The sequence below is a fragment of the Streptomyces sp. NPDC037401 genome, assembly GCF_055602345.1.
The window spans coordinates 1-55,918 of record NZ_JBVJWO010000020.1; the positions used below are offsets into that span (position 1 = coordinate 1).

At 72.8% G+C, this 55,918-nt stretch carries 50 protein-coding genes, 3 tRNA genes and 2 pseudogenes (1 of these 55 cut by a window edge); 39 read left to right on the top strand and 16 right to left on the bottom strand.

Annotated elements, in window-relative coordinates; all coding sequences use genetic code 11:
• Positions 1-179 precede the first annotated feature (179 nt).
• A complete protein-coding gene (locus ACZ7H1_RS22015) occupies positions 180-1,769 on the top strand; it encodes a DoxX family protein (protein WP_470788893.1) in 1,590 nt (529 codons plus the stop codon).
• 80 nt (positions 1,770-1,849) lie between these two features.
• Here ACZ7H1_RS22015 and ACZ7H1_RS22020 read toward each other — a convergent pair whose 3' ends face one another.
• The 4 genes from ACZ7H1_RS22020 to ACZ7H1_RS22035 form a co-directional block, all read right to left on the bottom strand.
• Positions 1,850-2,617, bottom strand: a complete 768-nt coding sequence (locus tag ACZ7H1_RS22020) for a nucleotidyltransferase family protein (RefSeq protein ID WP_470788895.1) — start codon at positions 2,615-2,617, stop codon at positions 1,850-1,852.
• A gap of 68 nt (positions 2,618-2,685) precedes the next feature.
• Positions 2,686-3,099 carry a hypothetical protein gene (locus tag ACZ7H1_RS22025; RefSeq protein WP_470788896.1) on the bottom strand — a complete coding sequence of 138 codons (414 nt, stop codon included), beginning with the start codon at positions 3,097-3,099 and terminating at the stop codon, positions 2,686-2,688.
• A 38-nt stretch (positions 3,100-3,137) separates the two neighbouring features.
• Positions 3,138-4,688 (bottom strand): hypothetical protein, encoded by a 1,551-nt coding sequence (locus tag ACZ7H1_RS22030; protein ID WP_470788898.1) that lies wholly within the window; start codon positions 4,686-4,688, stop codon positions 3,138-3,140.
• 84 nt (positions 4,689-4,772) lie between these two features.
• Complete coding sequence (locus tag ACZ7H1_RS22035; RefSeq protein ID WP_470788899.1) at positions 4,773-5,861, bottom strand: ABC transporter ATP-binding protein; 1,089 nt, start codon at positions 5,859-5,861, stop codon at positions 4,773-4,775.
• A gap of 190 nt (positions 5,862-6,051) precedes the next feature.
• Between ACZ7H1_RS22035 and ACZ7H1_RS22040 the strand changes: the two genes are divergently transcribed.
• The 4 genes and pseudogenes from ACZ7H1_RS22040 (at position 6,052) to ACZ7H1_RS22055 (ending at position 10,023) form a co-directional block, all read left to right on the top strand.
• A tRNA-Thr gene (locus tag ACZ7H1_RS22040) sits at positions 6,052-6,125 on the top strand.
• 31 nt (positions 6,126-6,156) lie between these two features.
• Positions 6,157-6,369, top strand: a pseudogene (locus ACZ7H1_RS22045) (UTRA domain-containing protein); the annotation flags it as partial.
• Positions 6,370-6,409: 40 nt separating this feature from the next.
• The gene (locus ACZ7H1_RS22050) at positions 6,410-8,128 is read left to right on the top strand and encodes an FG-GAP repeat domain-containing protein (protein WP_470788900.1); all 1,719 of its coding nucleotides are present in this window, start codon (positions 6,410-6,412) and stop codon (positions 8,126-8,128) included.
• A 179-nt stretch (positions 8,129-8,307) separates the two neighbouring features.
• Positions 8,308-10,023, top strand: coding sequence for an FG-GAP repeat domain-containing protein (locus ACZ7H1_RS22055; RefSeq protein WP_470788902.1), 1,716 nt, complete (start codon positions 8,308-8,310; stop codon positions 10,021-10,023).
• Between the two features lie 107 nt (positions 10,024-10,130).
• Here ACZ7H1_RS22055 and ACZ7H1_RS22060 read toward each other — a convergent pair whose 3' ends face one another.
• Positions 10,131-11,561, bottom strand: a complete 1,431-nt coding sequence (locus ACZ7H1_RS22060; protein WP_470788904.1) for an NAD(P)/FAD-dependent oxidoreductase — start codon at positions 11,559-11,561, stop codon at positions 10,131-10,133.
• Positions 11,562-11,733: 172 nt separating this feature from the next.
• On the opposite strand from ACZ7H1_RS22060, the gene ACZ7H1_RS22065 reads away from it, so the two are divergent.
• Both ACZ7H1_RS22065 and ACZ7H1_RS22070 read left to right on the top strand, forming a co-directional pair.
• A complete protein-coding gene (locus tag ACZ7H1_RS22065; protein WP_470788905.1) occupies positions 11,734-12,426 on the top strand; it encodes a DsbA family protein in 693 nt (230 codons plus the stop codon).
• A 185-nt stretch (positions 12,427-12,611) separates the two neighbouring features.
• The gene (locus ACZ7H1_RS22070) at positions 12,612-13,091 is read left to right on the top strand and encodes a GNAT family N-acetyltransferase (RefSeq protein WP_470788907.1); all 480 of its coding nucleotides are present in this window, start codon (positions 12,612-12,614) and stop codon (positions 13,089-13,091) included.
• A 947-nt stretch (positions 13,092-14,038) separates the two neighbouring features.
• On the opposite strand, the gene ACZ7H1_RS22075 is transcribed toward ACZ7H1_RS22070, so the two are convergent.
• Positions 14,039-15,397: an SGNH/GDSL hydrolase family protein gene (locus tag ACZ7H1_RS22075; protein ID WP_470788909.1), complete on the bottom strand. Its 1,359-nt coding sequence runs from the start codon at positions 15,395-15,397 to the stop codon at positions 14,039-14,041.
• A gap of 131 nt (positions 15,398-15,528) precedes the next feature.
• On the opposite strand from ACZ7H1_RS22075, the gene ACZ7H1_RS22080 reads away from it, so the two are divergent.
• On the top strand, positions 15,529-16,830 hold the full coding sequence (locus tag ACZ7H1_RS22080) for a DUF445 domain-containing protein (RefSeq protein ID WP_470788911.1): 1,302 nt from the start codon (positions 15,529-15,531) through the stop codon (positions 16,828-16,830).
• A gap of 74 nt (positions 16,831-16,904) precedes the next feature.
• On the opposite strand, the gene ACZ7H1_RS22085 is transcribed toward ACZ7H1_RS22080, so the two are convergent.
• Both ACZ7H1_RS22085 and ACZ7H1_RS22090 read right to left on the bottom strand, forming a co-directional pair.
• Positions 16,905-17,237 (bottom strand): hypothetical protein, encoded by a 333-nt coding sequence (locus tag ACZ7H1_RS22085; protein WP_470788912.1) that lies wholly within the window; start codon positions 17,235-17,237, stop codon positions 16,905-16,907.
• 82 nt (positions 17,238-17,319) lie between these two features.
• A complete protein-coding gene (locus ACZ7H1_RS22090; protein ID WP_470788913.1) occupies positions 17,320-17,496 on the bottom strand; it encodes a hypothetical protein in 177 nt (58 codons plus the stop codon).
• Between the two features lie 222 nt (positions 17,497-17,718).
• On the opposite strand from ACZ7H1_RS22090, the gene ACZ7H1_RS22095 reads away from it, so the two are divergent.
• Together ACZ7H1_RS22095 and ACZ7H1_RS22100 are read left to right on the top strand one after the other, a co-directional pair.
• Positions 17,719-18,255 carry a GNAT family N-acetyltransferase gene (locus ACZ7H1_RS22095; protein WP_470788915.1) on the top strand — a complete coding sequence of 179 codons (537 nt, stop codon included), beginning with the start codon at positions 17,719-17,721 and terminating at the stop codon, positions 18,253-18,255.
• A 32-nt stretch (positions 18,256-18,287) separates the two neighbouring features.
• Positions 18,288-19,286 carry a hypothetical protein gene (locus ACZ7H1_RS22100; protein ID WP_470788917.1) on the top strand — a complete coding sequence of 333 codons (999 nt, stop codon included), beginning with the start codon at positions 18,288-18,290 and terminating at the stop codon, positions 19,284-19,286.
• An 18-nt stretch (positions 19,287-19,304) separates the two neighbouring features.
• Here the strand turns inward: ACZ7H1_RS22100 and ACZ7H1_RS22105 are convergent, their stop codons facing one another.
• Positions 19,305-20,066, bottom strand: coding sequence for an HNH endonuclease (locus tag ACZ7H1_RS22105; protein ID WP_470788919.1), 762 nt, complete (start codon positions 20,064-20,066; stop codon positions 19,305-19,307).
• 156 nt (positions 20,067-20,222) lie between these two features.
• Between ACZ7H1_RS22105 and ACZ7H1_RS22110 the strand changes: the two genes are divergently transcribed.
• Positions 20,223-21,374, top strand: a complete 1,152-nt coding sequence (locus ACZ7H1_RS22110) for a DNA cytosine methyltransferase (protein ID WP_470788921.1) — start codon at positions 20,223-20,225, stop codon at positions 21,372-21,374.
• Here the strand turns inward: ACZ7H1_RS22110 and ACZ7H1_RS22115 are convergent.
• The 3 genes from ACZ7H1_RS22115 to ACZ7H1_RS22125 all read right to left on the bottom strand — a co-directional run bounded on the left by ACZ7H1_RS22115 (position 21,315) and on the right by ACZ7H1_RS22125 (position 23,799).
• Positions 21,315-21,758: a very short patch repair endonuclease gene (locus ACZ7H1_RS22115; protein ID WP_470788922.1), complete on the bottom strand. Its 444-nt coding sequence runs from the start codon at positions 21,756-21,758 to the stop codon at positions 21,315-21,317. The two genes, ACZ7H1_RS22110 and ACZ7H1_RS22115, sit on opposite strands and share 60 nt — an antisense overlap.
• Positions 21,759-21,776: 18 nt before the next feature.
• Positions 21,777-22,727, bottom strand: a complete 951-nt coding sequence (locus ACZ7H1_RS22120) for a NaeI family type II restriction endonuclease (RefSeq protein ID WP_470788923.1) — start codon at positions 22,725-22,727, stop codon at positions 21,777-21,779.
• Between the two features lie 64 nt (positions 22,728-22,791).
• Positions 22,792-23,799, bottom strand: coding sequence for a tetratricopeptide repeat protein (locus tag ACZ7H1_RS22125; protein ID WP_470788924.1), 1,008 nt, complete (start codon positions 23,797-23,799; stop codon positions 22,792-22,794).
• Between the two features lie 47 nt (positions 23,800-23,846).
• Here ACZ7H1_RS22125 and ACZ7H1_RS22130 point away from each other — a divergent pair, with 47 nt between their 5' ends.
• The 4 genes from ACZ7H1_RS22130 to ACZ7H1_RS22145 all read left to right on the top strand — a co-directional run bounded on the left by ACZ7H1_RS22130 (position 23,847) and on the right by ACZ7H1_RS22145 (position 27,117).
• Complete coding sequence (locus ACZ7H1_RS22130; RefSeq protein WP_470788926.1) at positions 23,847-24,707, top strand: class E sortase; 861 nt, start codon at positions 23,847-23,849, stop codon at positions 24,705-24,707.
• Positions 24,708-24,988: 281 nt separating this feature from the next.
• Entirely contained in the window at positions 24,989-25,243 is a 255-nt protein-coding gene (locus ACZ7H1_RS22135; protein WP_470789063.1) for a DUF6412 domain-containing protein, read from the top strand.
• Positions 25,244-25,336: 93 nt separating this feature from the next.
• Complete coding sequence (locus ACZ7H1_RS22140; protein WP_470788927.1) at positions 25,337-26,122, top strand: YidC/Oxa1 family membrane protein insertase; 786 nt, start codon at positions 25,337-25,339, stop codon at positions 26,120-26,122.
• Positions 26,123-26,259: 137 nt separating this feature from the next.
• Complete coding sequence (locus tag ACZ7H1_RS22145; protein WP_470788928.1) at positions 26,260-27,117, top strand: fumarylacetoacetate hydrolase family protein; 858 nt, start codon at positions 26,260-26,262, stop codon at positions 27,115-27,117.
• 66 nt (positions 27,118-27,183) lie between these two features.
• On the opposite strand, the gene ACZ7H1_RS22150 is transcribed toward ACZ7H1_RS22145, so the two are convergent.
• Positions 27,184-28,266, bottom strand: coding sequence for a Gfo/Idh/MocA family protein (locus tag ACZ7H1_RS22150; RefSeq protein WP_470788929.1), 1,083 nt, complete (start codon positions 28,264-28,266; stop codon positions 27,184-27,186).
• A gap of 56 nt (positions 28,267-28,322) precedes the next feature.
• Here ACZ7H1_RS22150 and ACZ7H1_RS22155 point away from each other — a divergent pair, with 56 nt between their 5' ends.
• The 13 genes and pseudogenes from ACZ7H1_RS22155 to ACZ7H1_RS22215 all read left to right on the top strand — a co-directional run bounded on the left by ACZ7H1_RS22155 (position 28,323) and on the right by ACZ7H1_RS22215 (position 41,314).
• A complete protein-coding gene (locus ACZ7H1_RS22155; protein ID WP_470788931.1) occupies positions 28,323-29,444 on the top strand; it encodes an ROK family transcriptional regulator in 1,122 nt (373 codons plus the stop codon).
• 166 nt (positions 29,445-29,610) lie between these two features.
• The gene (locus ACZ7H1_RS22160; protein ID WP_470788932.1) at positions 29,611-30,501 is read left to right on the top strand and encodes a hypothetical protein; all 891 of its coding nucleotides are present in this window, start codon (positions 29,611-29,613) and stop codon (positions 30,499-30,501) included.
• A gap of 19 nt (positions 30,502-30,520) precedes the next feature.
• Positions 30,521-31,285 (top strand): GntR family transcriptional regulator, encoded by a 765-nt coding sequence (locus tag ACZ7H1_RS22165; protein WP_470788934.1) that lies wholly within the window; start codon positions 30,521-30,523, stop codon positions 31,283-31,285.
• A gap of 138 nt (positions 31,286-31,423) precedes the next feature.
• On the top strand, positions 31,424-32,578 hold the full coding sequence (locus tag ACZ7H1_RS22170; protein WP_470788936.1) for a TIGR03364 family FAD-dependent oxidoreductase: 1,155 nt from the start codon (positions 31,424-31,426) through the stop codon (positions 32,576-32,578).
• Positions 32,579-32,583: 5 nt separating this feature from the next.
• Positions 32,584-33,288: a phosphonatase-like hydrolase gene (locus ACZ7H1_RS22175; RefSeq protein WP_470789064.1), complete on the top strand. Its 705-nt coding sequence runs from the start codon at positions 32,584-32,586 to the stop codon at positions 33,286-33,288.
• On the top strand, positions 33,285-34,334 hold the full coding sequence (locus ACZ7H1_RS22180) for an ABC transporter ATP-binding protein (protein ID WP_470788937.1): 1,050 nt from the start codon (positions 33,285-33,287) through the stop codon (positions 34,332-34,334). Before ACZ7H1_RS22175 ends, ACZ7H1_RS22180 begins: the two co-directional genes overlap by 4 nt.
• The gene (locus ACZ7H1_RS22185; RefSeq protein ID WP_470788939.1) at positions 34,327-35,268 is read left to right on the top strand and encodes a 2-aminoethylphosphonate ABC transporter permease subunit; all 942 of its coding nucleotides are present in this window, start codon (positions 34,327-34,329) and stop codon (positions 35,266-35,268) included. Before ACZ7H1_RS22180 ends, ACZ7H1_RS22185 begins: the two co-directional genes overlap by 8 nt.
• Entirely contained in the window at positions 35,255-36,052 is a 798-nt protein-coding gene (locus tag ACZ7H1_RS22190; protein WP_470788941.1) for an ABC transporter permease, read from the top strand. The genes ACZ7H1_RS22185 and ACZ7H1_RS22190 overlap by 14 nt, the downstream gene beginning before the upstream one ends.
• A 90-nt stretch (positions 36,053-36,142) precedes the next feature.
• Positions 36,143-37,206 (top strand): annotated as a pseudogene (locus ACZ7H1_RS22195) (2-aminoethylphosphonate ABC transporter substrate-binding protein).
• A gap of 191 nt (positions 37,207-37,397) precedes the next feature.
• Positions 37,398-38,924, top strand: a complete 1,527-nt coding sequence (locus tag ACZ7H1_RS22200) for an alkaline phosphatase family protein (protein WP_470788943.1) — start codon at positions 37,398-37,400, stop codon at positions 38,922-38,924.
• A 118-nt stretch (positions 38,925-39,042) separates the two neighbouring features.
• Entirely contained in the window at positions 39,043-39,822 is a 780-nt protein-coding gene (locus tag ACZ7H1_RS22205; protein ID WP_470788944.1) for an HAD-IIA family hydrolase, read from the top strand.
• Between the two features lie 220 nt (positions 39,823-40,042).
• Entirely contained in the window at positions 40,043-40,651 is a 609-nt protein-coding gene (locus tag ACZ7H1_RS22210) for a hypothetical protein (RefSeq protein WP_470788945.1), read from the top strand.
• A gap of 12 nt (positions 40,652-40,663) precedes the next feature.
• A complete protein-coding gene (locus tag ACZ7H1_RS22215; protein WP_470788947.1) occupies positions 40,664-41,314 on the top strand; it encodes a class F sortase in 651 nt (216 codons plus the stop codon).
• 78 nt (positions 41,315-41,392) lie between these two features.
• On the opposite strand, the gene ACZ7H1_RS22220 is transcribed toward ACZ7H1_RS22215, so the two are convergent.
• Positions 41,393-41,466 (bottom strand) — tRNA-Lys (locus ACZ7H1_RS22220).
• 160 nt (positions 41,467-41,626) lie between these two features.
• Between ACZ7H1_RS22220 and ACZ7H1_RS22225 the strand changes: the two genes are divergently transcribed.
• The 6 genes from ACZ7H1_RS22225 to ACZ7H1_RS22250 all read left to right on the top strand — a co-directional run bounded on the left by ACZ7H1_RS22225 (position 41,627) and on the right by ACZ7H1_RS22250 (position 49,688).
• Entirely contained in the window at positions 41,627-42,985 is a 1,359-nt protein-coding gene (locus ACZ7H1_RS22225) for a peptidoglycan-binding protein (RefSeq protein WP_470788949.1), read from the top strand.
• A gap of 491 nt (positions 42,986-43,476) precedes the next feature.
• Positions 43,477-45,027: an SPFH domain-containing protein gene (locus ACZ7H1_RS22230; protein WP_470788950.1), complete on the top strand. Its 1,551-nt coding sequence runs from the start codon at positions 43,477-43,479 to the stop codon at positions 45,025-45,027.
• Between the two features lie 169 nt (positions 45,028-45,196).
• Positions 45,197-45,823 carry a lytic polysaccharide monooxygenase auxiliary activity family 9 protein gene (locus tag ACZ7H1_RS22235; RefSeq protein ID WP_470788951.1) on the top strand — a complete coding sequence of 209 codons (627 nt, stop codon included), beginning with the start codon at positions 45,197-45,199 and terminating at the stop codon, positions 45,821-45,823.
• 82 nt (positions 45,824-45,905) lie between these two features.
• Positions 45,906-47,672, top strand: a complete 1,767-nt coding sequence (locus tag ACZ7H1_RS22240; protein WP_470788952.1) for an AMP-binding protein — start codon at positions 45,906-45,908, stop codon at positions 47,670-47,672.
• Between the two features lie 85 nt (positions 47,673-47,757).
• On the top strand, positions 47,758-49,041 hold the full coding sequence (locus ACZ7H1_RS22245) for a sensor histidine kinase (protein ID WP_470788954.1): 1,284 nt from the start codon (positions 47,758-47,760) through the stop codon (positions 49,039-49,041).
• Entirely contained in the window at positions 49,020-49,688 is a 669-nt protein-coding gene (locus ACZ7H1_RS22250; protein WP_470788955.1) for a LuxR C-terminal-related transcriptional regulator, read from the top strand. Before ACZ7H1_RS22245 ends, ACZ7H1_RS22250 begins: the two co-directional genes overlap by 22 nt.
• A gap of 62 nt (positions 49,689-49,750) precedes the next feature.
• On the opposite strand, the gene ACZ7H1_RS22255 is transcribed toward ACZ7H1_RS22250, so the two are convergent.
• Positions 49,751-49,824: transfer RNA gene (locus ACZ7H1_RS22255), tRNA-Lys, on the bottom strand.
• Positions 49,825-49,888: 64 nt separating this feature from the next.
• A complete protein-coding gene (locus ACZ7H1_RS22260; RefSeq protein WP_470788956.1) occupies positions 49,889-50,647 on the bottom strand; it encodes an IclR family transcriptional regulator in 759 nt (252 codons plus the stop codon).
• A gap of 273 nt (positions 50,648-50,920) precedes the next feature.
• On the opposite strand from ACZ7H1_RS22260, the gene ACZ7H1_RS22265 reads away from it, so the two are divergent.
• The 5 genes from ACZ7H1_RS22265 to ACZ7H1_RS22285 form a co-directional block, all read left to right on the top strand.
• On the top strand, positions 50,921-52,000 hold the full coding sequence (locus ACZ7H1_RS22265) for an LLM class flavin-dependent oxidoreductase (protein WP_470788957.1): 1,080 nt from the start codon (positions 50,921-50,923) through the stop codon (positions 51,998-52,000).
• Positions 52,001-52,261: 261 nt separating this feature from the next.
• Positions 52,262-53,959 carry a glycosyl hydrolase family 18 protein gene (locus ACZ7H1_RS22270; protein ID WP_470788958.1) on the top strand — a complete coding sequence of 566 codons (1,698 nt, stop codon included), beginning with the start codon at positions 52,262-52,264 and terminating at the stop codon, positions 53,957-53,959.
• 157 nt (positions 53,960-54,116) lie between these two features.
• Positions 54,117-54,965 (top strand): helix-turn-helix domain-containing protein, encoded by an 849-nt coding sequence (locus tag ACZ7H1_RS22275; RefSeq protein ID WP_470788960.1) that lies wholly within the window; start codon positions 54,117-54,119, stop codon positions 54,963-54,965.
• Complete coding sequence (locus ACZ7H1_RS22280) at positions 54,925-55,185, top strand: DUF397 domain-containing protein (RefSeq protein ID WP_470788962.1); 261 nt, start codon at positions 54,925-54,927, stop codon at positions 55,183-55,185. The genes ACZ7H1_RS22275 and ACZ7H1_RS22280 overlap by 41 nt, the downstream gene beginning before the upstream one ends.
• 111 nt (positions 55,186-55,296) lie before the next feature.
• Positions 55,297-55,918 carry the 5' portion of a hemopexin repeat-containing protein gene (locus ACZ7H1_RS22285; RefSeq protein ID WP_470788963.1) on the top strand. 1,634 nt of this gene lie beyond the right edge of the window, so the window shows 622 of its 2,256 coding nt (coding positions 1-622); it begins with the start codon at positions 55,297-55,299; its stop codon lies off the right edge, out of view.

The following is a 55,918-nucleotide window of genomic DNA, read 5'->3' on the forward strand; positions in this document are numbered from 1 at the left end:
TTTTGCGCAATCCCCCTCCCCCCCCTCTCCCCCCCCCCCCCCCCCCTCCGCCCCCCCCCCCCCCCCCCCCCCCCCCCCCCCGGCCGCGCGTGTAGGCCAGGCAGGTGGCCGGATCTTGACGGGTCTCGGACACATCCCTGCTGTCAAGGCAGTGTCCTAAACACTCATCACTCGGTTAGATGAGTGTGGACACCAGAACGCCCAGGTTCGACGACCAGCCCGCGCTGAGCATGCTGAAGGTGCCGTGCGACCCGGCGCAGGTCATCGTGAACCACGCCAGCTTCCGCGTGCAGCTCGCCGCCACCTCCCGCCGGCCCGCGGGCCCGCTCCGGGTCCCCGCGCTGAGCGGCGCCGCGGCCGTGGCCGGGGCCTCCGTCCGGACCCGCCGCCGGACCCCCGTGGTGTGGAGCGGCAAGTCACCCGACGGCGCAGCCACCGGCGGCCTCCTGCAAGCCGTACGCGAAGCGGGCCAGGGCCTGCAGTCGTACGACGGCGGCACCACCCAGGTCATCCCCCGGATCGACCTGGCCGAGGACACCATGCCGACGCCCACCGTCATCGGCCAGCGCAGCCACCGGGAGGACGACACCCAACTCCTCACCCCCGTACGCGACTACGGCGGATACGGCGGGGGGTACGGCGGCTACGCAGGACCCGGCGGCTACGACGGGTATGCGGACGGACCGGCCCCCGACGAACTCGGCGCCGCCGCTGCCGCCGACGAGGCCGCCCGCAGGCGCGCCGCCGGACACCCGGCCGACGCCGCCGACCGCCAGGGCTACTACCCCGGCCGCCGGATGAACCTCGGCGTCGTACTGCTGCCGCTGCGCGTGTTCCTCGGCTTCATCTCGATCTACGCCGGCATGGGCAAGCTCTGCGACCCCGTGTACTTCGACGGCGGCGAGCGCGGCTCCATGGTCACCTGGCTGCGGACCCTGCATCCCTGGGCCCTCGCCGAGCCGCTGCGCGACTTCGCCCTCTCCCACCCGGTGGGCGCCGGCCTGACCGTCGCCTTCCTCCAGGTCATCGTCGGCGTCCTGACGGTCTTCGGCCTCTGGCAGCGGTTCGCCGCCTGCTTCGGGGCCCTGCTGTCCGCCGCGCTGCTGATGACCGTGAGCTGGAAGACCGTACCGGCGTACGACGCCCCCGACATCATCTACCTCGCCGCCTGGAGCCCGCTCATCATCGCGGGTGCCCCGGTCTACTCCATCGACGGACGCCTCGCCGGCGAGGCGTGGCGCACCCTCGGCCCCCGCTCCGAACTGTGGGAGCTGCGCCGGCGCGTGCTGCGGCGCGGCGCCATGATGGCCACCGTGCTGATCGGCCTGACCCTGCTCGTCGGCTCGGTGCTCGGCGGTGCCGTCCGGTCGACCACCGTGGTCACCGTGCCGGGCCCGGACGAGACCCCCAGCAACTACCTCCCCGGCCAGCCGCTCCCGCAGGAGCCCACGAAGACCCGCAAGCCCGTCAAGCAGCCGGTCCGGCGTACGGAGCCCTCCGTGGCGGCCTCGACGCCGGCGGCCGCCACCCGGGACAGCAGCACCACCCCCGGCACCACCCGCCGCACCACTCCGGACGCCGAGTCCCCGACCGCGACCCGCGGTACCGGCGGCAGCCCGACCGCCCCCCGCCAGAACACCCCCCGGCCCCCGTCCTCCGGCTCCGGCGGCCCGAGCTCCTCGGGCGGCACCACGGGCGGCGGCGGCAGCACCGGCGGGGCACAGGAGCCCGAGCAGAAGCCCGGACTCGTCGGCGGCCTCCTCGGCTGACGGCACCGCTTCCGTACGCGGAAGGGCCCGGCACGCACACCGCGTGCCGGGCCCTTCCGCGTACGGGCTCGCCGGAAGCCTCAGAGCGCCTTCTGAGCGGCCAGCTCCTTCGCGGCCTCGGTCAGGTCCTTCGCGGTGTCGATCGCCCGCCAGTAGGCCCCCTGGGGCAACGGGAAGCCCGCCAGGCGGCGTTCGCGCGCCAGCCGCGGGAACGTGGTCCGCTCGTGGTCGCCGAGGTCCGGCAGGAGGGAGGCGAACTCCTCGGAGAACACGTACACACCGGCGTTGATCAGATAGGGCGACGGCGGCGACTCGATGAAGTCCAGTACGTGGCCGAACTCGTTGGTCTCCACGGCCCCCCACGGGATCCGCGGCCGGGCCAGGGCGAGCGTCGCGGTCGCGCCCCGCTCCTCGTGGAAGGCGGCCATCTCGCGCAGCGAGAACCGCGTCCAGATGTCGCCGTTGGTCGCGTACCAGGGGCGGTCGGGGTGCGGGAGGTGGGCCGCGGCGTACTTGAGGCCGCCGCCGCGTCCGAGCGGCTCCGTCTCGACGACGGTCGTCACGCGCAGCGGAAGGTCGGCCTTGGCCAGCCAGTCCTGGAGCACCTCGGCGAGGTGCCCGCAGGACACGACGGCGTCGGTGACGCCCTCGGCCGCCAGCCAGGCGAGCTGGTGCCCGATGATCGGGACCCCGGTGCCGGGGATCTCCACCATCGGCTTGGGCCGGTCGTCGGTGTACGGGCGCAGCCGCGAACCCTGGCCGCCCGCCAGGACCACGGCCTGGGTGGGGGCGGCGGGGAACGCGGCCGCAGGGTCTGCAGGTGCAGCGGTGGAGGGGTCTGGCGTCATGCACCGCAGCCTATGCCGGGCGCATCACGGACGGGTGAACCGCCTGGGCGGCGGAGGTGCGGGCCGGCTCAGCCGAAGGAGGCGACGCCGGACGCGAAGGACGTGTCGCAGGCGGGACGGGCGTACGTCTGCGCCTTCGTCGGCCCGTACAGGTCGGCGGCGGCGCGCCCCAGGGCCTTGGCGATCTGACCGCAGTACCCGGCGAGCGAAGGCCGGCTGTTCACCTCCTGCTGGAGGTGGGTGAGGACCGTCCCCGGGTCCTTCCGGTCCTGGAGCTCGCCCAGCAGCTTGTCGCGCAGCACCTCGTGCGGGGCGCGGGCCTTGGCGGGCTGGGAGACGTCCTCGGCGGCGGCGGTGAGGACCTGGGAGGAGGAATTGTCCGCCCAGGGGACCATGGTGACCGCGAGGGTCCCGGAGAGGACCAGGACGACGGGCAGGACCAGGGCGAGCGATCGGCCGATACGGCGGGCAGTGTGGGTCACGAGGGCGAGAGTAGCGCTCGGTGAAGATTTGGCGACATTTAGTCACCCTGTCGAGGGATGGTTCGACGTGGCTTTTCGAATGGGGTGTTGACGTACGGGGATCGAAATGACCGTTCTGCCGGGGTATTTGTCACACTGGGCGCCAAGTACGCCTCGTAGCGCGGACTGCCCAGCAGCGCGGGCAGCGGCAGCCGCCGCCACCCCCGCGCGTACTCCGGCAGCGGCCTCCCCGGTGTCCACAGCAACGCCACCGGCCTTTCCCGCGCGGCCCGTTGGAGCCCGCCGACCGTGATGCTCCCGTCGTGGCCGCCGACTTGGCGCGAAGAGCAGCCGAGCCTGAACGCCACCCGCACCGCCTCGTGGCCGGTGAGCACGCACGGCGGCCGCACCCCCTGCGCGCGCAGTTCGGCAGCCACCCGGCCGAAGGCCACCCGTGTCGCACGGGCCCGCTCGGCCGCCCCGTGCAGGACGGCGAACTGCACGGCCCCGTGCCCGGCCACCGCCACGCACAGCAGCACGAGCGGTACGGTCACCCGCCGCCCGGACCGGCCCGCCCCGCTCACGAGCCGCACGATCCCCGCCGCGACGGGCAGCGCAAGCAGCGCATAGGCGGGCAGCAGGAAGCGCGGCGCGGCGTACCCGATGAGCAGCAGGTACGGAAACGCCAGCGCCGCCCCGACGGCCGTCGCGGGCACCAGCACCGGCCGCAGGCCCCGGCCCGCGGCCGCGAGGCCCGCCGCGACGGCGACCGGGAGCACCATCACCCACAGGGCCGTGACGGGCCGGTCCCAGGGCACGTCGCAGGGCCGGCACAGGGTCCGGCCGTCCAGGGACCGCAGCTGGTCGTCGACGGCGATCTGCCAGCCCAGCTCGCCCTGGATCTCGCTCGCCCGGTGCAGCCGGGCCGACAGGCCGCCGTAGCGGACGTACGCCTCGACGACCCACTCGGCGGCGCCCAGGGCCGCGCCGCCGCACAGGGCGAGGACGAGGACCGGTGCCCGGCGCAGCAGGGCGGCGGCCAGCAGGGGCAGGACCAGCCAGACGGCGTCGCCGGGGCGCATCAGGGCCACCAGGGCGGTCGCGCCGGCCAGGCCGAGCGGAGCGCGGCGCAGGAAGCAGCCGACGGCGGCGACGGCGCCGAAGGCCACCCACAGGTTGGGCATGACCTGGGGACCGTAGAACAGCGTGATCCACAGGCCGGCGAACAGGGCCGCGGCGGTGGCGGGCAGGGCCGGGGGCAGCAGCGGCCGCCAGACCCGGAAGGCGAGGAAGAGGCCCGCGCCGGACAGCAGGCTCAGCCAGACCCGCAGCACGGTGGGGTCGGAGGTGAGGAGCGTGACGGGCGCGGCGAGGAGGGTGATGCCGCGGGCCCGGGGCGCGCTGAAGAACGCGGCGGGCGCGTGCGGGGCGACCTGGCTGACGTACACCGTCTCGTCCCAGCCGAGAGCCGTGCCGGGGACCACCACGAGCAGCTGGACGGCCGTGTAGGCGAGGGCCACGACGGCGAGCGCGCTCACGCGCCGCCGGCCGCCGGGGCCGGTGCGCCCGGTCAGGCGCGGGGTGAGGCGCAGACGCAGGTCGGATGCCATGCGCCCACGCTGCGGCGGAACGGCCGTCCGGGCCACTGGTGCGGTCCGGACGGCCGTACGTACGACGTACCCGTGGGCCGGTCGTCAGTCGGCGAGGCGCTCGCCGGTGGAGGTGGAGAAGACGTGGATCTCGCCGCCGCGCGGGACGACGTGGAGGGTGGAGCCCTTCTCCGGGACCTGGCGGCCGTTCACGCGGACGACGAGGTCCTGCGCGGAGCCGCCGACCTCGGCGGTGCCGTAGACGTAGCCGTCGGCGCCGAGCTCCTCGACGACGTTGACGGTGACGGCGAGGCCGCCCTCCTCGACGAGGTCGAAGTGCTCGGGGCGGACGCCGACGGTGACCGTGCGGTCGCCCTTGTCGGCGGCGGCGGACAGCGCCTCGCGCGAGACCGGCACGACGCTGTCGCCGAACTTCACGCCGCCGTCGGCGATCGGGACCTCGACCAGGTTCATGGCGGGGGAGCCGATGAAGCCGGCGACGAAGAGGTTCGCGGGGCGGTCGTACATGTTGCGCGGGGTGTCGACCTGCTGGAGCAGACCGTCCTTGAGCACGGCGACGCGGTCACCCATGGTCATGGCCTCGACCTGGTCGTGGGTGACGTAGACCGTGGTGATGCCCAGGCGGCGCTGGAGCGAGGCGATCTGGGTACGGGTGGAGACGCGGAGCTTGGCGTCCAGGTTGGACAGCGGCTCGTCCATGAGGAAGACCTGCGGCTGGCGCACGATGGCGCGGCCCATCGCGACGCGCTGGCGCTGGCCGCCGGAGAGGGCCTTCGGCTTGCGGTCCAGGTACTGGGTCAGGTCGAGGATCTTGGCGGCTTCCTCGACCTTCTGCCGGATGGTGGCCTTGTCGACGCCGGCGATCTTGAGGGCGAAGCCCATGTTGTCGGCGACGGACATGTGCGGGTACAGCGCGTAGTTCTGGAACACCATCGCGATGTCCCGGTCCTTGGGCGGCAGGTGCGTGACGTCGCGGTCGCCGATGCGGATGGCGCCGCCGTTGACGTCCTCGAGACCCGCGAGCATGCGCAGGGAGGTCGACTTGCCGCAGCCGGACGGGCCGACGAGTACGAGGAACTCGCCGTGCTCGATGCTCAGCTCGAGCGCGTCGACGGCGGGCTTGTCAGAGCCCGGGTAGAGCCGGGTCGCCTTGTCGAAAGTGACAGAAGCCATGGTGATGCGTCCCCTCACCGGCAGGAACGTGCCGGACGATCCGAGTAAGGAAGGATGGGTCTAGTCCACAGGGTGAACTTCCCGGGCACGCTACCTGGCGGTGTCCGATCTGTCAGTACCCCGGAGCGCTCCGGCCCCGTGAGATATGCGACGGACGCTCTTCTGCGGGCTGGGTACACTGCACGGGCATGCCTCCTTAGCTCAGCTGGCCAGAGCAACGCACTTGTAATGCGTAGGTCGTCGGTTCGAATCCGACAGGGGGCTCGGCAACCGAGGGCCCCGGGTGACCACCCGGGGCCCTGTTGCGTGCGTGCGGAGCCGGCGGTTCGTGCTGGACGGGAAGCCGGTGATGGTTGCGGTGTCGTACCTGCCTGGGGAGCTGGTGGCGGGGGCCGCGATCACCGCGGCCGACACCGGGCCGGGCGGGACGTACGCCCGGCTCGCCGAGCTGGGGCAGGGGCCGGTGCACTTCCGGGAGGAGATCCGGTGCCGGATGCCGTCGGCGGGGCGTGTTAGCGTCCGCCGACTGAGATACGTAGGGGGATGCTTTGCGCAGAGTTCTGGGTGCCGGGGCGGCGGCTGTGATGCTGGCGACCGGCGGGGTGCTGGGGGCCGGCGCGGCCCACGCGGCCGGGGATCCGACGTTCTATTTCGACCCGGTCGAGGACAAGGTCCTGATGCCCGGCGAGGGCTGGGTGTGGCTGTCGCCCCAGGGCACCGGCGGACAGGTCGACGGGCGCGGCGACGGTACGTACGTCTACGCCCTCAGCAAGAAGGCGTTGACCGACGCGTCCTGGGCGAGTGGCGGCGTGCCGAGCGGGCTCAAGGTCGACCCGACCGACGGCTGCAAGGCGAAGGCCGGGCTCGCCGGGGTGTACCTGTGCGACGTGAAGGACTCCAACCCGGGGCCGGACGTCTCGGCCGCGAGCGGCGCGGCGCACGGCGCGACGGTCCACTACGGACTCGTGTACGTGCCGCGCGGCGGCGACGTGAACAAGGGGATCAAGGAGGCGCAGACCGCGGGCTCCAAGCCGGTGGGGCCCCGGCGCGCGTACGCGACGGTCACGGTGAAGTCGAAGGCCCACGTCGCACTGAACACGATGACGCCGACCACGCCGGTGCTGCCCGCGGGCGGCACGGTGCAGCACACGGTCAAGCTCCACGCCGTGGACAAGGGCAAGCTGAGCATCAGCCTGCCGCCCGCGCCGGGCTACCGGAACTGGGACGAGAACGAGCTGAAGGTCGGCGTCGACTCGGTCACCTCGACGGGCGGGGCGGCCGCGGAGTGCGACCACGTGCTCGGCGAGATCGGCTACGGCAGCGAGGCCCGCTGCGACATCAAGAAGCCCGGCGACTACACCGTCACGTACACGCTGCGGGCCGCGGCGACGACGCCCGCCTGGAAGCTGCGCGCTTCGATGCTCTACGAGGTGTACACCTTCGGCACGGGCAACCCGGAGAAGTACAGCGACTTCGCGATCAGCAGTTCCGTGCCGATGGTCCAGCGCTACCGGCTGGTGGGCCGGGACTCGGCCGGCGAACTGCAGGACTTCCGCGGGACGGGCAAGGCCTCGCGGATCTTCCACGACGCCGAGCTGGTCGGTTACAGCCTCAACTGGAACCAGTACTCCGCGATCACCCGGCTGGGCCCGGTCACGGTGCAGAGCAGCGGTCCCGGTGCGGTCGCGCGGGACAAGGCCGGTGTGCTGTGGTTCTACCGGATGAGCGGCGACGGCGGGATCTACAAGGGCCGGTTGAAGGTCGGCGCCGGCTGGAACGCCTTCAACTCGCTCGCCGGTGCGGGTGACCTGACCGGCGACAAGAAGGCGGACCTGCTGGCGCGGGACACCGCCGGTGTGCTGTGGCTGTACCCGGGTACGGGCAACACGGCGGCGCCGTTCGGTCCGCGGACGAGGGTCGGCGCGGGCTGGGGTGCGTACAACTCCCTGGTGGGCGGCACCGATGTGACCGGTGACGGCAAGGCCGACCTGGTGGTGCGGGACACCGCGGGCAGGCAGTGGCTGTACGCGGGCACGGGTGCGGCGGCCAAGCCGTTCGGCGGCCGGGCGCAGATCGGCACCGGCTGGCAGGCCTACAACTCCGTTGTCGCGCCCGGTGACCTGAACTCTGACGGCAAGGCGGACCTGGTGGCGCGGGACGCGTCCGGCGTGCTCTGGTACTACCAGGGCACGGGCGTCGCCGCGAAGCCGTACGCGGCGCGGGTGAAGGTCGGCGGCGGCTGGCAGAAGTTCAACCTGCTGTTCTAGCCGCTCTGACCCGTGGTGTCTGAGCAGCGGTGATGGGTTGATGTGACGCCCCCCGTCCCTTGTGGGCGGGGGGCGTTACTTTGTAACGAAAGCATGTGTTATACGGTCCGCGCACGTCATGAGGGGAACATGACGTTGCAGCGGCAGCACGATGCCGCCTTCACACTGTGGAGCGCGATATGCGCGGATTGTTGGGACGGGGCGCGACGCGTCTCGGGGTGTTCGGGGGATCGGCGGTGCTGATGGCCGCCGGGTCGGTGCCTGCGTTCGCCGCGGGGAGCGATGACTACGCGTTCACCTTCAAGGACCACGTGGTGGCGCCCGGCGAGGGGTCGATGGCCCTGCTGCGGCCGGACCTGGTCGACGGGATGCCGGACGGCACCCTCGTGTACGCGATGTCCAAGGCGCCGTTGACCGACGCGTCCTGGGCGAACGGCGGTCTGCCGGCGGGGATGCGCGCCCAGGTCGACGACACGTGTACGGCGTCGCCGACGGTCAAGGGCGTGTACCTGTGCCCGACCGGCGAGGACACCGGCTTCGTCGGACCGGCCGTGTTCGCGGGTGAGTCGACCAAGAACCTGAGCAAGGTCCACTTCGGTGTGGCGTACGCGCCGCGCGGCTCGGACCTGAAGGCTGCGGTGAAGAAGGCGCAGCTGGCGGCGAGTTCGCCGGTCAAGGGCAGGGTCGAGCCGCACTCGGTGACCGTGCTGACGGCAGCGCACGTGGCGCGGAACAAGCTCACGCTGTCGCTTCCGGAGGTGCCGGCGGGCGGCGAGGTCACCCAGTCGGTGACGGTCAAGGCGCTGGACGCGGGCAAGCTGCAGCTGGGCTTCGGCCCGGCGCGCGGCCAGCGGCCGTGGGACCCGGGCGAGCTGAAGGTCGAGCTGGTCTCGGTCTCCGGCGGCGCGGGAACCTCGAACTGCACCTTTGTCCCCGGGGAGTTCAGGTACGAGGGGCTGTCGTGCGATGTCGCGGCGCGCGGAGCGGACGTGAAGGTGTCGTTCCGCGTGAAGGCGGCGGCGACCTCGCCGGCGTGGAAGATCGGCGTCGACGCCTCGTACCAGGTGTACACCTCGGGCTGGGGCGAGGGGCCGAGCGCGCAGGGGGTCTTCGGCGTCCGCAGCAGCATTCCCGTCAAGGAGCGGTACCTGCAGCTGGCGCAGGGCAAGGACGGCAAGCTGTGGGTGCACCAGGGCACCGGCAAGTCGCCGCGGGTGTTCGAGCGCGGTGAGTTCTACAGCGAGGAGTGGGGCAAGTACACCGCTGTCGCGAAGCTGTCCCCGGTGAAGGTCCAGATGACCGGCGGCCCGGTGGTGGCGCGGGACGCGGCGGGCGTGCTGTGGAACTACCCGACGGGGACCGACGGCGGTCTGTGGGACCCCAAGAAGGTCGGTGCGGGCTGGAACATCTACGACTCGCTGACCGGCGTGTCCGATGTGACGGGTGACAAGCGCGCGGACCTGCTGGCGCGGGACACCAACGGCACGATGTGGGTGTACCCGGGTACGGGCAAGGCGGCCAAGCCGTTCGATGCCCGGGTCAAGCTCGGTGCGGGCTGGGGCGTGTTCAACGCCCTGACCGGTGCCGGTGACGTGACCGGTGACGGCAAGGCGGACCTGCTGGCGCGGGACGCGGCCGGTGCGGTGTGGCTGTACAAGGGCACGGGCAAGGTGGCTGCGCCGTTCGCGCCGAAGGTGAAGACGGCCACGGGGTGGCAGGGCTACACGGCCTTCAGCGCGCCGGGTGACCTGGACTCCGACACCAAGGCGGACCTGCTGGCGCGGGACGCGGCGGGCGTGCTGTGGCTGCACAAGGGCACGGGCGACGCCGCTGCGCCGTTCGCGCCGCGGGTGAAGGTCGGCGGCGGCTGGAACGGCTACCGCACGCTGCTCTAGCGGTCGTTGTCGTAGCGGTCGGTCGAGTGTGAAGGGCCCCGGCGCAGGTGCGCCGGGGCCCTCGTTCATGGGCTTGTGTGTGTGGGGGGAGGGGGCTTGGGCGCCGTTCAGTGGCGGCCCGAGATGCGGTCCGCGATGCGGGCCAGGGGGGCCGTCGCCGTGGTGTGGGTGGCGGCCTCCCGGCGGTCCGCCTCGCGGTAGGCCGCGTACAGGGCGTGGACGCCGATCCAGCGGAAGGGTTCCGGTTCCCAGCGGCGGACCTTGTGGTTCACCCAGGGGAGGGCGGTGAGGTCGGTGGGGCCGGCCTGCTGGGAGTCCTGCTGGATGAGGTCGCGCAGGGTGCGGGCGGCGAGGTTGGCGGTGGCCACGCCGCTGCCGACGTACCCGCCGGCCCAGCCGAGGCCGGTGGTCCGGTCCAGGGTGACGGTGGCGCACCAGTCGCGGGGCACGCCGAGCACGCCCGACCAGGCGTGGGCGATGCCGGTGCCGGCCAGCTGCGGGAAGAAGCCGACGAGGATGTCGCGCAGGGCCTCGATGGTGGCGGGCTGGGTGCGGCCGTCGTTGTCCGTGCGGGAGCCGAAGCGGTACGGGACGCCGCGTCCGCCGATCGCGATGCGGTCGTCGGCCGTGCGCTGGGCGTACATGTAGGCGTGGGCCATGTCGCCGAGGGTTTCGCGGCCTTCCCAGCCGAGTTCCTCCCAGATCGCGGCGGGGATCGGGTCGGTGACGATCATGGAGGAGTTCATGGGGAGCCAGGAGCGTTTCTGGCCCTTGAGGTTCGCGGTGAAGCCTTCGGTGCAGCGCAGGACGTAGGGGGCGCGGACGGTGCCGTACGGCGTGACGGCGCGGCCCTGGGCGATCTCGGTGACCGGGGTGGACTCGTGGATCTGGACGCCGAGCTGCTCGCAGACGGCGGCGAGGCCCTTGGCGAGCTTCACCGGGTGGATGCGGGCGCCGTGGGGGGTCCAGGCGGAGCCGACCGCGCCGGAGACGCGGATGCGTTCGGCGGTCTCGCGGGCGCCGAAGAGGGCCCGGTCGGTTTCGCCGAATTCCGTCTCGGCGTGGTGGAAGGCCTTGAGGCGGGCGAGCTGGGCGGGGGTGTAGGCGACCTCCAGGACCCCGCCCTGGTGGATGTCGGCGTCGATGCCTTCCTTGGCGGCGGTGTCGACGACTTCGGTGACGGTGGCGTTCATGGCCTGCTGGAGGCGGACGGCGGCGTCGTGGCCGTGCAGCTTGGCGTAGCGGTCGCGGCCTGCGATGCCGTTGTAGAGCCAGCCGCCGTTGCGGCCGGAGGCGCCGTAGCCGCAGAACTTCTGCTCCAGGACGGTGACGCGGAGGAAGGGCGCGGCCTGCTTGAGGTAGTACGCGGTCCACAGGCCGGTGTAGCCGCCGCCGACGATGCAGACGTCCGCCGTGGCGTCGCCGGCGAGGGGCTCGCGGGGCTGCGGGGTGCCGTCCTGGGCGTACCAGAAGGAGATGCCGCCGTTGACCGTCCCGGCCGTCTGGTCGGGGTGTCGTGTGATCTTCGCGCGCGTCATGGGGGAGTGGTACACCCCCGTTCGCATGTGTGTCCAGGGCCGGGGGTGTGCGGGCCGAATGGCCGAGGCGGCTGGGGGTGGGGGTGCTTTAGGGTCGATTGGGGATTTTGTTGGTTATCGAGTGAGGTGTGTTGCATTGCGTGTCGTGCCGAGGGGTGTGAGGAAGGCCGTGGTGGCTGGGGCCGTCGTGGTGGCGCTCGGGGCGGCGGTGGCCGGGTGTGGCGGTGCGGGCAGTACGGGCAGTACGGGCAGTACGCCGGAAGGCGGGGGTGCGGTCCGGACGAGCCCCGTCGCGCCAGTGCTGGCGAAGCTGCCCGCGCGGGTGGACGGCACGGACATCGTGGTCGGCGACCCGAAGGCGCCGCACACCGCGCGGGTCATGGTGGACCCGCACTGCGGGTACTGCGCGATGTTCGAGAAGGCGGGTGGCGAGACGCTGCTGAAGGCCGCGGCAGCCGGTCAGGTGAAGGTCGAGTACGTCCTCGCGTCCTTCCTCGACCAGGGCGGCAGCGGCTCGGTGAAGGCCGTGAACGCACTGCGGGCGGCCGTCGACGCGGGCAGGTTCGCGGAGTACCAGGCGGCTGTCTTCGCCAGCCGGCCGAAGGAGGCGTTCACGGACGACCACCTGCTGCGGATAGCGGACAAGGTGCCCGGGCTGCGGGGCGCGGACTTCGACGCGGCCGTGAAGGGCTTGACGTACGCGGACTGGGTCGAGGCGTCCGAGAAGGCCTTCGAGGCATCGGGGGCGCAGGGGACGCCGCTGGTGCTGGTGGACGGCAAGCCGGTGGGGGCCAAGGACCGGTCGATGTTCGACGGGAAGGCGTTCGCCGAGACGCTGAAGGCGGCGGGGGTGGGGGCGGCGTAGGGTCCCTGTGTGATCGGGATTCCGCGGGAACTGGTCGAGACGCAGCTCGTGTTCAACGGTGAGGCCGGGCGCGAGTTCATCGAGGGGCTGCCCTCTGGGACGTGGAGGACGACGGCGAGGAGACGGAATTCGCCGACGGTCAGGTGCACGTCGCGGAGTCGATGCTCTCGCTCTAGGCTGCGCGCATGATCCGTAAGGCAACTCCCGCAGACGTTCCCGCCGTTCACGCGATGATCCGCGAGCTCGCGGAGTACGAGAAGTCCCTGCACGAGGTCCGTGCCACGGAAGAGCAGCTGAGGGCGGCGCTGTTCGGCGAGCACCCTGCCGCGTTCGCGCACATCGCGGAGACGGACGACGGAGCCGTGGCGGGCTTCGCGCTGTGGTTCCTGAACTTCTCGACGTGGCAGGGCGTCCATGGGATCTACCTGGAAGACCTGTACGTACGGCCGGAGTTCCGCGGCGGCGGCCACGGGCGCGAGCTGCTCGCGGAGCTCGCGCGGATCTGCGTGGAGCGGGGGTACGAGCGGCTCCAGTGGTCCGTGCTGAACTGGAACGCACCGACGATCGCGTTCTACGAGTCGCTCGGCGCGGTGGCCCAGGACGAGTGGACGGTCTACCGGGTCTCGGACGAGGCCCTGCGCACGCTGGGCGGCCGGGCGGGGTGACGGCAGCCGAACTTGTCGTGGGTCGGGGTGGCGGGGTTCTCCGTGGTCTGCCCGCATGTCTGAGTGTCCGTCCGTGCCGCCGCCCGGCGTCAAGGGCGCTCCCTTCGGTCGCGTCGCTTCGCGATTCCGCTTCGCTCCACCCTTGACTCCAGGCGTCGTCCCGGAAGTCCACAGACTTGCGAGCATCCCCCGGAGGGGGAGGGATGGCAGGGGGGACGGGGCCATCCTCATTCCCCCTGTGCCCGCGGAGCGGGCCTGGGGCGCGGGCCCGCCCTCCGGGCGGAAAGACGCGCGACGGATCGCTACACGGCCGCGGTCAATTGGCGGCCTCCGGACCGGCCGTGGCCGGGCATAGGCCGCCAGCGGTGGCCATTCCGCCGTGGCTGTCCGGCGGCGGACGCTTGTCGGCAGTAGAGCTCGGCGGGGCGGCCGTCAGGCCGCAAGACGGAGGTGTGCACGGCGGGGAAGCCGCCGACGGCGGGCGACGGCCCACTGGGAGACCTCAGCGATGCCCTCCCGGCCGCACGGGTGGTGCGGGTGGGTGTCCCCAGCCCGCGCGGAGCGCGGGCGCAGCCCCCGCCGGGCCGCGGCCGGTCCGGCCCCGCACCCCACCCTCCAGGCCAAGCGCAGCGGACGGGCGCGGGCGCAGCCCCCGCCGGGCCCCGGCCGGTCCGGCCCCGCACCCCACCCTCCAGGCCAAGCGCAGCGGACGGGCGCGGGCGCAGCCCCCGCCGGGCCCCGGCCGGACCGGCCCCGCACCCCACCCTCCAGGCCAAGCGCAGCGGACGGGCGCGGGCGCAGCCCCCGCCGGGCCGCGGCCGGGTCGGCCCCGCACCCCACCCTCCAGGCCAAGCGCAGCGGACGGGCGCGGGCGCAGCCCCACCGGGCCGCGGCCGGACCGGTACCGCACCCCCGCCGCGCCGCAGGCGCCCCCGCCAGGCCAAGGGCTACGCCGTGGCCGACAGCAGTGCGACGTCGAATCGGCGCCCCATCGCGGCGTAGCCCGCGTCGTTGGGGTGGAGGTGGTCGCCCGAGTCGTACGAGGGGCGGAGGCGGCTGGGGGAGTCCGGGTCCCGCAGGATCCGGTCGAAGTCCATGACCTCGTCAAAGACGCCGCCCTCCCGGATCCGCGCGTTCACGCTCCGCCGTACGGATTCGCGCTCCGCCTCGTACCCGTGGTGGCCCCGGAACGGCGGCAGCGTCGCGCCCACGACGCGGATGCCGCGGGCGCTCGCCCGCTTCCGCAGCTCGGTGAGGGCGTCCGCGATCCGGTCCGGCTTGGCGAGGCGCGCCGACTTGAGGATGTCGTTCGTGCCGAGCTGTACGACCAGCACGCGTACGCCCGGCCGTGCCAGCACGTCGCGGTCGAAGCGCTCGAGCGCGCTGGGGCCGGTGCCGTCCTTGAGCAGCCGGTTGCCGCTGATGCCGGCGTTCGCCACCGCCAGGCGCGGCCCGTTCCCCTCCCGCAGGCGTCCGGCGAGGACGTCCGGCCAGCGGCGGTTGGTGTCGGGCGTCGAGCCGAAGCCGTCTGTGATGGAGTCGCCGAAGGTGACGAGGGTTCCGCGGGCGGTGTCCGTGAGGACGTCCATGGCGACGAGCTGCCGCCAGGAGCGGGTCTCCTCGGTGAAGGTGCGGCCGGTCTCGTCGTCCGTGCTGTCCCCGTCGGCGGCGTACGACGTCTGCCGGGCGTGGGGGTGCCGGGTGACCGGGCCGCTGGGTTCGTCGGAGGCCGGGGAGTACGTACTGACGAGCATGTCCGCGTCCGCCGGGACGTCCACTTCGGCCGCGTCGCTGACGACCTCGTCGCCCGGGGGAATCGTTACCTTGGACGCGCCGCCGAAGGTGAGCGGAACGAGGCTCCCCGGCAGCGCGGCGGCCAGGGTGGTGCCGTCGCCGGACTCGGCGCGGGAGACCGTGGCGTCCCGGCCGGCCGCCGGGCCGATGGTGGCGCGGCCGATGTGCAGCGGGGTGCGGCCGTAGAGGTTGGAGAAGGTGACGCGTACGCGCGTACCGCCGACGCTGGTGTGGACGACGTTGCGGAAGGTCCGGCCGGTGTGGCCGTGCAGGTAGGTGTCCGGCTCGGCCTCCACCGGCGGTGCCGACCAGGTGCCGACCCAGCTCGGGGTGATCGGCCCGCCGTCGTCGACCGTCCCGCCCGGGGACTGCTTGCTGCTGCCGGCGCCGGGGCTGACCTCGGAGGTGGAACAGCCGGTCGTGAGCAGCGCTGCCGTGGCCGCCAGCACGCGGAGGAGCGTGCGGCGCTTCCTGGTGGGGAAGCGAGGGGTCGCGGTGCTGCGGGCGGTCATGGCGGAAGTTCCTCCTCCGGTGGCGGTTCGCCGGAATGGGGTACGCCGGGAACTCGTGGCGCGTCCCGGGAGTCGGTCATGTAGGCGACAGTGGCACGAACGGTACGTGACAGGGGGGAAGGGCAGGACAGGTGGGACGTACAGAGGACAGTACAGAAGCCAGAGCGGGCATCTTCGGGTACTCCGCGGCCGACGAGGAGAAGCGCCGGGGCGTGCGCCGGATGAAGGCGACGGCGACCGGTCTGCTGGTGCTCGTGGCCGTGGTGTACGTGCTCGCCAAGTGGGCCCAGAATTCGGGCGCGGGCGCCTGGACGGGTTACGTGGCCGCGGCTGCGGAGGCCGGCATGGTGGGTGCGCTGGCCGACTGGTTCGCGGTCACCGCGCTGTTCCGGCATCCCCTCGGTCTGCCCATCCCGCACACCGCGATCATTCCGACGAAGAAGGACCAGCTCGGTGTCTCGCTGGGCGAGTTCGTGGGGGAGAACTTCCTTTCGTCGGACGTGGTGAGCACGCGGCTGCGGGCGGTGGGGATCGGCGGCCGACTCGGGGCGTGGCTGGCGGAGCCGCAGCATGCGGACCGGGTGACGGAGGAGCTGGCGACCGCGCTGCGCGGTGCGCTGACGGTGCTGCGCGATGCGGACGTCCAGGCGGTGGTGGGCGAGGCGATCACGCGGCGGGCGGAGTCGGCGGAGATCGCGCCCGGTGTCGGCAAGACCCTGGAGAAGATCGTCACGGACGGCGGTCACCGCCGGGTCGTGGACCTCGTGTGCGTGAAGGCGCACGACTGGCTGGTCACGCACGGCGAGTCGGTGATGGACGCGGTGCAGGGCGGGGCTCCGGGGTGGACGCCGCGGTTCGTGGACCGGAAGGTGGGCGAGCGGGTCTACAAGGAACTGCTGCGCTTCGTCACGGAGATGCGGGACATGCCGGAGCATCCGGCGCGGGGGGCGGTCGACCGGTTCCTGGCGGACTTCGCCGTCGATCTGCAGTCGGACACGGAGACCCGGGCCAGGGTGGAGCGGCTGAAGTCCGAGATCCTCGCCCGGAGCGAGGTGCAGGACGTGATCGCTTCCGCTTGGTCGGCGGTCCGCTCGATGATCATCTCGGCGGCTGAGGACGAGCGCAGCGAGCTGCGGCTGCGGGTGCGGTCGTCGCTGATGTCGCTGGGCGCGCGGCTGGCGACGGACGGCCGGCTCCAGGCGAAGGTCGAGGGCTGGATCGAGGGCGCCGCGGTGTATGTGGTCACGACGTACCGCAGCGAGATCACCTCGCTGATCACGGACACGGTGGCGGGCTGGGACGCCGAGCACACGTCGCGCAAGATCGAGGCCCACATCGGCCGCGACCTGCAGTTCATCCGGATCAACGGCACCGTGGTCGGCGCGCTGGCGGGTCTGCTGATCTACTCCGCCTCGCGGGCGCTGGGGGCCTGAGCGCCGGGGGTGCCGCGCTCCCCGTCCCGTGCCCGGCGGGGCACGGGAAGGGCTGCGGTCGGGCGGGTGCGGGGTCAGCCGCGGTCGGCGACGCTCCAGGCCGCGGCCGCCACCACTCCCGCGACGCCGAACACCGCAGGCCAGGCGCCCACCTTCTTGGCCAGCGGGTGCGAGCCCGCGAATCCGGCGAGGTAGAGGCCGCCGAGCGCGGCGGCGGCCGGGGCCCCGGCCCGCCGGTTCCATTCCCGTACGGCCACTGCACCGGCGGTGCCGAGGACGACTCCGCCCAGCGGGCGCTTGCCCGTCCAGCGGGCCACGGCGTACCCGCCGACCAGCCCCGCGGCGGCCACTGCCGCCGACGGCACCTGCGCCTCACGCACCACGCGTGCCATGCCCGTCATGTCCATTGCCTGCTCCTTACGCCGTTGCGCCCGTGCCGATTGCCGGCATTCCCGTCTGCCGTCTGCCGTGTGTCGTCCGCCGTCGAGGCTAACGCGGCTTCCGGGCCAGCCCGGCGGCGCCCATGAGCCCCAGGACGAGTACGGCCCCGCCGATCACGGCGTCGGGCACTGCTTCCTGGACGGATCGCGGCAGCATCGCCACGACGCCCAGGACGAGGAAGAACGCGACGGTGCAGCCGCCCGCGCCGAGCAGCAGTCTGTACAAAGGGGCCCCCTGGTCCGACCGGCCGTGACTGACACCCGTTCAACGCCCCGGCCCGCACCACGACACGGCTCACTGCCGTCTCTGCGGTCGCCCAGAGGTCGGATTTGTCGCACACCCTCCGTTTCTGCGCAGGCGCCCCGGCGGGAACCGGCCCGGCGTAGATTCGCTCTCCGGAAGAGAAAACCCTCCCAACCCCCTGAACCCGCCCAGGAGCCCACAATCGTGATCTGCTACGGAAAGGCCGTCCTCGACCTCTCGGACGAGCTCGTCGACGCCTATGCCGAGGTCTTCTCCGCCCCGCCGTGGAACGAAGACGAAGAAACCATTCGTCAGTTCAGTGCCCGACTCCAGGCGGCCACCCGGCGACCCGGTTTCCGCACCGCCCTCGCCCAGTCCCCGGCCGGCATCGACGGCTTCGCCACCGCCTGGCTCACCGCCGCGCCCTTCCCCGCCGACCGCGCGTACCGCCACGTCGCCGCGCAGCTGGGTCCGCAGCGGGTCACCGAATGCCTGGTCGGCGCCCTGGAGATAGACGAACTGGCCGTACGCCCCCACGCCCGCGGCCACGGCACCGGGCGGGCCCTGCTCGCCGAGATCGCCGCGGACGCCCCCGACGCCCGCGCCTGGCTGCTCACCGCCCGCAAGGCCACCGACACCGTCGCCACGTACCGGCGCCTGGGCTGGCACGAGATGACCCCGCTCCCGGGCACCGAGAACGGCGTCGTCGTCTTCCTCGCCCCAGGCCACCCGGCGGTCTGAATCACCCGCCGGCCGCCGGGCATATCAGGGGCATGATCACGACCGGGAACACCGCACTCGCCCGTATCGCCCAGCGCCAGCTGAACCTGGCCACGACCCACCAGCTCAGGCAGGCCGGCATCCCCTCGGCCACCATCGCCGGCCGTACCCGCCCCGGCGGGCCCTGGCAGCGCCTGCTGCCCCGGGTCCACCTGCTCCAGACCGGACCGCCGGACCACCGCCAACGCGCCCTGTCCGCCGTCCTCTACGCCGCCCAGCCGGCTGCCGACCCGCTCTCCGGGGCCACGGCGGCCCTCACGGGCGGCGCGGCGCTCGCCCTCCTCGGCGTCCGCGGTGCCCCGCCCGCCCCCGCGCACGTCCTCGTCCGCGCACCCCGCCGGGTCGCCGCCGTGCCGGGCGTCCACCCCGTCCCCACCACCCGTTGGCCCTCCACGATCACCCTCTCCGGGGTCCCCAGCGCCCGCCCGATCCGCGCCGCAGCCGACTTCGCGGCCCGCACCCAGGACCCCGACCTGGTCCGCTCGGTCCTCGCCAACGTCGTCCAGTCCGGCTGGTGCCACCCCCAGGACCTGCACGCCGAACTGCGCGCCGGCCGCGCCCTCGGCCGCCCCGCGGCGCGTGCGGCGGCCGCCGAACTGATCGCGGGCGTCCGCTCGATCGCCGAGGCCCAGGCCCGCGAGGCCCTCGCCCCGGCCGACCTGCCGCCCCCGCTCTGGAACGCCCGCCTCTACACCCCCGACGGCACCTTCCTGGCCTCCCCGGACGCCTACTGGCCCGACGAGGGCGTGGCCCTGGAGATCGACTCGGCGGAGTACCACTACACCCGCGACTCCTGGCAGGCCACCCTCCGCCGCCGCCTCCGCCTGGAGTCCCACGGCATCCTGGTCGCGAGCGCCACCCCGTCGATCATCCGCACGACCCCGCACGAGGTGGTCACGGCCCTCCGCACCCTCCTCACCCTGGCCTCCACCCGCCCCACCCCACCCCACGCCCAAGCCCGCGGCCACACCCAACTGGAGCTGCCGCTGTAACTGTGCACGGCGCAGCAGTCAAAGGCGGGAGGAGCGGATGACGGATGCCCTGCTGATCTCTGCGCGCAGCTCCTCCGGCGTCCGCCAGGCTGTTCCACGGTGGCTGCGGTGGCACATGCGGTGACAGTTCGAGCAGAGCACGGCAAGATCATCAAGTTTGGTCTCACGCGGGCCCGAGACGTGAAGCGGCAGCACGTGGTGGATCTCGGCGTACCCCTCTCCGAGCGGCCCGTAAACAGCGCCGAAATCGAACCTGCAGACCGTGCACTGCAGGGGAAGCCCTTTGCGTCTCAGCTGCTCGATCTTGCGCTGGCGGAGCGCTGGACTCCTCTCCCTCGACAGGGCCCAACGCGCCAGCAAACGCCCTTCGAGGGCAGTTGTGCCGTCCTCGGCCGTCTCCTCAGGCTGCTCCGGGATGAGCGTCAGCTCGCCCGAGCCGATGCCGGTGGCGATGGCGTCTGCGGCCTGGAGCATCTCCCGCTCCCGCTCGATGAACTGGTTGATCACCTGCTTGCCCAGCTGCCCGCCTTTGGTCGGCCGACCCGGGTATGCAGGGTGGTTCGAAGCCAGGTCGGTCGTCTTGCGGCTGACGCTGTCCGGGGACCTGTACGCAGGCAGCTGCTGTGCTATCCCCTCCCGGCCCGGGAGGGGGAGGGCACGCAGCAGCTCTGACAGCTCGATGGCTGCCTGATCGTCGCTGCGCAGCTCCCGCCAGCCGTTCCTGACGACGAGAGCGCACGCAAGCAGGAGTTCATCCCAGGTCCAGGAAGGGCTTCGCATGGCAAATATCGTATGAGTGTTCGCTATGGCTCGTGAGGCGTTTCGAGCAGGCCGGATCGTGTCGCACACTGGGGAGGCGTTGTCAGTGGGGTCTGTCACCCTCTGTGAGGGCGGATTGCAAGGTGTGTCCGTCGCGCACGTCTGGAAGGAGGGTGCATGACCGGCACCGACAAAAAGTTCACCTCGGTTGAGATCTGCGCTGGGGCTGGCGGGCAAGCGGTTGGCCTCCACAACGCAGGGTTCCGTCACCATGCGCTGATCGAGATCGACCAGCATGCAGTTGCCACACTGAGACGCAATGTTGAGGGGAACCCGGAATGGGCCGGGTGCAAGGTTCTCCAGAGAGATCTCACGTCGTTCGATGTCGCCGAGCTGGGTCTCGCCGAGGGTGAGCTCGATCTGCTTGCCGGCGGGGTGCCGTGTCCGCCGTTCTCGGCGGCGGGCAAGCAGCTGGGCCAGGATGATGAGCGTGATCTCTTCCCGACGATGCTCGCGATGGTCGAGGATCTGCTGCCCAAAGCCGTGATGATCGAGAACGTCCGCGGACTGCTTGAGCCGCCGGAGAAGTTCCGTGAGTACCGGGAGAACACGATCAAGCGTCGGCTCATCGATGCGGGCTACGAAGTCTGCATGTGGGAGGTGCTGGAGGCCTGGCACTACGGCGTGCCGCAACTCCGGCCGCGGGCGATTCTTGTTGCCCTCCGACCGGAATACGCTCCGTACTTCGTGCCGCTCGGCCGCGTGGACGAGGAAGGTGAGCGCAAGATCAACAAGGTGACCGTGGCGCAGGCCCTGCAGGACACGATGCGTGCCCGCTTCGATGGTGTGAACGATGCCCGGGCGGACCAGGCCTTTAAGGACTGGTACCGGCAGGCCGACACGGACGTTGCGCCCACGCTCGTCGGAGGCTCGAAGAAACACGGCGGTGCTGACCTCGGTCCGACGCGGGCCAAGAAGGCGTGGGCCAAGCTCGGCGTGGACGGCCTGGGTGTGGCCAATGACCAGGACAAGATGGTCGATGCTGAGCGCGACCTGTTCGCACCGGCAGGGCCCAAGCTCACGGTCGAACAGGCAGCGATCATCCAGGGCTTCCCGTCCACCTGGAAATTCGAAGGGCGGAAGACTGCCGCCTACCGCCAGGTCGGCAACGCCTTCCCGCCACTGGTTGCACAAGCCGTCGGCGAGCGCATTCGGCTGGCGCTGAGCAAGACGCTGCCCGCAGTACAGCGGGCCGAGATCCCGGCCCCGTCATCGGCTGCGGAGTCTGGATACCGTCGCGGCGATTGCGCGGGCGCAGTCCTCGGGTGACTCGTGCTCCCAGAAGCGCAGCACCGTCCATCCGGCTTCCAGCAGCCTCCGATCGGTATCCCGGTCGCGGGCCATGTTGGTAGCGACTTTTCCGGACCAGTAATCCGGGTTTGTTCGAGGTGCCGCGTAGTGCTCCGGGCAGCCGTGCCAGTAGCAGCCATCCACGAATACGGCCACCTTCGCCGGGCGGAAGACGAGATCTGCCGTCCGGCGAAGGTCTGCAAGCGGGCGTGCGGCGACTCTGTACCGCAGGCCCCTGGCGTGAACGAGCCGACGGATCAGCTGTTCCGGCTTCGTGTCACGGGATCTGATGGCTTGCATGTTCCGCCTCCTGGCCGCTGATGACGCCCAGGATCCAGCAGGCGGCTGCCATTCATCCGTCATGCTTGCCTCGCGATGAACTCACCGGGGAGGGAGTTTCGGGGCGACTTTCGCCGCTTCCTCGTGAGCATTTACGGCAACCCATTCTAGGCCGTCCAGGTGAACTGAGGGGCGGTCCGAGTACTCGGGCGCCGCTGGGGCCACGCGGAAGCTCACGAACTCGCCTTCGCCGGGGACGGGGCCGCCGAGGGCGCGGGCAACCTCCTGGTGGCTTCGCGAATCGCCGGGAATGATAATTCCCTCCTCTCGAAGGGCGGGCCGTGCGCGACGGCCGTCTTTGTCGTCACGCACCCGGGCCATGTAATCGCGCTGCTGGGCAAGGGTCCGTACGACGTTCCGGTCGATCCTGCGCCGCAGTACCCGGCGGAAGAGTGCGTTCACCCGCGCCTGGCCTGACCTCGGCGTCGTCAGCTGTTCGAGCGTTGCGGGGTCTGACTGTTTCAGTTCGAGAAGTAGATTTTCCTTCAGCGGCTGGTCCTCCCACAGCCACACGATCATGTCCAGATTGCTCTTGTTTACACGCAGTTTGTTGTCGCGGTTCCCTTGCCTTATGGAATCACCGTTCCCCTGGCTCAGGCGGTCCGCGTCGGCACGCAGGAGTCCCGCGGACCACCTGCTCCTTTCATCGCTGGCCCAGACGACCAGGCAGATTTCACCCATCGCCTCGGGCGGAATCATCCAACCGCCCATCGTCTGAGAATATTTGCAGTCGACGTCGATTTCGCTAATCTTGTAGTCGGTCTTATCGCCATCTGCAAATTTGAATTCGCGCTGGAGGTTGATCTCGACCAGCGTTCCTGCATGCGTCTTTTCGGTTTTATGCAGCTGAGTCCAGGCGTATCGTCCGGTATTCTCGCCGTCGAGCAGCTGGTCTATCGTGTTCCGCAGGACTTTCGCGAACCGGTGGCCCTGGGGATCCATTTTCAGCAAATCGTCGCGAACTAGGGTCAGTTCAGCGTCTGTGAACGTCATACATGCTCCCGAAAGTGCAGATCTTGCTGCGAAACCGAAGCATGCCCTCGCATCCCGGGGAAGATCATTTCTGGCCAGGTCCGTGGCAGTCCGGGTACGGCTTGCCCGAGGTGCACCAGCAGGTGGTGGTGGGGGGCGGGGGCCAGGGGGTGGCTTTGCCTCGGGCCGCCAGTGTCGTGGCGTACTCCGCGAGGAGGGACGGGGAGGCCGGGATGGCGTGTTCGGAGGCGGCGAAGGCCTCGTAGGAGGGGACCGTGGCCGTGACGATGCCCAGGTTCTTCGTGCCCGAGGCGGAGAGGGCGCGCAGGGATGCCTCGACGTCCTCCAGGTGGGCCGCGTGGGAGGGGTACTCGGCGGTGAGGGACGGGTACGCGGCGAGGAGTTCGGCCAGTTCCGCCGCGGGCCAGTGGAGGACGGCCACCGGGAAGGGGCGGGAGAGGGCCGCGCGGCGGTCGCCCAGTTCGGCGCGCAGGCGGGCGATCTCGGCCCGCAGTTCGGCCGGGTCGTCGGAGCCGAGGGCCCAGATGCGCTTGGGGTCGTGGAGCTCGTCCAGCGGGATCGGGCCGGCGTGGCGAGTGTCCGCGACCATGTCCCAGTCGTCGTGGGGGAGCCCGAGGAGGCGGCGGACCCGGTGGCGGCCGGTGAGGAGCGCGATCGTCGCGGTCGTCAGCGGGGTCGCGTCGTCCGGGATGAGGAGGGTCGCGGCCTCAGTGAACGACGCGTGGGCGGCGTCCAGTTCGTCGTGGGACTCCAGGGCCTCGGAGATGACTTCCCAGGGCGCCGGGTCGCGGGGGGCGGCCGCGCGGATGCCGGCGATGAGGGCGCGCGCCTCGGCCTCGTGGCCGTACTCCCAGAGATTGGCGGCCTGCAGGGCCTTGATCAGGTACGGGTCGGCCGGGTCGGCCGCGAGGAGCTGGTCGTAGAGGGCGCTCGCCCGCTCGCGTTCCTCGGCGAGTTCGAGGTGGGCCGCGGCCTGGAGGAGCAGCGGCTCCTGGTCCTCGGGGTAGCGGGTCGCCGTGCGGATGAGGCGCTCGGCTTCGTCGATGTGCTCGGCAGGCGTGTCGGGGCGCATGGTCCACACCGTACTGCTGCTGGTCAGTTGGCGGGGCAGGACTTAAGGTGCGGGCCGTGCGGGAGCGGATACCGGTCGTGGTGCAGGGGCAGCAGCGGCGGCGGCAGCGGACGCCGTTGCTGGCGCGTGGGCTGTGGACGGGCGCCGAGCTCGCGGTGACCGCGGGGCTGGTGCTGTTGCTGCTGGTGGTGCATCAGTTGTGGTGGACCAACCGGGAGGCCAGGGCGGAGGCCCGTGCCGAGGTCCGGGCCCTGGAGCGGCAGTGGGCCGCCGGCCCTGATCCGCGGCAGGAGCGGCCCGCGGAACGGCCCGCGGAACAGCCCGTGGAGCCGTCCGTCGGTGTCGAGGAGGGCGGAGAGCAGGAACGCCCCGAGCCCGGGACCGAGCCCGCCGAGCCCGGGAGCGGGCCCCCGCCGCGGGCCGCCGTCCGCCCCGCGGCGCCCGCTGCGCCGCGCTGGGACCAGGCGTACGCCGTGCTGCGCATCCCGCGGCTCGGGGTGGTCGCACCGGTGGCGCGGGGGGTGAGCAAGAGGGGCGTGCTCGACAAGGGGTACGTCGGGCACTACGCCGGGACCGCGCAGCCGGGCCAGGAGGGGAACTTCGCCCTGGCGGGGCACCGGAACACCCACGGGGAGCCGTTCCGCCACGTCAACCGGCTGCGCGCCGGGGACGAGCTGATCGTGGACGTGCGGGGGCGGCGGTTCACGTATGTGGTCGGGAAGCGGCTGGACCAGACCTCGCCGCGGGACGGCGGGGTGATCGCGCCGGTGCCGAGGAGCGTGGTGAAACCGCAGTACGGGTACTCCGCACCGGGCTCCTACATCACGCTGACGACGTGCACGCCCGAGTACTCGTCCAAGTACCGGCTGGTGGTGTGGGGGACGCTGAAGTCGAGCGTGGGGCGGTAGTCCTCCTTGTCTGTCCTTCCCCGTCCTTCCCCCGTCCTTCCCTCAACTCCCGTTCTCCTTTCCTTCCGTCGCCTTTCCATCTCCTCCTTCGGGCGTATGCCCGCTGTCAGTGGGGCTGGCTACTATCGAATCCACGAGCGACCACGGCTGCGGGAGGGGTGATCGGGATGGGCAGGAGCATGCGCGCGAGCGCGCCCGGCCGTCGCACCGGCCTGCTGGGGCTGGGGATGCTCGGACTGCTCGGCGCCCTCGGACTGCTGGGCCTGTTCGGCTTCGCCGGAATGGGCCCGGGCGACGGCACTCTCGCGACCGCCGTCACCTTCGCGGCGACCGCTGCCGTCGCGGCCGCCGGCGCCGCCGTGGCGGTCTGTGCGGTGCTCGCCGCGCGCAGCGCCCGTCCCGTGCCGCCGACGCTCATACGCACCGCAATACGCGACCGGGAGCAGCGCACCGCCTTCCTGCCGCAGCGTGACCCCGATGCCTCCGGCCGTTCCAGGCCCAGGGCACCCGGCCGTCTCTCCCCGACGGCCGCGTAGGGGCGTAGCGCCCTTCTTTCGTTCTGCACTGCCGCGCCCCTCGCGGTCCGTCACGCCGAATTCCACTTCGACGAGACGTCCCGGAGGGACCACGTGTCCGTATTCGCCCCGTTCGCCCTGCTCGTTTCCCAGCTAGCCGCCCTGCTCGACCCGGTCTTCGCGGCTTCCGCGACCGCCGTGGCGATCGTGCTGTTCACCGCTCTCGTACGGGTCGCCATGCACCCGCTCACCCGCGCCGCGTTCCGCGGTGAGCGGGCCCGGGCGGCCCTGGCGCCCCGGATGGCGGAGCTGAAGCGCCGCCATCCCGGCCCGAAGAACGCCGACCGGCTCCAGAAGGCCGTGCTCGCGCTGCACGCGGAGGCCAAGGTCACGCCGCTGGCCGGCTGCCTGCCGATGCTGGTGCAGCTGCCGGTGTTCTTCGTGATGTACCAGGTTTTCTCCTCGTCCCGCCTGGGCGGCGAGGCCAACGAGCTGCTGGGGCACCGGCTGTTCGCCGCGCCGCTCGGTGCGCGCTGGGTGGACGCCCTCGGGGACGGCGGGGTGTTCGGGGCGCAGGGATGGGTGTTCATCGGGCTGTTCGCGGCGATCGCGGCGGTGGCCACGTGGACCTACGTGCGCGCCCGGCGGGCGGCCGCCGCGGGCGAGGGTCCGGCGGCGCCGGCCGCCGGCGGTCCGGCGGAGGGCCCGGGCGCCGACGCCGTGCTCCGGGTGATGCGGTTCATGCCGCTCATGGCGTTCGGAACGGTCGTGACGGCAGCCGTCGTACCGCTCGCCGCCGGGCTCTACCTGCTCACCACCACGACGTGGACGGCGGTCGAGCGGGCCTGGCTGATGCGGCGCTGGAACAAGCGGGAGGCCGCCGCCGCTACCGCCGGGTAACGGTCCAGGGTGTGAACAGGGTCTTGCAGATTGGACGCCGGTCTTGGAGGATCGACCAATCCTCCGATGGCCGCAACCCATCGGCCGGCCCCGGGCATGCCCGCGGGCCGACCAGCCACGACCACGGGAGAATGCCCATGAAGCTGCTGCGCGTCGGACCGGTGGGAGCGGAGCGCCCCGCGCTGCTCGACCAGGACGGGACCCTGCGGGACCTCTCCGGCCTCGTCGCCGACATCGACGGAGGCCTGCTCGCCGACGGGGCCGCGCTGGCCCGGATACGGGACGCGGCAGCCTCCGGGGAGCTCCCGGTGCTCGACGCCGAGGGCCTGCGGACCGGGGCGGCCGTCGGCCGGATCGGCAAGGTCGTGGGCATCGGCCTGAACTACCACGGGCACGCGGCGGAGATCGGCGCGGCGACGCCCGCAGAGCCGATCATGTTCCTGAAGGCCCCGGACACCGTCGTCGGCCCCGACGACACCGTGCTCGTCCCGCGCGGCAGCGTCAAAACCGACTGGGAGGCCGAGCTCGGCGTCGTCATCGGCAGCACCGCCCGCTACCTCGGCTCGGCCGAGGAGGGCCTCGCCCACGTCGGCGGGTACGTCCTCGTGAACGACATCTCGGAGCGCGAGTTCCAGATCGAGCGCGGCGGGACCTGGGACAAGGGCAAGAACTGCGAGACGTTCACGCCGCTCGGCCCGTGGCTGGTCACGGCCGACGAGATCCCGGACCCCCAGGTCCTGGACGTGCGGCTGTGGGTCAACGGCGAGCAGAAGCAGAACGGCTCGACCTCCGACCAGATCTTCCCGGTCGGCGAGGTCGTCCGCTACCTCAGCCAGTTCATGACGCTGTACCCGGGCGACGTCATCGTCACCGGCACGCCCGCGGGCGTGGCGATGGGGCAGCCGGAGCCCAAGCCGTACCTGCGCGCGGGCGACGTGGTGGAGCTGGAGATCGACGGGCTCGGACGCCAGCGGCAGCAGCTCAAGAACGCCTGACGCCGAGGTGACGGTGCGGGCAGGGCGGGCAGGGGTACCAGCCCGCCATGCCCGCCCGCGCCCGCCTCAGCCTGCCGGCAGCTCGACCGTCGTCCCGGTCCGCGACGAGCGGAGCGCCGCTTCCAGTACGTCCAGGCAGTCCGCGGCCTCGTACGCCGTCACGGGCGGCCGGCCTCCCGTGCGCAGGGCCGACTCCACCGCCGCGTAGTACGCCGGGTAGTCGCCGGGCAGGGTCGGCACGGGCCGTCCGCCGCCGGTCAGCGGCGACTCGCCGGACCCGACCAGGCCCCACAGGTGCTCCGGCTCCCGGCCCCACGGCGTGCCGTCCTGCGGCCGCCGCCCCTCGCGCAGGGCGGCCTCCTGCGGGTCCAGCCCGTACTTCACGAAGCCCGCCGCCGAGCCCAGGACCCGGAACCGCGGTCCGAGCTGCGCGGTCGTCGCGCTGACGTACAGGTGGGAGCGGACGCCGTTCGCGTGGGTGAGCGCGATGAAGGTGTCGTCGTCCGTCTCGGCGCCGGGGCGCCGCACGTCCGCCTCCGCGTACACCCGTACGGCCGGCCCGAAGAGGGTCAGCGCCTGGTCGACCACGTGACTGCCGAGGTCGTACAGCAGCCCGCCGACCTCCTCCGGGGCCCCCGACTCGCGCCAGCCGCCCTTCAGGTGCGGGCGCCACCGCTCGTACCGGGACTCGAAGCGCTGGACCTCGCCGAGCTCGCCGCCCGCGAGGACGCTGCGCAGGGTCAGGAAGTCGTTGTCCCAGCGGCGGTTCTGGAAGACCGAGAGCAGGACGCCCCGCCGGTCCGCGAGCGCGCCCAGGGCCCGCGCCTCGGCGGCGGTGGCGGCGAGCGGCTTGTCGACGACCGTCGCCACGCCCGCCTCCAGGGCGGCGGTGGCGAGCGGTACGTGCGTCTTGTTCGGGGAGGCGATCACGATCAGGTCGAGCTCGCCGGCCCGGTCGAGGAGCTCGTCGGGGGACTTCGCGAGGCGTACGCCGGGGTATTCGGCACGCGCCTGCGCCCGGCGCTCCTCGTTGGCCGTGACGACCGTGTCGAGGACCAGGCCGTCGGTGGTGGCCACGAGCGGGGCGTGGAAGACGGATCCGGCGAGTCCGTAGCCGACGAGTCCGACGCGGAGGGGGGAGGAGACCATGGACACCACTTAAGCAACGCTGTTGCGGAAGTGCAAGCACCGGGGATGATGGTCCGATGAGCAGCAGGAGCGAGAACGGGACCGGGGCCGGATTCGGCCGCGCGGCGGGCGGCGCACTCGGCGTGGGGCTGCCCGCGGTGCGCACCCACAACGCCGGGCTGGTGCTCGGCCTGCTGCGCGCGGCGGGTGCGGGCGGGGCCAGCCGGCTGGAGCTGGCCGCGGGTACGGGACTCACCCCGCAGGCCGTCAGCAAGATCACCGGGCGGCTGCGGGCCGAGGGCCTGGTGGCGCGGGCCGGACGGCTGGCCTCGACCGGCGGCAAACCGCCCACCGTGCTGCGCCTGGTGCCCGGGGCCGGGCACGCGGTCGGCCTCCACCTCGACCGCGACGAGTTCCGGGCGGTGCTGCTGGACCTGGCCGGGCGGACGGTGGCCGAGGAGCGCGGTGCGCTGGACTTCGGCGCCGGGGCCCACGACGTGGTGGCGGTCGCCGCTGCCGCGGTGCGGGAGGTCGCGCGCGGGGCGACGGGCGGCGGCGGGGTGCTGGGCGTGGGCTGCGCCGTACCGGGCCCGCTCGACCACCGGAGCGGGGTGATGGGCCGGGTCACCGGATTCCCGCAGTGGGAGGGCTTCCCCCTGCGGGCGGCGCTGGCGGAGCGGCTCGGGCTGCCGGTGGTCCTCGACAAGGACACCAACGCGGCCGCGGTCGGGCTGGCGGCCGAGGCGGGCGGGTCCTTCGCGTACGTCCACGTCGGTACGGGGCTGGGGGCCGGACTCTTCCTCGACGGCGCCCCGCACCGGGGCGCGCGGACGGGCGCGGGGGAGTTCGGGCACCAGGTGCTGGCGCTGGACGGGCCGCGGTGCCGGTGCGGGGCGCGCGGGTGCGTGGAGGTGCTCTGCCTGGCGGCGGTGGCGCGCGGCGACGTCCGGCAGGCCGCCCGGGTGCTGGGCGAGGCGGTCGCGAACCTGGTCGCGCTGCTGGACGTGGACCGGGTCGTGCTGGGCGGCCGCGTGGTGGCGGGTGCGCCGGAGGAGTTCGTGCGCGGGGTCGGCGAGGTGCTGGCGGCGCGGGCGCTGGGGGAGTACGGCGTACGGGTGGGCGCGGCCGCCGGGGACGCGGTGGCCGCGGGTGCGGCCGAGCTGGTCCTCACGGCCCTCTTCACCGCCCCGCCGGGCTGACTGCCGGCAGTGCGACGCTGATGGCGGACACGGCCGAACGGGCGGAAACCGGATCATGGTGTGGCGTGTGGTGCGGGGCGGGTGCGCGCGCGTGGGAGGGTGCGGGGGACGGCGGGGTGATTGTCACCTGGTCCGACCATCGTCCGGCGAGCAGCGAAGGCCCTCCATGCGATTGCGCACAGCACTGGCCGCGACCGCGGCAGTCGCCGCGGCCGCGCTCGCGCCCGCGGTGATCGCGGTGCCCGTGTCCGTCGCGGCGCCGCACCCCGCCCCCGCCCTGATCGCGCCGGTCCCGGCCCCCGTCCGCCCCGCCCCGCGCGCGGCCCCCGGGGCCGCCGTGCCCCGCGCCGCGGCCCCCGCGCCCCGCGTCGTCTCCGACATCGGGGAGGGCGGCGGCGCCAAGCCCGCGCCCGCGCACCCTGCCCGCGTGCAGCCCGCCTGCGGCGACGGCAAGGGCACGGAGTTCCCGCTCGGCGCCCGGATCCGGGGCGGGCCGGCCGTCTACCGCAGTGGCGGCGGACCGCAGACCTGGTACCTGGACCTCACCAACTCCACCGGCGACGAGTGCCGCGCGGTGCACCCGGTGGTGGTCTTCACCGACCGGGCGCGCGCCCTCGGTCCGGGCCGTTTCCGCATGGACTTCACGGACCCCGCGGGCCGCGCGCACCCGGTCAGCTTCGAGGAGACCGACCAGGACGAGGTCATCGCGGTGTTCGACGGCCAGGGGGCGTTCCCCGGCTTCACCGTCGGCGCCCGCGCCACCGTGACCGTGACCGTACGGCTCGCCTTCACCGACGGCACGCCCGCCGGCGAGGTCGTCGCCGACGCCGCCCTCGTCCAGCGCAGGGGCGACGACGGCGATTGGGTGGGCGAGACCGGGGGGTACCGGTTCTCCGTCGAGGGGCCGGAGGAGCCGGCAGTGCCCGGGGCTGCCGGCTCCCTGGCCCGGACGGGCGGCCGCGAGGACCGGCTGCACGGGCTCGGCCTCGCGGCCGCAGGCGCCGCCGCCGCCGGAGCCGCCCTGCTGCTGGGGGCCCGGCGCCTGCGCAGGACCTGACCGCCCGTAAAGTCCGAGCGTGGAACCGACAGAACCGACTCACAGCCCCGGCTCGCCCGTCCGCTCCGGCATCCCCGAGCACGGCCGCATTCCCAAGTACTACGCCGTCAAGGCGCACCTCTCCGCGCTCATCGAGGAGTTGGGCGAGGGCGGCCTGCTGCCCACGGAACGGGACCTCGCCGAGCGGTACGAGGTCTCCCGCGAGACCGTCCGCCAGGCCCTGCGCGAACTGCTGCTGGAGGGGCGGCTGCGCCGCTCCGGCCGTGGCACGGTGGTGGCCGGACCCAAGCTCGAGCAGCCGCTGTCCCTGGCCAGCTACACCGAGGGCGTACGGCGCCAGGGCCGCCGGCCGGGCCGCAACCTGATCGGGCTGGAGCAGTTCCCGTGCCCGCCCGCGCTCGCCCCCGGCATCGGTGCCGAGCCCGGGGAACCGGTCTGGCACCTGGAGCGGGTCCTGCTCGCCGACGACGAACGGGTCGGGCTGGAGAGCACGTACATCCGGGTGGCGCGGGCGCCCCGCCTCGACGGCGAATTCCAGCCGGACTCCTCCTTCTACGGCTACCTGAAGGAGCGGCTCGGGATCGCCTTCGGGGACGCCGACGAGAAGCTGGAGACCGTACTGGCCACCCCGCGCGAGGCGCTCCTCATCGGGACCCCGCCGGCCCTGCCCATGCTGCTCATCCACCGTCTCTCGAGGGACGCGGACGGGCGGCCGCTGGAGCGCGTCCGTTCTCTCTACCGAGGTGACCGGTTCAGCTTCACGACCCACCTGCGGCCCGAGTAGACCGCCCCAAGACGGACGAAAACGGACCACCAACTATCACGGAACGGTAACGGGTCTAGGCCAAGTGTCGGGGTCTGTTCACCGGCGCGTTGCCGGAGCGCCCCTCCCGGGTCACGGCCCGGGACCACCGTTGCCGCCGTGAGAGTCATAGTCGTCGGAGGCGGCGTGGTCGGCACCATGCACGCCTGGCAGGCAGTCCAGCGCGGCCACGAGGTCGTACAGATCGAGCGCGAGGCCGAGGCGCGCGGTGCATCACTGCGCAATTTCGGCCAGATATGGGTGAGCGGCCGGGCGGGGGGTGAAGAGCTCGACACCGCCCTGCGGGCCAGAGAGCTGTGGGAACGGCTCGGGGCCGAGGTCCCCGGCCTGGGGTTCCGCGCCAACGGCTCGCTGACGCCGGTGCGTTCGGCCCGCGAGTACGCGGTCGCCGAGGCCGCGGCAGCGCGGCCGGATGCCACCGCCCGCGGCTACCGGCTGCTGACCGCCGCCGAGGCCCGCGCCGTCAACCCCGCACTGCGCGGCCGCTTCGAGGCCGCCCTCTGGTGCGAACGGGACGCCGCCGTGGAGCCGCGCACCGCGCAACTCGCCCTGCGGGAGCGCCTGAAGGAGTCCGGCCGCTACACGTTCCTCCCCGGCCGCGAGGTCCGCGAGGTGCTCGGCGGCGGCGAGCGGCCCGGCGGCGAGCGGCCCGGCGGCCCCGCGGTCCGCGACGACCACGGCGACGTGCACCGCGGGGACGCGGTGGTGCTGGCCACCGGTGCCTGGCTGAGCGGCCTGGTCCGGGAACTGGCCCCCGACCTCCCGGTGCGCCGGGTGCGGCTCCAGATGATGCAGACGGAACCGCTCGGCGAGGAGCTGACCACCTCGGTCGCCGACGCCGACAGCTTCCGCTACTACCCGGCCTACGCGTCGCCCGCGCTGGACGCCCTGCGCGCCTCCGAGCCGCAGACCCCCGTCGCCGCCGAGCACGCCATGCAACTGCTGATGGTGCAGCGCCGCGACGGCGGACTGACCATCGGCGACACCCACGAGTACGAGCACCCCTTCGCCTTCGACACCCTCGAAGACCCCTACGAGCACCTCACCGCGGTGGTCGAGTCCTTCCTCGGCCGCCCGCTGCCCAAGGTCAGGCGCCGCTGGGCGGGCGTCTACGCACAGTGCACCGACACCTCCCGGGTGGTGCACCGCCAGCAGGTACGCGAAGGCGTGTGGCTGGTGACCGGGCCCGGCGGCCGCGGCATGACCTGCTCGCCCGCCATCGCCGAAACCACCGCGAACGAACTGGGCTGGTGAACACGATGGACAGGACGTACAAGCTGGTCGTACTGGACATGGCCGGGACGACCGTCGCCGACGGCGGGCTCGTCGAGCGGGCCTTCGAGCGGGCCGCCGAGCGCCTCGGCGTCGCCCCCGGCACGCCCGGCCACGCCGCCAAACTGCAGTACGTACGCGACACCATGGGAGAGTCGAAGATCTCCGTCTTCCGGCACCTGTTCGGCACGGAAGACGCCGCGCAGCGGGCCAACTCCGCCTTCGAGGAGGCGTACGGCGAACTGGTCGACGGCGGTCTCGTCGCCCCCCTGCCCGGCGCCCGCGAAGCCGTCGAGCAGCTGCGCTCCGAAGGCCGCACCGTCGTCCTGACCACCGGCTTCGCCCGGACCACGCAGGACGCGATCCTCGACGCACTCGGCTGGCGGGACCTGGTGGAGCTCACCCTGTGCCCGGCCGACGCCGGCGGCCGCGGCCGCCCCTACCCCGACCTGGTCCTCGCCGCGTTCCTGCGGACCGGGGCAGCGGACGACGTGCGGCACGTGGCCGTGGCCGGCGACACGGCGTACGACATGCTCGGCGGCAGCCGCGCCGGAGCCGGGATCGTCGCGGGCGTCCTCACCGGCGCGCACGGCCGGGAGCGGCTGGCGGCCCACGGCGCCACGCACGTCCTCGGCTCCGTCGCGCAGCTGCCGGAGCTGCTGGCCCGCGAGGAAGCGGGAGCACGCGAGTGAGCGGCATCCGCTTCGACTCCGTTTCTGTTGCGTACCACGGCACCACCGTCCTCGACTCCCTGGACCTGACCGTGGAGCCGGGCGAGGTCATGGCGCTGCTCGGCCCTTCCGGTTCGGGCAAGACCACCGCCCTGCGCGCGGTCGCCGGTTTCGTACGGCCCGTCTCCGGCCGGGTCCTGATCGGCGACCGGGACGTCACCGCCCTCCCGCCCCACCGGCGCGGCATCGGCATGGTCGTCCAGCAGTACGCGCTCTTCCCGCACATGCGGGTCGACGCCAACGTCGAGTTCGGCCTGCGGGCGCAGAAGACCCCGAAGGCCGAGATCCCCGGGCGGGTGGCCGAGGCCCTGGAGATGACGGGCATGGGCGCGTACGCGAAGCGGTACCCGCGGGAGCTGTCCGGCGGCCAGCAGCAGCGCGTCGCCATCGCCCGCGCCCTCGCCATCCGCCCCGGCGTGCTCCTGCTGGACGAGCCGCTGTCCGCGCTCGACGCGCAACTGCGCTCCGGGATGCTCGCCGAACTGGCCCGCCTGCACCGCGAACTGCCCGACGTCTCCATCCTGTACGTCACCCACGACCAGGTCGAGGCGCTCACCCTCGCCGACCGGATCGCCGTCATGGACCGCGCCCGGCTGCAGGACTGCGGCACCCCGCAGCAGCTGTACCGGGCGCCGAGCACGGAGTTCACCGCCTCCTTCGTCGGCAACGCCAACCTGCTGCCGGTCACGGTGGCGGACGGCTCCGCGGTCTTCGCCGGGCGCCCGTTCACCCTGGACACCGGCCGCGCCGCCCCCGGCTCCACGGCCACCCTGTGCGTCCGCCCGCACCTCCTCGGGCTCGGCGCCGGCCCCAACGAGCTGAGCGGCCGGATCACCGAGGTCCAGTGGCGCGGCTCGACGCACCGGCTGTACGTGGACGTGGCCGGCCACCGGGTCAAGGCGGACCTGCCCGAGCTGCGGGAGACCCCGGCCCTGGGCGCGGAGGTCACGCTGCACTTCGCCCCGCAGGACGCGGTGCTGCTGGCCGCGGGGGTCGGCGATGGGTGAGCCCGCGCGCGGGGACACCGCGCACCGGCCGCCCGACTCCGCATCACCCGCGCCTGCGCCCGCGCCCGCCCCCGCTTCCCGGTGGGCCCGCCTCCCGCGCGGACTGTGGGCACTGCCGCCCGTACTCGCGCTCGCGGTGGTCTTCCTCTACCCCCTCGCGCTCGTCGTCCGGCAGTCCCTCAGCCCCGATGACAAGGGCTCCGACGGCGCCGACGGCTCCGGCGGCGGTCCCTTCGCCGCCTACGCCGAGGTGTTCGGGTCCTCGGCCTTCCGCGAAGCGCTCGGCACGACCGTGTGGCTGGCCGCCGGAGCCACCGCGGGCTGTCTGGTCCTCGGCTTCACCCTCGCCCTCGTCATCGCCTTCGTGCCCTTCCCCGGCGCCCGGGCCGTGGCCCGCTTCATCGACGTGTTCCTCTCCTTCCCGTCCTTCCTGATCACCCTCGCGCTGCTGTTCATCTACGGCACGGTCGGCATGGCCAACGGCGTCTGGACGGACCTGACCGGAGCCGCCGAAGGGCCCTTCCACTTCCTCACCACGCCGTGGGGCGTCCTGCTGGCGGAGATCACCTACTTCACGCCCTTCGTGATGCGCCCGCTCCTCGCGGCGTTCTCGCAGCTCGACACCGCGCAGCTGGAAGTGGCGTCGAGCCTGGGCGCCCGGCCGGCGCGGATCGTACGGACGGTGATCCTCCCCGAGTCGCTGCCCGCCCTCGCCGCCGGCGGCAGCCTCGTCCTCGTCATGTGCCTCAACGAATTCGGCATCGTGCTCTTCACCGGCGCCAAGGGGGTCACCACCCTCCCGATGCTCGTCTACGGCAAGGCCATCCTGGAGTCCGACTACCCCGCGGCCTGCGTGGTCGCCGTCGTCAACATCGCGATCTCCGTGGGCCTGTTCGGCCTCTACCGGGTGGTGAGCAAGCGTGCTGGTGCATAGCAAGGCGGGCCGCTGGGCGGCCTGGTCCCTCTTCTTCGTCCTCTTCCTGCCGCTGTTCGCGCTGCCGCTGCTCGTGGTCGTGGCCGCCTCCCTCGCCACGAACTGGTCCGGCGCCTTCCCCTCCGGCCCGACGACCGCGCACTACGCCTCCGCCGTCCGCGGGGAATCCCTCCAGGCACTCACCACCAGCCTGGTGACCGCGCTCGTCGCCAGCCTCCTCGCGCTGGCCTTCGGCACCTGGGCCGCGCTCGCCGCCGCCGCGCTCGGCAAGCGCGCCAAGCGCTCCCTGGACGCCCTGTTCATGCTGCCCGTCGCCGTGCCGTCCGTGGTCGTCGGCCTCGCCGTGCTCGTTGCGTTCAGCCGGCCGCCGCTGCTCCTCAACGGCACGAGCAGCATCGTCGTCCTGGCGCACACGGTCCTCGTCACGGCGTTCGCCTACCAGTCGGTCTCGGCCGCGATCGTACGGCTCGACCCCGCGTACGAGCAGGCTGCCGCCAGCCTCGGCGCCGGGCCCGCCCGCGTGCTGTGGCGGGTCCGCCTCCCGCTCCTGCTGCCGTCCCTCAACGCGGCGGCCGGACTCTGCTTCGCCCTGTCCATGGGCGAACTGAGCGCCACGATGATGCTCTACCCGCCGGACTGGATGCCCCTTCCCGTCCGCATCTTCACGGCCACCGACCGCGGTTCGCTCTTCGGCGGATCCGCCGTCGCCGTGGTGCTGATGGCCGCCACCCTGCTGGTCCTGCTGGCCGTCTCCCGCATCCGCACCAAGGCGTCCTACCGCTGATCCCCGTACCGCGGATCCGTCGTACCGCTGGCCCGTACCGCTCGTCCCCGTACCGCTCGTCCCCTGCCGCCCCTCCCCGAAGGAAACGCCATGTCCCGCTCCCTGCTGCGCCCGATCGCGGCCGTCACCGGCAGCCTCGCCCTCGCCGCCGGACTCACCGCCTGCTCCGGCTCCACCGACTCCGCCTCCGGAGAGAAGGTCGTCACCGTCTACAGCGCCGACGGCCTCAAGGGCGAGAACGGCGACGGCTGGTACGACAAGGTCTTCGCCGACTTCACCAAGGAGACCGGCATCAAGGTCGAGTACGTCGAGGGCGGCTCCGGCGAGATGGTGCAGCGCGCCGTCCGCGAGAAGACCAACACCCAGGCCGACGTCCTGATCACCCTGCCCCCGTTCATCCAGCAGGCCGCGGGCAAGGGCCTGATCGAGGCGTACCGGCCCGAGGGGTCCGAGCTGGTCAACGGCGGCGACAAGGCCGCCGACGGCACCTGGACGTCCGTGGTGAACAACTACTTCGGCTTCATCTACAACAAGAAGGAGCTCGCGCAGGCCCCCAGGACCTGGGAGGAGCTGCTCGACGGCAAGTACAAGGGCAAGCTGCAGTACTCCACCCCCGGTGTCGCGGGCGACGGCACGGCCGTGGTCATCAAGGCCATGCACGACTTCGGCGGCCAGGCCCCCGCGATGGAGTACCTGAAGAGGCTCCAGGCCAACAACGTCGGCCCCTCCTCCTCCACCAGCAAGCTCGCTCCCAAGACCGACAAGGGCGAGATCCTCGTCGCCAACGGCGACGTGCAGATGAACTTCGCCCAGTCCAAGTCCATGCCCAACCTCGCCATCTGGTTCCCGGCCAAGGCCGGCGGCAAGCCCACCACCTTCGCCCTCCCGTACGCCGCGGCCTCGTCGCCAAGGCCCCGCACTCGGAGAACGGCAAGCGGCTCCTCGACTTCATGCTCGGCGAGCAGGCGCAGAAGCAGGTCAGCGAGGTCGGCGGCGGCTTCCCCGCCCGTACGGACGTCAAGCCCACCGACGCCAACGCCGTCGCGCTGACGAAGCTGATGGAAGGCGTCGAGGTCTTCGAACCCGACTGGGCCGACATCGACAAGAACCTGTCCGGGTACGTCGACGCGTGGAAGTCCGCCACCGGAAGCTGACGCGTAACCCGCCGGTCATCCTCGCCCGCCAGAGTGACACTGGCATAACGGGTCTGGACCGAAGACCGCACCTTCGGTCCGGGCCCGCCGGCCGTCCGGCCGCGCTCGGGACCCCTCCCCGCCCGCCCTGACCGCACCCCGCTCCGTCCCCATCCCCGCCCCCGCACCCTGACCTGCTCCTAGAGGAGTACGTGCAGACCGTCCTGCTCGGACGCACCCTCGCCGTGGCCGCCACCGCCACCGCTCTCGTCGCCACCGCCCTCGGAACCCAGTCCGCCACCGCCGACGAGGCGGCGGCCGCGGCCAACACCGACAAGGTCCTCGTCATCGGCCTCGACGGGGTCGTGCTCGACCGCCTCAAGGCGGCCAACGCCCCCCACCTCAAAGGCCTGATGGCCCAGGGCCTGACCGCCCGGAGCACCCTGTACGCGAACCCGATGGCGGCCACGTCCTCCGGCCCCGGCTGGTCGACCATCGCCACCGGCGTTTGGCCCGACAAGCACGGCGTGAAGGACAACTCCTTCACCGGCAAGAACTACACGGCGTACCCGGACTTCCTGACCCGCATCGAGAACACCGCCCCGGCGCTCAACACGTACGCGGCCGCCGACTGGGAGCCCATCACCTCCACCGACCAGAACGGCCCGATCTTCTCGGCCAAGGTCGACAAGCGCCTCTCCCTCAAGGGCGACCGCGACGGCTACCGCACCGAGGACCCCAAGATCGCCGCAGCGGCCGCCGCCGAACTGCGCGACCAGAACCCGGACGCGGCCTTCGTCTACCTCGGCGAGGTCGACGTCGCCGGCCACTCCTACGGCGCCGCCAGCCAGCAGTACCTGGACACCATCGCCCGCGTCGACGCGCTGGTCGGCCAGCTCCTGACGGCCGTTCAGGCCCGCCCCTCGTACGCCCAGGAGAACTGGAAGTACCTGGTCACCACCGACCACGGCCACACCGCCGCCGGCGGACACGGAGGGTCCTCCATCGCCGAGCGCGGCACCTTCGTCATTGCCAAGGGCGAGGGCATCGCGGCCGGTTCGGTACGCGACGACGTCCGCCTGGCCGACGTGGCCGCGACCGCCCTCCAGCACGTGGGCCTCGGCACCCCGGCGCTCGACGGCCTGCCGCTCAGCACCGCCGACAGCGACGCGTTCGACACCCTGCGCCCCAACCTCCAGGCCCGCGTGGACGAGACCGGCATCCCGGCCGCCACCAAGGGCTTCACCCGCACCCCGCCCGCCGGCTGGTCCGTCGACAACTCGAAGATGGGCACCGGCGGTGTCACCGAGTGGGCCGGCTGGTCCTTCGCCACCGACGAGTTCTGGACGCAGGCGCAGCGCGACCAGTGGCGCGAGCTGAACGTCCGCTCCCGGGACGTGTTCGCCGTCGCCGACTCCGACGAGTGGGCCGACAAGACCCACACCGGCAGCTTCGACTCCACGCTCGTCAGCCCCAAGTGGGCGGTCACCGGCGGCAGCACCAGGACGCTGCGGTACGCGACCCACTACCGCCACGAGTCCCCGCAGACCGCCCAGGTCCTCGTGTCGTACAACGGCGGCACCCCTGCGGTCGTCAAGAGCTACACGGCCGACGCGGTCGGCAAGGCGGAGGCCCTCACCCTCCAGGTCCCGGCCGGCGCAACGGACGTGCAGGTCCGCTTCCGCTACACCGGCAGCAACAACTGGTTCTGGACCGTCGACAACGTCACCCTGAGCTGAAACCGGCCCGGCGCGGCCGGGTCCGTCCGGGCTGTGGACGCCGTACGCGTCCGCAGCCCGGCGTCGGTAGGGTGGTATGGACCAGAGGTCACAGCCACGCAGAGCGGAGAACAGTCCAGTGGCAGAGCGCAAGCCGATCGAATCCTGGCTCACCGACATGGACGGGGTCCTCATCCACGAGGGCACTCCGATTCCGGGCGCGGATCAGTTCATCAAGCGGCTGCGCGACTCGGGCAAGCCCTTCCTGGTCCTCACCAACAACTCCATCTACACCCCGCGCGACCTCAAGGCGCGGCTCCAGCGGATGGGCCTCGACGTGCCCGTCGAGAACATCTGGACCTCCGCGCTGGCGACGGCCAAGTTCCTCGACGACCAGCGCCCCGGCGGCACGGCGTACGTCATCGGCGAGGCCGGCCTGACCACCGCGCTGCACGACATCGGCTACATCCTGACCGACCACGACCCCGACTACGTCGTCCTCGGAGAGACCCGCACGTACAGCTTCGAGGCCATGACGAAGGCGGTCCGCCTGATCAACGCGGGCGCCCGGTTCATCTGCACCAACCCGGACGAGACCGGCCCGAGCACCGAGGGCCCGCTGCCCGCCACCGGTGCGGTCGCCGCGCTGATCACGAAGGCCACCGGCAAGAAGCCGTACTTCGCGGGCAAGCCGAACCCGCTGATGATGCGCACCGGGCTGAACGCCATCGGCGCCCACTCCGAGACCAGCGCCATGATCGGCGACCGGATGGACACCGACGTGCTCGCCGGTCTGGAGGCGGGCATGCAGACCTTCCTCGTGCTCACCGGCCTGACCACCCGCGAGGACATCGACAAGTTCCCGTACCGCCCGTCGAAGACGGTCGACTCGATCGCGGACCTCGTAGACCGGATCTGACCGGACCCGGCCGGGATCCGACCCGGCCGGGATCCGACCCGGCCGGGATCCGACCCGGCCGGGATCCGACCCGGCCGGGATCCGACCCGGCCGGGATCCGACCCGGCCGGGGCAGGGAACCTCCCGGGGGCGCGTGCCACACCCGTACGGGTCAGCAGCACGCCCGCCGGGATGCGCGCGGCCGCCCCGCACGTGAGTCTCCGTAACAGGAGGTTTCACGATGCGCACTGCTCTGCTCGCTCTCCGTGCCGCCGGGGCCGGGGCCGCCCTGCTGGCCGCGACCGCCGTCACGCTCGGCTCCGCCCCCCCGGCCGTGGGCGAGAACCGCGACGACCGCGAGGACCATCGCGGCTCGGTGTGGGCCACCCCGTCCACGGTGTCGCCGGGCGCGCAGATCGAGCTGCGGGTCAACGGCTGCAAGGGCACCACCGGCTCGGCCAAGTCGAGCGTGTTCGTCGCCGACGCCGACCTGTCCGGCCGTGACGGCGGTGGCAACCCGCTGTACGGCGAGGCGATGATCAGCTCGCACGCCCAGCCCGGCTGGCACACCATCCGCGTCACCTGCGACGGCAAGGACGGCAGGGCGACCGGCAGCATCCAGGTCGTCCGCCACCAGCCCGACCACCGCCCCACGCACCACTCCACACCCTTCTGGCCCGTCCACGCCGGCGGCGGCGGCGCGTCCGCGGAGCTGGCAGCCGCGAAGAAGGACGAGCGCGACGGCCCGGGGCTCCCGCACACCGTCGTCGGAGCGGTCCTCGCCGGCGCCGCCACCCTGGCCGTGGCCGGCCGCGCGCTGAAGCTCCGCCGCCGCCGCAGCGGCGAGTGACGGGGGTCCGGGATGGGGGCTGAGCCGCGCGCGAAGGCAGGCGGCCGGATGCTGACCGGCGCGGCGTGGGCGGTCCTGGTGCTGGGCCTGTGGCTGTGGGGCCGGGAGATCACGGAGGTCCCCGGCGCCGGCGCGGGCGCGCCCGGGGCGCTGTTCGGCGCGGGGCTGCCCGCGGCGCACGCGCCGATCGCCGGGCCGGCCCTGCCGCGGCGGGTGGACGTGCCGTCGATAGGCATCCAGGCTCCGGTGGTCTCCCGGGGCCTGGACCGCGACGGGGCGATCGATCCGCCGCCGTACGACCGGCCGGGCACGGTCGGCTGGTTCGGCCGCGGCACCCAGCCGGGCGCGGCGGGCGCCGCGCTGCTGGTGGGGCACGTGGACACGGAGTCCAAGCCGGCGGTGTTCTACGGGCTGAGCTCGGCGAAGCAGGGGGACACGGTACGGATCCTGCGGGCCGACGGCGTGACGGCGCAGTTCACGATCGAGGACGTCAGGGTCTACGAACGGGAGGAATTCGACGCGGCGAAGGTGTACGGGCCGCGCGTGGCGGGCCGCGCCGAACTGCGGCTGATCACGTGCGGGGGTACGTACGACAAGGTGGCGAAGGAGTACACGGCGAACGTCGTCGTCTCCGCCTACCTGACCGGTGTGCAGCGCACCTGACCTGCGGAGAGGTGTGGAGAACAGCGACCGGAACACGAAGAAGCCCCTCGCATTGCTGCGAGGGGCTTCTTCCGTCTGTGCGCCGCCAGGGACTCGAACCCCGGACCCGCTGATTAAGAGTCAGCTGCTCTAACCAACTGAGCTAGCGGCGCCTGCTGACAGAGAAAACTCTACCCCACGTCTCGTGGTGCTCGTGACCAGCCACGCCCGGCTTGTCCGATTAACCCATGTTCGTCCCTTCTCCGTGCAGTATGTGTGATGGCTGCAACGCATCTGACGAGATTTCAGGGGACGGACCGTATGACGCAGGCGATGCCGACACCGGTGTTCCAGGACTACGCACCCGCGGGCGACTGCGCCTGCCCGGGCTGCGTGCAGCAGCGCGCCACCCTGCGCAGCGGCAGGCATCCCGCCGCGCACGGGCCACGCCGGGCACTCGTCCTGGTGACGGCCGCCGGAGTGGTTCTCGGCGGCGGCGGGGCCGCGGCCGCCGAAGGCCCCGAACCCGCGGGCCCCGTACCGCCGGGGAGCGCGGACCCGGCAGCGATCACGGGGCTGGACAGCCCGCAGGGTGCGCCCGGCGGGCTGCACGGGCCCGCGGGCGCCCCCGGGTCGCTGCCGGGCGTCAACCCCGCCACGTCCCCGGCGGCCGCACGGCGCACCGACCGCGCGACGATCATCAACCGGGCCAAGGCGTGGCTGGACGTGCAGGTCCCGTACAGCATGTCGAAGTACTGGACGGACGGGTACCGGCAGGACTGCTCGGGTTACGTCTCCATGGCCTGGAACCTCGGCTCGAACGAGTGGACCGGCAGCCTGGACAAGTTCGCCACCCAGATCACCAGGGACGAGCTCCAGCCGGGCGACATGCTGCTCTTCCACAACCCGGCCGACCCGACCACCGGCTCGCACGTCATGCTCTTCGGCGGCTGGACCGACCACACGCGGACGTACTACACGGCGTACGAGCAGACGCGCCCGAGCACGCGCAGGCAGTCGACGCCGTACGCCTACTGGAACAACTCGGCCAAGTACCTCCCCTACCGCTACAACGGCGTGACCGGGGGCATCGCCGAGGAGCCGCCGCCGGGCAAGGAACAGACCCTCCCGGCTCCGGCTCCGGGTCCGGGGGCGTCCGCGGCGTACCCGGGCGCGCGGTCCTTCGGGCCGGGGGCGAACAACCCGCACGTGACGCAGCTCGGCCGGATGCTGATCGCGCGCGGCGGCGCGCGCTTCTACGCGGACGGCCCGGGGCCGCGCTGGGGCGAGGCGGACCGCAGGGCGACCCGGGCCTTCCAGAAGGCGCAGGGCTGGACGGGCAGCGAGGCGGACGGCCTGCCGGGCCCGGCGACGTGGCGGCTGCTGGTCGCCAGGAAGGGCCGGGACATCCCGCCGACGGTCGGTGCCGCTCCGGCCGCGAGGCCGGTGAAGGCGCCCGCGTACCCGGGGCGGGGGGTGTTCCGTCCGGGCTCGACCCACTCCGCGGTCGAGGCGCTCGGGCGCCGGCTCGTGGAGAAGGGCTTCGGCAAGCACTACACCTCGGGACCCGGACCCCGCTGGGACGAGGCGGACCGCCGCAGCGTCGAGGCCTTCCAGCGGGCACAGGGCTGGCGCGGCGCGGCTGCGGACGGCTACCCGGGCCCGGAAACCTGGCGACGGCTCTTCGCATGACGGAGGCAAGCATGTACCCCTCGCGCACGACGTCCACGACGGCCTCGATGTTCCCGCTGGGCCCGCCCCCGCCCGTCGCGCCCCCGCGCCCGCCGCGCATCGGCCTCCCGGCAGCCGCGACCCCGACCCCGGCGCCGGCCGTTCCCGTTCCCGCGGCGCCGCCGCGCGCGGAGGGCGCTTTCGTGGGCCGGGGCGCCGCTCCTGCGGGTGACGCTCCGCACGGCGGTGTGCCCCCGCAGGCGGCCGACGCATCCGCCCGGCCGGACCCGGCGGACGACCGGCCGGCCGTGGCTCGCGCCGGTACGTCGGCAGCGTCTGCCGTCGGCGCGGAGGTGGCCGCTCCGGCGGGCGGGGCCACGGATGGTTCCCCGGCCGGGCAGGCCCCGGCTCCTGCCGGGGAGGCTCTCGCTCAGGCTGCCCCGCGCGTGCAGGTTCCCGGCCGGGACGTGCCCGCTCCTGCGGGTGCGGGCCGGTGGGGTGGGGAGCCCGGCGTGGAGGACGTAGTCCTGGACGGGCCTTCCGCTGCTCCCGCCGTCGAGGCTGCTTCCCCGGCGGGCGGGGTTCCGCACGCTCGAGGCGTCCCCGCCGGGCCGGGCACGGCAGCGGAGCGGGAGGCCGCGGCCTCCACCGGGCCGGGATTCGCCGGTGGGCCGGACACCGTGGCTCCCGCCGGGCCGGGATCCGCCCGCGAGCGGGACACCGCCGCCTCCGTCGAGCCGGAACGTGCCCGTGAACGGGACACCGCCACCTTCGCCGGGCCGGGATTCGCCCGTGGACGGGACGCCGTGGCTCCCGCCGGGCCGGGATCCGCCCGCGAGCGGGACACCGTCGCCCCCGCCACGCCGGGCGGCGTCCGCGAATCGGGCGGCTCTGCCGCCGGGCCGGAGCTCGGGCAGGGGCGGGACCTGGAGGACACCGATACGCAGGTTCTGCCGCGCGTCGTTGCGTCCGCGGGGCGCAGGAGCGGGGTGCCCGGACCCGGGGTACGGCACGTGATCCGGAGCGGGGCCGCCGCCGAGATCCCCGTGCACCTGCTCTTCCGGGACGGGTCCGGCGTGCGCGCGGGGAGCGTGCCGGTGCCCGCCGGGCGGCCGGCGGGGGCGCGGCGGGCGTCCGTACCCGCCCCGCCCCGCCGCACCGCGCCCCCCGCCGACCCCCGGCTCCGCGAACACGCCGGACCGGCGCTGCCCGGCTGGGCCGGGGTGTTCGCCGGGGCGCTCGCCCTCGCCGGGGGCGCGGCGGTGCTCTGGCGGGCCGGGGTGTTCCCCGCCCGGCTGGCGGGCGCCCTCGGCACGGCCCCCCGTCCCTCCGACGGGCTCGGGCTCACGGACTGGCCCGCCCTCGCCCTCCTCGGCATCGTCGCCCTGCTCGCGCTCGGCGGTCTCGGCCGCGGCCGGGTCGGGCACGCCTGGGTGCTCACGCTGTTCGGCCGCTACCGCGGCACCGTCCGGCGGACCGGCCTGATCTGGGTCAGCCCGCTGCTCCTGCGCCGCCGGGTCGACGTACGCCTGCGGCACTGGCGCAGCGAGCCGATGCCCGCGGTCGACGCGGCCGGCCTCGACCTGCGGGTGGTCGTCCACGTCGTGTGGCAGGTCGGGGACACGGCCCGCGCCACGCTCGCCGTCGAGGACCACACCGAGTACCTCGCCGAGCAGGTCGAGTCGGCCACGGCCCGGGTGCTGTCCCAGCTCCCTGCCGACGCCTTCCACGAGGACGCCCCGACCCTGCGCGACGCCGAGGCCGTCGGCGGCGCGCTCACCCGGCTGCTCGCGGCCGAGACCGAGGCCGTCGGCATCGAGGTGTTCTCCGCACAGCCGACCCGGATCGAGTACGCCCCCGCGGTCGCGGCCGCCATGCAGCGCCGCCGGGTCGCGGCGATCGACGCCAAGCACCGGGACAGCGTGCTCAGTTCCGTCGTGGACGCGGTCGACGACACCGTCAACCGGCTGACCAGCCGAGGACTCGTCGAGCTCGACGACTACGAGCGCAAGGCCCTGGTGAAGGACCTCACCGTCGCCTTCTACACCGGGCGGCAGGAGTAACGACCCCCCGCCCCCGAGCCGGACGGCCGGACCCCTCCCCGGGGTCCGGCCGTTTGCGCATTGGTCTGGACATGGCCAACTCCCGTCAATAGTCTGAGACTTGGTCTAGACCTGAAGTAGTAGACGCGTGCGCACGCTCACGGAACTCCCCCCACGTCCAAGGAGCATCATGCGTAAGACCCGTACCCTCACGCCCCGACCGCCTGGCCGCAGGGCCGCTGCCGCCGCGGCGGGCCTCGGCCTGGTCGTCGGCGCGACCGTGCTCATGGCCCCCACCGCCCAGAGCCACGGCTACACCGACCAGCCCGTCAGCCGCCAGAAGCTCTGTCAGACCAAGGCCGTGTCCGACTGCGGTCCGATCCAGTGGGAGCCCCAGAGCGTCGAGGGCTTCAAGGGATTCCCCGCTGCCGGGCCCGCCGACGGAAAGATATGCGCGGGCGGCAACAGCCAGTTCGCCCAGCTCGACGACCCGCGCGGCGGCACCTGGCCCACCACGTCCGTCTCCAGCGGCCAGAGCTACAACTTCCGCTGGCAGTTCACCGCCAACCACTCCACCACCGACTTCCGCTACTACGTCACAAAGAACGGCTGGGACCCCACCAAGCCGCTCACCAGGGCCGCCCTCGATCCCCAGCCCTTCCTGACCGTCGCCTACAACGGCGCCCGCCCGGCCATGACGACCGTCCACCAGGGCGCCATGCCCGCGGGCAAGAGCGGCCGGCACATGATCCTCGCCGTGTGGACCGTCAACGACACCCCGATGGCCTTCTACGCCTGCTCCGACGTCAAGTTCTGAGCGCGCGGCCACTCCGGGCGACCTGAACCCGGTGCGCCGCACCCGTTAAGTTCTGACGGCACGTCAGTTATGGTGCGGCGCCATGGGGAAAGGCGCGCCGGAGACCATCGCGGAGCTCGTGCAGCGGCAGTGGGGCGACCACCGGCCCGGACTGCTGCACCGCCACAACGGCACCAACCGCACCAACGGCCCCGCCGGACTCAGCCACCACGACACCGCCCGGGAGGCCGCCGCACGCGCCGCGCTCCTCGTCGACCTGCTGCCGCGCGGCGCCGAGCCGCATCTCGGGGCCCTGCTCGACAACACCCCGGAATTTCCCCTGTGGCTCAGCGCGGCGGCCCTCGCCGGGGCCGCCGTCGCCGGCATCAACCCCACCCGCCGCGGACCCGAACTCGCCCGCGACGTCCTGCACACCGACTGCCGGATCCTCGTCACCGAGCGCGCCCACCTCCCGCTCCTCGACGGCCTCGACCTGCCCGGCGTACGGATCCTCGTCACCGGAACCGAGGAGTACGAGACCCTGCTCGCGCCCTACGCCGGAGCCGGGCCCGGCGACGCGGTGCTCCGCCCCGGCGGCCCCCGCCCCGCCGACCGGCTCCTGCTCTACTTCACCTCCGGATCCACCGGCGCCCCCAAGGCCGCCGTCTGCACGCAGGGCCGGCTGGCCCAGGCCGGCGCCTCCCTCGCCCGGCACTTCTCCGTCACCCCCGCAGACGTCCACTACGTCTGCATGCCGATGTTCCACGGCAACGCCGTCATCGCGGACTGGGCCCCCGCCCTGTCCGCGGGCGCCGCCGTCGCCCTCCGCCGCCGCTTTTCGGCCACCGCCTTCCTGGACGACGTACGGCACTTCGGCGCCACGTACTTCACCTACGTCGGCCGGGCCGTGCAGTACCTCCTGGCCACCCCGGCCCGCCCCGACGACCACGACAACCCCCTGCGCACAGGCTTCGGCACCGAGGCCGGAGCCGTCGACGCGGAACGCTTCGCCGCCCGCTTCGGGGTCCGGCTCGTCGAGGGCTACGGGTCCTCCGAAGGCGGCGCGGCCCTCCAGCGCACCCCCGGCACCCCGCCCGGCGCCCTCGGCCGCGCCGCCCCCGGCGACGACCTCGCCGTCGTCGACCCCGGCACGGGCGAGGAGCGGCCGCCCGCGCGCCGCGGCCCCGGCGGCGAACTGACCGGCGTGGCCGAGGCCATCGGCGAACTGGTCAACCGCGGCCGCACGCCCTTCGAGGGCTACTGGCGCAACCCCGAGGCCGAAGCCGCCCGGCTGCGCGGCGGCTGGTACTGGACCGGGGACCTCTTCTACCGCGACGAGGACGGGTTCCTCTACTTCGCCGGCCGCACCGACGACCGGCTGCGCGTCGACAGCGAGAACCTCGCCGCCGCGATGATCGAGGACATCCTGTCCCGCTGGACCGACGCGGCGGCCGTCGCCGTCTACGCCGTACCCGACGAGGTCGCCGGCGACCAGGTGATGGCCGCCCTCGCACTGCGCGAGGGCGCCTCCTTCGACCCGCAGGCCTTCGCCGCCTTCCTCGCCGCCCAGCCCGACCTGGGCACCAAGATGACCCCGCGCTACCTGCGCATCGTTCCCGCCATGCCGGTCACCGCCACCAACAAGATCCACCGCGTCTCCCTGCGGCGCGAGGGCTTCCGCTGCCCCGACCCGGTCTGGTGGCACCCGCCCGGAAGCCCCGCCACTCCGCCCGGCACCCCCGCTTCCGGGCCCGGCACCCCCGCCGCCGCGCCCCCCGCTCCCGTCTACAGGCCCCTCACCCCCCAGGACCTGAGCGCCCTCCTCGCCGCGTACTCGGCACAGGACCGCGCCGGCCTCCTGGACCGCTGACGCCCGCCAGGTGGGGCAGGCCCCACCACGGGCACGCCCCCAGGGCCCCTGTGCCGCCCCGCCCGCACCGCATAGCGTGATCGTCATGGACGACGTACGCACGCCCTGGCAGGCGCTGACCCGGGCCGACTACCTGCGCACCGGGTGGCCGTGGCGCGCCGCGGCGTACCTGGCGAGCTCCGCGCTGACCGGCGTGCCCGCGCTGCTGGCGCTGGTGGTGCTGGCCGTGACCGGGGCGGTGTTCACCGTCGTGCTCGTCGGGCTGCCGCTGCTCGTGCTGCTCGCGCTGTCCGGAGTGCCGCTCGCCGCAGTGGAACGCCGGCGGCTGCGGCTCGTGGACCGCGAACCCGCCCCGAGCCCCCACCGCAGCCCCGGCGAACCGGGCCTCACGGCCTGGGCCAAGCTGCGCTTCCGGGAGCAGGCCACCTGGCGGGAGCTCGGTTACGCCGTGCTGCACGCACTCGTGCTCTGGATCGTCGACCTGTCGGCACTCGCCGTCCTCGTCGTCCTGCCCCTCGGCATGGCCGGCGCCCCGCTTCAGCTCGCCCTCGGCGGCACGGGGGAGGCGCGGATCGTGAAGCTGTGGCTGATCGACTCCTATCCCGCCGCCTTCGGGCTCGCCGCCGCCGGGCTCGTCCTGCTGGCCGCGCTCGCCTACCCGCTCGGCGCGCTGGCGGGCGCCCGCGCAGCGCTCACCCGGGCCCTGCTCGCACCCCGCGAGGGCGAGCTGCGCGACCGGCTGACCGAGGTCACCCGGTCCCGGGCCCGGCTCGTCGCCGCCTTCGAGGCCGAGCGCCGCCGGATCGAACGCGACCTCCACGACGGAGCGCAGCAGCGGCTCGTCGCCCTGACCATGACCCTCGGGCTGGCCCGCCTCGACGCCCGGGCCGACGGCCCGCTCGGCGCGCAGCTCGCGCGGGCCCACGACGAGGCGGGCCGGGTGCTCGGCGAACTGCGCGAGCTGATCCGCGGCATCCACCCGCAGGTGCTGGCCGACTACGGACTCCAGGCCGCCCTGGAGGACGCGGCCGACCGGTCCGCCGTACCCGTCGACCTGGCGGTGGAGCTGCCCCGGCTGCCGGAGGCCGTCGAGTCGGCGGCCTACTTCGCCGTCTGCGAGGCCCTGGCCAACATCGGCCGGCACAGCGGCGCGGACCGGGCCGCCCTCGAGGCCCGGCACGGCGCGGGCGCGCTGCGGATCGACGTGCGCGACGACGGGCGCGGCGGAGCCGCACCCGGCCGGGGCAGCGGACTGACCGGACTCTCCGACCGGCTCGCGGTCCTGGATGGCACACTGGCGATCACCAGCCCGCCCGGAGGGCCGACCGTCCTGAGCCTGGAGATCCCGTGCGAGCCGACCGTTCCCTGAGAGTCGTCCTGGCCGAGGACGGCGTGCTGCTGCGGGAGGGACTCGTCGGCCTGCTGGAACGTTTCGGCCACCGGGTCGTCGCCGCAGTCGGCGATGCGGGCGCCCTGCGGGAGGCGGTCGCCGCGCTGGCTCCCGACGTCCCGGACATCGTCGTCACCGACGTGCGGATGCCGCCGGGCTTCACCGACGAGGGGCTGCGGGCCGCCGTGGAGCTGCGGGCGGCGCACCCCGGCCTGCCCGTGCTCGTCCTCAGCCAGTACGTGCAGCGCAGCTACGCCGCCGAGCTGCTCGACTCGGGCTCCGGGGACGGCGTGGGATACCTGCTCAAGGACCGGGTCGGCCAGATTGAGCAGTTCCTGGGCGCCCTGGTCCAGGTCGCGGACGGGGGGACGGTCGTCGACCCGGAGGTGGTGCGCCAGCTGCTGCGCCGCCGCCGCGATCCGCTGGAGCAGCTCACCCCGCGGGAGCGGGAGGTGCTGGGCCTGGTCGCGGAGGGGAAGTCGAACGCCGCGATCGCCCGGGAGCTGGTGGTCACCGAGGCTGCCGTCGGCAAGCACATCGGGAACATCCTGGGGAAGCTGGACCTGCCGCCGGCCGAGCACACGCACCGCCGGGTGCTGGCCGTCCTGGCCTACCTGCGGGCGTGAGAACGGGTCGGAAAGCACTTCGGGCGGGTCCCGGTGAAACCGGAACCCGCCCGAAGATCAGGTGCGCCGCCAGGGACTCGAACCCCGGACCCGCTGATTAAGAGTCAGCTGCTCTAACCAACTGAGCTAGCGGCGCCTGCTGACAGAGAAAATACTACCTGGTCCGCGGGGGTGCTCGTGACCACCCCCTGCCGCACCGGTCAGAGCGTGAGCGAGAGCAGCAGGGGAGCGGCCTTGCGGTTCAGGGTGTCGGCGGCGGTCCGCAGTCGGTGCGCGTGCTCGACGGGCAGGGACAGCGCCAGGCAGCCGACCGAGGCGCCGGCGGTGATCGGCACCGCCGCACACACGGTCCCCAGCGCGTACTCCTGGAGGTCGAGGGTGGGCACGGTGGCGGGCTGGGCGTCGAGCTTCGAGAAGAGCACCTTCTCGCTGGTGATCGTCCGCGAGGTCAGCCGGGCGATCTTGTGCCGGGAGAGGTGGTCGCGGCGGCCGTTCAGGTCGAGCTGCGTGAGCAGGCACTTGCCCACCGCGCTGGCGTGCGCCGCCGAGCGGAAGTCGACCCACTCGTGGACCTTCGGGGTGCGCGGGCTGTCCGCGAACTGCGTGATGCGGACCTCGCCGTCCAGATAGCGGCTGATGTAGACGGCTGCGCCCACCGAGTCGCGGAGCTGGTCCAGGGTCTCCTGCAGCTTGTTCTGCAGGGCCTGCTGCCGGTCCGCTCCCGAGCCGAGGAGGACCAGCGAGTCGCCTATCGCGTACGCCCCGTCCGACACCTGGAGGAGGTATCCCTCGCGGCGGAGCATGAGGAGCATCGGGGCGAGATGGGCCGACGGCAGGCCGGTCTCGCGTGCGATCTGGGCCTCTGACACACCACCGGTGTGCCGGGAGACCGTTTCGAGTACGCGAAGGGCGTACTGCACCGAATGGAACGGCGCGGTCGGCTCGGGCTTCAGCGCCACGGTTTCCCCCTAGCAGGTTGTTACCGCTTGCCCTACCACGATAGCCACCAAAGGGCCCATGTGGAGCGTCTGTTGAGCATTTTGATGGCTCGAAACACCCCCTGGGCAGGGGGCTATTTATCTGACATATGCCAAAGTCATGAGCATGCCGGTCAGACCCCGGGAATGCGCGGCCGCCGCTCCCTGTTCGACCTCTTCGTACGGATTCGGCAATCCATCAGCAGGCACTGCCAGGCCATCGGCAGGGCACGGCTCGGGACGGACGGAGGCGGCATGGTGGACACGCTGAGCGAGGCGATCCGGGGCGTACCGGCGGGAGGTGCTCCGGTGCCCCTGTCCGTACTGGACCTCGTCGCGGTCGGCAGCGGCGGGAGCGCGGCGGGCTCGCTGCGGACCAGCGTGGCCCTCGCCCGGCTCGCCGAGTCCCGCGGCTACCACCGCCACTGGGTGGCCGAGCACCACTCCATGCCGGGCGTGGCCAGCTCCTCGCCCGCGGTCATCCTGGCCCACCTGGCCGCGCACACCTCCCGGATCCGGCTCGGCTCGGGCGGGGTCATGCTGCCCAACCACGCGCCGCTCGTGATCGCCGAGCAGTTCGGCACCCTGGAGGCCCTGGCCCCGGGGCGGGTGGACCTCGGCCTCGGCCGGGCGCCCGGCACCGACGGCGGCACGGCCGCCGCCCTGCGCGGCACGACCCGGGCGGACGGGGCGGAGGAGTTCCCGCGGCAGCTGGCGGAACTGACCCGCTTCCTCGACGACGACTTCCCGGACGGGCACCCCTACGCCCGCGTCCACGCGGTGCCCGGACCCGTGCAGGGGCCCACCGGCCGGCCGCCGGTGTGGCTGCTGGGCTCCTCCGGCTTCAGCGCCCGGCTGGCCGGGGAGCTGGGGCTGCCCTTCGCCTTCGCCCACCACTTCTCCGCGGCCAACACCGTCCCGGCCCTCGACCTCTACCGGGAGAGCTTCCGCCCCTCGGCCGTCCTGGACGCGCCGTACGCCCTCATCGGGGTCGCCGCCCTCGCCGCCGACGAGGAGGGCGAGGCGCGGCGGCAGGCGATGACGGGCGCGCTCGCGATGCTGCGGCTGCGGCGCGGCAATCCGGGCCTGATCCCGACGCCCGAGGAGGCGGAGGCGTACGCGTTCAGTGCCCCGGAGCGGGAGTTCGTGGACGGCTGGCTGCGCAACGTCGTGCACGGGACGGCCGACGAGGTGCGGGCCGGGCTGGACGCACTGGTCGCGCGGACCGGGGCGGACGAGCTGATGCTCACCGCGCACACCCACGGCGGGGCGGCCCGGTTGCGCTCGTACGAGCTCGTCGCAGATGCGTACGGCCTCCCGGAGGCCGGTGCCTGAAAGGTCAACGGCACGCGAACGGGGTTTGGCTGGTTTGTTGCCGAAACCTTTCGCGCGGCCACCTGAAGAGATCCTTAAACCGCTCGTCACCAGGGGTGGCGGGCGGTTTCTGATGCCCCCTCACGTCCCTGACGTGCCCTTTCGCGCCCGAACTGGTCTAGTCCTGCTTTGGCCTGAACCATTGACTCGGCGTCGGCGTGACGGCTATCACTTCTCCCAGCACGTGCACCTCCCCTCCCCTCCCAACTCCGGAGGCAGTTCATGCACATCCGTAAACCGCTGCTCGCGGCCGTCACCACCGCCGCGCTCGCCGCCGGAGCCATGGCGGGTTTCGCCGGACTCACCACCGCCCAGGCCGCCGACGCCGCCGCCTCCACGGTGAGCGCCGGGGGCGTGAAGATCGCGTACTACGACCAGTGGAGCGTGTACGGCAACGCCTTCTACCCCAAGCACCTCGACACCCGTGGCATAGCGGGCAAGCTGGACGTCATCAACTACTCGTTCGGCAACATCCACCCCACCAACCTCACGTGTTTCGAGGCCAACAAGGCTGCGGGGGACGACAACAACCCCAACGCCGGTGACGGTGCGGGCGATTCGTACGCCGACTACCAGAAGTCCTTCAGCGCGGCCGACAGCGTGGACGGCGTCGCCGACAAGTGGGACCAGTCGATCGTGGGCGTCTTCAACCAGTTCAAGGAGCTGAAGGCGAAGTACCCCCACCTGAAGATCAACATCTCGCTGGGCGGCTGGACGTACTCCAAGTACTTCCACGACGCGGCGAAGACGGACGCGAGCCGCAAGAAGTTCGTCACCTCCTGCATCGACCAGTACATCAAGGGCAACCTGCCCGTCGAGGGCGGCTTCGGCGGCCCCGGCACCGCAGCCGGCGTCTTCGACGGGATCGACATCGACTGGGAGTACCCGGGCTCGTCCGGCGGCCACCTCGGCAACCACTACGGCCCCGAGGACAAGGCGAACTTCACGCTCCTGCTCAAGGAGTTCCGCGAGCAGCTCGACGCGCACGGCGCGGCCAACGGCGGCAAGAAGTACCTGCTGACCGCGGCCCTCCCGGCCGGCCAGGACAAGATCAAATACATCGAGACGGACAAGATCGGCGCGTACCTCGACTACGCGAACATCATGACGTACGACATGCACGGCGCCTGGGACGGCGACGGGCCGACGTACCACCAGTCCCCGCTGTACCCGTCCGCGGCCGACCCGACCGACCCGATCGCGCCGGGCACCGAGAAGTACAGCATCGACAACGCCATCGACTCCTGGATCGACGGCAACGCCGCCTACGGCATCGCGGGCGGCTTCCCCGCCGGCAAGCTCACCCTGGGCTACGAGTTCTACTACCGAGGCTGGAAGGGCGTCCCGGCCGGCACCAAGAACGGCCTCGCGCAGAGCGCGACCGGTGCCTCCAACGTCCGTCCGGTCAGCCAGCAGGCGGGCATCGCGCACTACAAGGAGCTCGGCGGGATCGTCGACAACGCCGCCACGACCTTCTGGGACGATCAGGCCAAGGCCTCGTACTTCTACAAGGACGGCGAGTTCTTCACCGGCCTCGACCAGCGTTCGATCCAGGCCCGGGTCGACTACGCCAAGCAGCGCGGCCTGGCCGGCGCGATGATGTACTCGCTCCTCGGCCTGGACAACAACACCACGCTGCTGAACCAGATCTCGGACGCCATGGGCGGCAGCACGGTCCCGCCGACCACTCCGCCGACCACTCCGCCCACGACGCCTCCCACGACGCCGCCGACGACCCCGCCGACCACGCCCCCGACCGGCTGCGGTGCGGTTCCGGCGTACGTGGCGGGCACGATCTACACGGCCGGCAACGAGGTCTCCCACAACGGCCGCAAGTGGAAGGCCCAGTGGTGGACGCAGAACGAGACGCCGGGCACGACCGGTGAGTGGGGTGTCTGGAAGGACCTCGGCGCCTGCTGATCCCCCCACCCCGCGCCGAGCGACGCCCCGCCCCGCACCCCCTGACCGAGGGTGCGGGGCGGCGGTGTGTCACATGGTTGCCGGATTCGCGACGCCGGTACGTGTTGATGTCGCTACGCTCGGCCACAAGCTCGTTTCCGCTTGGGGGTGCCGTCTCATGGTCCTGGCCCGCGACATCGATCCCAGTGCCTCGCCGCTCGACTACTACAGCTTCGAGCTGCGTCGGTTGAGAGAAGAGGCGGGGCTGAAGCAGGCGGAGCTGGGCGCGATCATCTTCTGCACCGGGTCGCTGATCGGCATGGTGGAGAACGGCCGCCGGGTCCCGACCCGCGACTTCTCGGAACGGGTCGACGCGGCCCTCGGCACCGGCGGGGTGTTCTCCCGCTTGGTGGGGCTGGTCCTGCGGAGCGTGCTGCCGACGTGGTTCCAGGAGTACGCCGAGATGGAGGCACGGGCGGCCTACATCTCCACCTATCAGCCTCAGTTGGTGCACGGGCTGCTCCAGACGGAGGCGTACGCGCGGGCTGTGCTGGCGAGTGGACTACCGGACCAGCTCGATGAGCTGGTTGCGGCCCGAATGGAGCGTCATCGCATCCTGCGCCGGGAGATGCCGCCGATGGTCTGGGTGGTGTTCGACGAGGGAGTGCTTCACCGGCCGATCGGGGGTCGACAGGTGATGCGTGAGCAACTCGCCCATCTGCTCAGCTTCCATGAGAACCGGTGGGCGCAGATCCAGGTGCTCCCCAATGCTGCCGGTGAACATGCAGGCCTGATCGGGTCGTTCACCGGGATGCGGTTCGCCAGTGACCCCGACGTGGTCTACACGGAAGACCTCATTTCGGGCCACATGACGGCCAACCCCGACGCGGTCAGGGAAGCCGCCCTTCGTTACGCTCACTTGCAGGCCGCTGCACTCTCTGTTGAGGACTCGGCGGTGTTGATCACGCGGGTAATGGAGGAGCGCTATGGGGAGCAACCAGAACCCGACGGGCGCCTGGTGGCGTAAGTCCAGCTACAGCGGAAACACCGGCGGCGAGTGCGTCGAGTGCGCCCCCCTCGGCGGAGCCGCCTGGCGCAAGGCCTCGTACAGCAGCACGAACGGCGGCGACTGCGTCGAGGTGGCCGCCCAGCCCTGCCGGGTCGCCGTCCGGGACTCCAAGAACCCCGAAGGCCCCGCCTTCACGGTCGCCCCGGAGGCGTTCACCGCCTTCGTCCGCAGCCTCTGAGTCAGGGCGGGGTCCGGGCAGAGTCGGCCCGGACCCCCGCGGGGATGCGGCGCGGCCCCGCGTGGCCGACGCTGGAAGCACGGGCGACCTCCCACACGAGGAGCCGAACCGATGCGCGAAGACTTCCGTCTGGCCATCCGCGGAGACCCGGCGTACAGCCGGGGCGAGCCGGTCCTCCTCACCTTCGAGCTCACGAACGTCGGCGGTACCGACTACCGGCTGCTCGTCTGGAACACCCCGCTCGAAGGCGAGGTCTTCAACTTCCTCGAGGTACGGCACGGGGATCGCCTGATCCCCTACGACGGGCGGTTCGTCAGCCGCGCCGACCCCGGTCCGGCCTCCTACCGGACCGTCCGGGCCGGTGAGACCGTCACCGGGCAGCTCGACGTCTCGGAGTCGTACGCGCTGGACGAGCCCGGCGCGTACGAGGTCACCCTGCTGGTGCGGTTCGCCGACGTCATCCCCGTCACCGGGCCCGACGCCCCCACCGCACGCCCCCGGGAGGATCACCAGGGCCTGACCCTCGGCCCGGTCACCACGGGCTTCGAGCTCCTCCCGGACGGCCCCGCCCGCCCCACCACGGGCGAGCGGGCGCGCACCGAACGGCCGAAGGACTCGGCGTGGCGGCTCACGATCGGGCCGGGTGCGGAACGGCGGGCGGCCGAGTCGCGGGACATCCCGCTCCCTCCGGGCTTCGACCAGGTCCTCGCCGCGCACGCCAACGCCGTTGCCT

What these genes read in the sequence shown, in the direction of transcription:
- ACZ7H1_RS22015 (WP_470788893.1), top strand. Translation starts at nt 180, where the DNA reads ATGAGTGTGGACACCAGAACGCCCAGGTTCGACGACCAGCCCGCGCTG.
- ACZ7H1_RS22020 (WP_470788895.1), bottom strand. Translation starts at nt 2,617, where the DNA reads ATGACGCCAGACCCCTCCACCGCTGCACCTGCAGACCCTGCGGCCGCG.
- ACZ7H1_RS22030 (WP_470788898.1), bottom strand. Translation starts at nt 4,688, where the DNA reads ATGGCATCCGACCTGCGTCTGCGCCTCACCCCGCGCCTGACCGGGCGC.
- ACZ7H1_RS22035 (WP_470788899.1), bottom strand. Translation starts at nt 5,861, where the DNA reads ATGGCTTCTGTCACTTTCGACAAGGCGACCCGGCTCTACCCGGGCTCT.
- ACZ7H1_RS22055 (WP_470788902.1), top strand. Translation starts at nt 8,308, where the DNA reads ATGCGCGGATTGTTGGGACGGGGCGCGACGCGTCTCGGGGTGTTCGGG.
- ACZ7H1_RS22060 (WP_470788904.1), bottom strand. Translation starts at nt 11,561, where the DNA reads ATGACGCGCGCGAAGATCACACGACACCCCGACCAGACGGCCGGGACG.
- ACZ7H1_RS22070 (WP_470788907.1), top strand. Translation starts at nt 12,612, where the DNA reads ATGATCCGTAAGGCAACTCCCGCAGACGTTCCCGCCGTTCACGCGATG.
- ACZ7H1_RS22075 (WP_470788909.1), bottom strand. Translation starts at nt 15,397, where the DNA reads ATGACCGCCCGCAGCACCGCGACCCCTCGCTTCCCCACCAGGAAGCGC.
- ACZ7H1_RS22085 (WP_470788912.1), bottom strand. Translation starts at nt 17,237, where the DNA reads ATGGACATGACGGGCATGGCACGCGTGGTGCGTGAGGCGCAGGTGCCG.
- ACZ7H1_RS22100 (WP_470788917.1), top strand. Translation starts at nt 18,288, where the DNA reads ATGATCACGACCGGGAACACCGCACTCGCCCGTATCGCCCAGCGCCAG.
- ACZ7H1_RS22105 (WP_470788919.1), bottom strand. Translation starts at nt 20,066, where the DNA reads ATGCGAAGCCCTTCCTGGACCTGGGATGAACTCCTGCTTGCGTGCGCT.
- ACZ7H1_RS22110 (WP_470788921.1), top strand. Translation starts at nt 20,223, where the DNA reads ATGACCGGCACCGACAAAAAGTTCACCTCGGTTGAGATCTGCGCTGGG.
- ACZ7H1_RS22115 (WP_470788922.1), bottom strand. Translation starts at nt 21,758, where the DNA reads ATGACGGATGAATGGCAGCCGCCTGCTGGATCCTGGGCGTCATCAGCG.
- ACZ7H1_RS22120 (WP_470788923.1), bottom strand. Translation starts at nt 22,727, where the DNA reads ATGACGTTCACAGACGCTGAACTGACCCTAGTTCGCGACGATTTGCTG.
- ACZ7H1_RS22125 (WP_470788924.1), bottom strand. Translation starts at nt 23,799, where the DNA reads ATGCGCCCCGACACGCCTGCCGAGCACATCGACGAAGCCGAGCGCCTC.
- ACZ7H1_RS22135 (WP_470789063.1), top strand. Translation starts at nt 24,989, where the DNA reads ATGGGCCCGGGCGACGGCACTCTCGCGACCGCCGTCACCTTCGCGGCG.
- ACZ7H1_RS22145 (WP_470788928.1), top strand. Translation starts at nt 26,260, where the DNA reads ATGAAGCTGCTGCGCGTCGGACCGGTGGGAGCGGAGCGCCCCGCGCTG.
- ACZ7H1_RS22150 (WP_470788929.1), bottom strand. Translation starts at nt 28,266, where the DNA reads ATGGTCTCCTCCCCCCTCCGCGTCGGACTCGTCGGCTACGGACTCGCC.
- ACZ7H1_RS22155 (WP_470788931.1), top strand. Translation starts at nt 28,323, where the DNA reads ATGAGCAGCAGGAGCGAGAACGGGACCGGGGCCGGATTCGGCCGCGCG.
- ACZ7H1_RS22160 (WP_470788932.1), top strand. Translation starts at nt 29,611, where the DNA reads ATGCGATTGCGCACAGCACTGGCCGCGACCGCGGCAGTCGCCGCGGCC.
- ACZ7H1_RS22175 (WP_470789064.1), top strand. Translation starts at nt 32,584, where the DNA reads ATGGACAGGACGTACAAGCTGGTCGTACTGGACATGGCCGGGACGACC.
- ACZ7H1_RS22185 (WP_470788939.1), top strand. Translation starts at nt 34,327, where the DNA reads ATGGGTGAGCCCGCGCGCGGGGACACCGCGCACCGGCCGCCCGACTCC.
- ACZ7H1_RS22210 (WP_470788945.1), top strand. Translation starts at nt 40,043, where the DNA reads ATGCGCACTGCTCTGCTCGCTCTCCGTGCCGCCGGGGCCGGGGCCGCC.
- ACZ7H1_RS22215 (WP_470788947.1), top strand. Translation starts at nt 40,664, where the DNA reads ATGGGGGCTGAGCCGCGCGCGAAGGCAGGCGGCCGGATGCTGACCGGC.
- ACZ7H1_RS22225 (WP_470788949.1), top strand. Translation starts at nt 41,627, where the DNA reads ATGCCGACACCGGTGTTCCAGGACTACGCACCCGCGGGCGACTGCGCC.
- ACZ7H1_RS22235 (WP_470788951.1), top strand. Translation starts at nt 45,197, where the DNA reads ATGCGTAAGACCCGTACCCTCACGCCCCGACCGCCTGGCCGCAGGGCC.
- ACZ7H1_RS22240 (WP_470788952.1), top strand. Translation starts at nt 45,906, where the DNA reads ATGGGGAAAGGCGCGCCGGAGACCATCGCGGAGCTCGTGCAGCGGCAG.
- ACZ7H1_RS22245 (WP_470788954.1), top strand. Translation starts at nt 47,758, where the DNA reads ATGGACGACGTACGCACGCCCTGGCAGGCGCTGACCCGGGCCGACTAC.
- ACZ7H1_RS22265 (WP_470788957.1), top strand. Translation starts at nt 50,921, where the DNA reads ATGGTGGACACGCTGAGCGAGGCGATCCGGGGCGTACCGGCGGGAGGT.
- ACZ7H1_RS22270 (WP_470788958.1), top strand. Translation starts at nt 52,262, where the DNA reads ATGCACATCCGTAAACCGCTGCTCGCGGCCGTCACCACCGCCGCGCTC.
- ACZ7H1_RS22275 (WP_470788960.1), top strand. Translation starts at nt 54,117, where the DNA reads ATGGTCCTGGCCCGCGACATCGATCCCAGTGCCTCGCCGCTCGACTAC.
- ACZ7H1_RS22280 (WP_470788962.1), top strand. Translation starts at nt 54,925, where the DNA reads ATGGGGAGCAACCAGAACCCGACGGGCGCCTGGTGGCGTAAGTCCAGC.